Origin of the sequence: Shewanella sp. AC34-MNA-CIBAN-0136 (genome assembly GCF_040309945.1) — a bacterium.
GTDB lineage: Bacteria > Pseudomonadota > Gammaproteobacteria > Enterobacterales > Shewanellaceae > Shewanella.
Genome location: NZ_JBEOPJ010000016.1, coordinates 1 through 57,671, shown reverse-complemented (window position 1 = coordinate 57,671; position 57,671 = coordinate 1). Strand labels below are relative to the sequence as shown.

Here is a 57,671-nt window from a genome sequence, read left to right as displayed (position 1 = left end):
GAAAATGCACGAGGCAATAATGTTGTGGTGATTTCGTCTTTAATGGTGTCTTTTTCTTTTTTAGTGACTTTACGATTTTCTAACTCTTCAATCTCTGCCACTTTTTCATCTAAGGCTTCTTTGATGACTTGGCCTGGGAGAATTTTTTCTTCTTTCGTGACGCAAATTAGATAGCGATTTTCGGCACTATGGACTAATGCCTGGCCTTTTTTGCCTAGGGCATTAGAAAAACCAAACTTGCTTATGTCTTGGCTTGAACAAGGAGAGAAAGTGAAATCAGCTAAGGCATTTTCTAACGTTTCGGTATCTGTCGTAAAAGGTTTGTTGAAACGGTACAGGGTGAGATTTTTAAACCACATAGAAGGCTCTCATTAATTAACAGGAAAAATAAGTTACTGCAGTTTACGGGATAGATGCAAAGCGGTAAACCTACAAAAAAACACTAATAATACGACCGCTGTCGTCACTAGGGTTAGAATTCATCAAATTGTCACATTCCCCAAAACTTCCTTGAAACCACCGCTGTAGCTAGATCTACTGCGCAATAATCTGGTTCGGTATGGCAAATATTCATTTTTAATCAAGCATTGCAATATTTCTGAAACATTCGCAAGGCAAAATTCTGCTCGTTCCGATACCACTAACCCAGAATAACCATGACGAAATATGCGTCGAAAGGATGAAATGATGAATGTTTTTTGTAAAACTCTATTAGCCTCTGCAATGGCAGCCTCTTTAGTATCAAGTGCTTATGCGGCAGATCCTCTACAAGTTTATGGAAAATTAAATGTTACAGCACAGTCTAATGATGTTAATGATGAAACTGAAACAACTATTCAAAGTAATGCATCACGTTTTGGTGTAACCGGTGAGTTCGAGTTAAGCAAATCATTAGAAGCTTTCTACACCATCGAATACGAAGTTAATACCGGTGATGATGACAAAGAAAACTTTTTAGCTCGTAACCAATTTGTTGGTTTAAAAGGTAACTTTGGTGCCGTTTCTGTAGGTCGTAACGACACTATCCTTAAAGTATCTCAAGGTAAAGTTGACCAGTTTAACGATTTATCTGGTGACGTAAAAAATATGTTCAAAGGTGAAAATCGTATGGCGCAAACTGCGACATACTACACACCTATGTTTGGTGATTTTCAAGCGGGTGTAACGTATGTTGCATCTGGCGATTCAGACCAAGTTGTTGGTGACAATACAACTGGTGAAGATGGTGTGAGCATGGCTGTAATGTACGGTGATGCAGGTCTTAAAAGTACACCAATATATGCAGCGATTGCTTATGATTCAAAAGTAAAAGGTTATGACACTGCACGTGCAACGGTTCAAGGTAAAGTTGCTGGCTTAGTTATTGGTGGTATGTACCAGCAACAAGAAGCAATAGATAGCGGTGTAACAGATAACGGTTTCTTATTAAGTACAGCTTATGACATCAATGATGTGACACTAAAAGCTCAGTATGTCGACATGGAAAACAAAGGCGATTCATGGTCTGTAGGTGCTGACTACAAGCTAGGTAAACCAACTAAACTATTTGCTTTCTACACAGCCAACTCGTTTGATTCAAATGACCAAGATGATAGCTATGTTGGTATTGGTATCGAACATAAGTTCTAAACCAGTCATCATGTGATGGTTAAATCTTCAATCAATTAAAAAGGGCTTAGGCCCTTTTTTTGTTACATGGCATTAACAGCAATGAATTTTTTATGACAGAAAGGCGTATTTAATGCCAGAATCAGCTGTTAGATCATAAATCTGTAACAAAAGTGTCCAATAATAGTCTCGTGGCAAATTAACGTAGAAACCCAATATGACAGCTAGGATATTAATAGTAGAAGATGAATCAGCAATCCGTGAGATGCTGACATTTGTGATGGATCAACATGGTTTTACGACAGCTGCAGCTGAAGATTTTGATTCAGCAATTGAGTTGCTTAAAGAGCCATACCCTGACTTAATTTTATTGGATTGGATGTTCCCTGGTGGTAGTGGCATCCAATTAGCTAAACGGTTAAAGCAAGATGAATTTACGCGTCAGATCCCGATTATTATGCTGACAGCTCGTGGAGAAGAGGAAGATAAAGTCAAAGGCCTTGAAGTGGGCGCTGATGACTATATAACTAAACCTTTTTCACCTAAAGAGCTCGTCGCACGAATTAAAGCCGTTTTGCGCAGAAGCGCACCAACGCGCCTAGAAGAAACTATTGATGTGCAAGGATTACAACTCGACCCTGTGAGTCACAGAGTGACCGTTGGTGACGCCGTGCTCGATATGGGACCGACAGAGTTTCGCTTATTGCATTTCTTTATGACCCATCCTGAGCGAGTCTACAGTCGAGAGCAGTTACTCGATAACGTTTGGGGCACCAATGTGTATGTTGAAGATCGAACTGTCGATGTGCACATCAGACGTTTACGAAAAGCCGTAGAAGAGGGTGGACATGATAAATTGATCCAAACTGTTCGTGGTGCTGGTTATCGATTTTCAACCAGAATGTAATTCGTATTGGCGGCTCGAAAAGTTCTGCCATGCTAGGCAGAGCTTTTTAAAAACTGTTTTTTTCGCTGTCTAGCCATAATAGTCGATTTAGGCTATCTTGTGGTTCCTCGTTAGCCCTAATAATCAGTAACGGCACTGAATGTGTTGGCGGCGTTACTTTCGTATTTAGGTAGCCTATGTTTATCTCGTACTCTGGATATCGTTTATTTTTCCGGTTAGCTATATTGCTTGTTTTATTCATGCTTATCGGCGCTTTATTCAATCAAGTTGTTATCGTTATGCTATTAGGCTCGATTGCATTACTTGTGTGGCATTATCGTCAAATTACTCGTTTAAACTTCTGGTTATGGAAAGATAAAAAGCTTACGCCTCCACAAGGGCGGGGAAGTTGGGAGGGCGTGTTCAATGGAATATATCGCCTGCAGGGCAAGAATCGACGAAGAGTGGGTCAGTTAGCTACGTTGTTAGCCCGTTTTCGTCAAGGCGCTGAGGCCTTGCCTGATGCGGCTGTAGTGCTTGATGCCGAACATAATATTTTATGGTGTAACAAGCTCGCTCAGTTAATCTTAGGCTTTGTTTGGCCTCAGGATAATGGTCAGAGAATTGATAACCTTATTCGCCATCCTGATTTTTCGACTTATATAAAGAAAGCACAATACAAAGAACCATTAGAAATCCCTTCTCCCGTGTCCGATAAGCGTTTACTTGAAATTCGAGTAATGAGCTATGGTGATCGACAATTGCTGTTAATCGCTCGAGATGTCACCCGAATTCATCAGTTAGAGGGTATGCGCAAAGATTTTGTGGCAAACGTTTCCCATGAACTTAAGACCCCATTGACAGTATTACAGGGGTATTTAGAAATTATGCAAACCATGGAAGATGCAGACTCTCCTAATCACAAACCACTATCATTGATGCAGCAACAGACGACTCGGATGCAGTCGATGGTTGAACAGTTATTGGCACTGTCGCGCATTGAAGACGCGGTTGATATTGATTTATCGCAAACGGTCAATATGTCATTGATGATGGAAATTCTTAAAGAAGAAGCCAAAGCTCTTGCTGGCACCGACTATACATTAGTGTTTAATTGCGAACCCGGTTTGAATACCCATGGTAATGAATTGCAATTACGCAGTGCTTGTTCCAACTTGATTTCAAATGCAATACGTTACACCACTCCTGGTGGAACGATTTCGGTTAATTGGAAAAGTGTTGCAACCGGAGCGTTGTTTTCGGTGACCGATACTGGAGTGGGTATCGCTCCACAACATATTAACCGCTTAACTGAACGCTTTTATCGAGTAGATAATGCCCGTTCAAGTAAAACTGGCGGCAGTGGTTTGGGGCTAGCGATTGTAAAACATGCTTTAAACCATCATCACAGTGAGCTTAAGGTGATAAGTGAGTATGGCAAAGGCAGTATCTTCAGCTTTGTTATTCCAGCGCACTTGTTAGTTCGACAATAGCTAGCATCTAGATTTTCAATCCTTAAAAAACAGCATACGTGCTGTTTTTTTATTGCTGCTCCTCAGTTCAAATTGCTAATGATAATGAGCTAATCAGTTCAAAACCGCTGAGGAGCACTAATGTAATTAGTCTTAGAGAGATGGCGTTGAATCAATCGCTGGTATTGCATAAATTGCATCAATTAAACCGGTATGATGAATGTCATAATGTAGCGTTATTGCTATAATTTTAAGCCGTAATTATCTTGTTTGTAATGTGTTTAGTGGGTGTTTATCTATTGTACTAAATAATTTCTTATTACCTATATCCATTAAGTTGTTGATATTCATTGGCTTTGTTTTTGTTTTGTCAAATAAGACAGTTTTACTGCTGGTGTCACACAACTGTCATGTCAATGTCATAGACTTGTCATCAATGAGGTCGATACTGACTACGTTTTAAAAACTTAGTACGCTTAATTCTGGAGCATTAAAATGAAACTGAACAAACTTGTCGGCGCGATTACTCTTACAGCCGCTGGCGTATTCTCAGCAGCATCAATGGCTGCTATTGACCCTACTTTACCAATATACGAAAAAACAAGTGGTGTTTCTGGTAACTTGTCTTCTGTTGGTTCTGATACATTAGCAAATATGATGACGTTATGGGCTGAAGAGTTCAAACATATTTACCCTAACGTTAATATCCAAATTCAAGCGGCAGGTTCTTCTACTGCGCCACCAGCGTTAACTGAAGGAACTTCTCAGTTCGGCCCAATGAGCCGCAAGATGAAGCCTAATGAAGTTGAAGCGTTTGAAAAGCATTATGGCTACCAGCCAACGGCAGTTCGTGTTGCAATCGATGCGTTAGCTGTATTCGTACACAAAGATAACCCTATAACAGGCTTAAGCATTGAACAAATTGATGCGATTTTTTCTTCTACACATAAGTGTGGCGGTAAAGAAATTAACCGTTGGGGTGATGCCGGTTTAGATGGTAACTGGGCTGCAAAAGATGTTCAGCTTTACGGTCGTAACTCAGTGTCTGGTACATATGGTTACTTTAAAGAAAAAGCGTTATGTAAAGGCGATTTCCGTCCAAACGTAAATGAGCAACCAGGTTCTGCTTCAGTTGTTCAGTCTGTATCACAGTCATTGAATGCCATTGGTTATTCAGGTATTGGTTATAAAACTGCTGGTGTAAAAGCGGTCGCTATCTCTAAGAAGGGTGATAAGTTTATCGAAGCCACAGCTGCGAATGCTGCCGACGGTACTTACCCACTTTCACGTTACTTATATGTTTATGTGAACAAGCATCCTAACAAAGACCTAACGCCAATGGATCGTGAATTCTTACGCTTCGTATTGTCTAAGCAAGGTCAACAAATTGTTGAGAAAGATGGTTATGTTCCATTACCAACATCTGTAATTACTAAAGATTTAGAGAAAGTAGGTATCAAGCTTTAATTAGCGAACTTTCCGTAAACTTAAAAAGGCCTCTTTGAGGCCTTTTTTGTTTTTTTTCGTTGAAAAAAAGATAAAAAAAGCAACCTAACTAAGAGGTTGCTGCTATTGCTAAGGGCAATACTGTCGATAGATTGTTACTACTATCAAATAGGAGAATGATGATGAACAAAAAAACGCTACTAGCTGTTAATAAAGTAATGCAAATTCGGTTCATATATTCAGACTAGTCATTTTTCAGTTAGTTCCCTTGAATGCAAAAAAGTACTTATTTTTATTTAAAATAAATTTGAGTAGAAAATCCAGATATCAATGTAGCGGTAGACATTAAATGTGAAGGTATTGATCGATAGTCTCCATTAAGTTCAAAGCAGCATAAAACGAAAGTTGGAAGTGCAGAGCTAACTTTGCTGCTTAATAAATCTATATGCCTTGAATTAACAAGCGTTGTTACTCTGAGTGACTCGGTATTAATGCGGCTTTTTACAGCATATTTTTGGTGATGCTAATGCTATTATCTTTGCTAGATTTCATGTTTTATTGCCTTTGTAAGGATATTTTGTGACTGCAAAATGGAACGAACAACACGATTACCATTCAAGTGCCAATACTGATGCTTTATGCGTGCATCATCTTGAACTTAATATTGTGGTTAATTTTGACTTGCAGCAACTCAATGGCGTTGCCCGGTTGCAGTTTACCCGAAAAATGGCTGCACTTTCATTAGTGCTAGATTGCCGAGACTTGATCATAGAAGGTATCACCGACAGCGACGCTAATGTGTTGTCATATTATGTGAGTGATGTGAATGCCATATTGGGTCAAAAGCTGGTTATTGATGTGGGTGAACGATTAACTGAGGTGGTCATCCATTATCGTACATCAACAACTGCCCAGGGGCTTCAATGGCTTACTCCGGAACAAACCTTAGGCAAACAATTGCCTTACCTGTTCAGCCAATCGCAACCCATTAATGCTCGTAGCTGGATACCTTTACAAGATACCCCAAAAGCACGCATAACTTTTAATGCGACAGTTACCGCTCCGCAAGGTTTACGCGTGGTAATGAGTGCTGAAAATAACCCTGAATTGCCAGATAATGGTGTGTTTACCTTTTGCATGAGCAAACCCATTCCAACACATTTATTAGCCATTGCTGTTGGAGAGTTAAGCTTTCAAGCCACTGGACCTCGAAGTGGTATTTATACTGAACCCGGTATGCTTGCTGCTGCAGTTAAAGAATTTGAAAATACTGAATCAATGATCTTAATGGCAGAGTCCATACTCGGGCCTTATGCTTGGGGGCGTTATGACATGATTGTTTTGCCACCGAGTTTCCCTTTTGGTGGTATGGAAAATCCTATGCTGGCATTTATGACTCCCACGCTAATTGCTGGGGATAAAAGTCTTGTGTCCACGGTTGCTCATGAATTAGCCCATTCATGGACAGGTAATTTAGTCAGCAATGCGACTTGGCGAGATTTATGGCTTAACGAAGGATTTACCACTTACTTTACCAATCGTATTGTTGAAGCTATTTATGGTAAAGAGCAGGCAGAACTCGAATGGGTTATCGAGTACGGACGTTTGCAAGAGGAAATGGAATCGACTCCCTTAGTCAACCAAACTCTACCCGCCAATGTCCAAGACCAAGATCCTAATCTGGCATTTAATCGGTTTACCTACGATAAAGCATCGATGTTTGTTCATGAACTTGAAAGCCGATTAGGCCGGCCTGCATTCGATAGCTTTCTATCCCAGTATGTTGAGCATTTTTCGTTTCGCGCGATTACTACCGAAACATTCATTGATTATGTAAAACAGACATTGCTGGTGGAACATCACGATAAATTAACCCTGCCAGAACTCAATGAGTGGGTATACGGGCAAGGATTACCAATATGGTTTAAAGGCCCTACATCAAGCAGCTTGGATAAAGTTGACTTGGCTGTGGAAGCTATTGTCAAAGGCGCTTCAGCAAGTGAGTTGTTGGTGAGTGAGTGGCGAGTTCATCACTGGCAGTATTTTCTGACTCAATTACCGTTAATGGTAAGCCAAGCCACGTTATTAGATTTAGATGATACTTTTACATTAACAAACAGTCCCAATGCCGAAATAGCGTGTGATTGGTATCGCGTTGCCATCCGTAATCACTATGATCCTGTATTACCAGCATTAAGTGATTATTTATGCCGCATCGGCAGAGGTAAATTTGTTAGACCTTTGTTTGTTGAATTACAAATTGCTGGTTATCAACAAGAATTAGCTGAAATCTATAAAAAAGCTCGTGCTGGTTATCATCCTTCATTGCAAATTCAGTTAGATAATTTACTCAATTTTTAACAAGAAAATGTTATGACCTTTTACATCAAAAAAAGACAAAAAAAATGGCAGCCATATTGGCTGCCAAAATAACTCTTTCCGGGTTGTCATTAACGGTGCGCTAGCGTGTTAAAACTTCCCAATGGGGATGATGATGAACATTAAAACGGTGTAGCAGTAACTCAATCTTAACTGAAGTTTGAGGTAAGTAGGATAAATCACTAAGCAGTGTCATCAATTAACTCCGGGGGAGAAGGCTAACTCATCATACTGCACTTACTTCAAACTACATTTTAATCATTACATACTTGTTCGTACTATAAATAAGACCGGGTCATATCAGGAAAGTTCACAAAGAAAATGAAATTTTTTAATTTATTTTTGTGAAAGTCACTTTTTTGAACCCTTTGGTCGATATTTTTGGGAAAAGGATACGTTTTTTTAATTAAAAATAGCGTTAGAGTTAACCTGAATTCGATAATATAGATTATTAAGCTATCGTAATTAGGCACTTAAGTTTTTTTATTCTGAGGTGAACTCAAGTAAGTAATGGGTTACGCATATGACTGTGGCAAATATCGATGGTGAGGCATTTGGGTTTTATTTATGTAAAGCACAAAATGAACCTAAAAAAAGGGCAACCAATTTGGTTGCCTAAGTCGTTCTTTGTGGGGGGCGATTAACGGTGCGCTAGCGTGTTAATACTCCCCAAATAGGGATGATGATGAACAATAAACATTAAACGGTGTAGCAGTAACTCAATCTTAACTGAAGTTTGAGGTAAGCAGGATAAATCACTAAGCAGTGTCATCAATTAACTCCGGGGGAGAAGGCTAACTCATCATACTGCACTTACTTCAAACTACATTTTAATCATTACATATTTGTTCGTACAATAAATAAGACCGGGTGATATCAGGAAAGTTCACAAAGAAAATGAATTTTTTTAATTTATTTTGTGAGAGTAATTTTTTTTGATCTATATGGTCGATTTTCCCTGGAAAAGGTTTCGTTTTTTTAATTAAAAATAGCATTAGAGTTAACCTAAACTTGATTTTTTGTTTTTATAAATGCTTTTTAATCAGTTGTTTATTCTGATTCCGAGGTAAATTCAGGTAAGTGATGGGTTACGCATATGACCGTGGCAAATATCGATGGTGAGGCTTTTGGGTTTTATTTATGTGTAGCACAAAATGAACCTAAAAAAAGGGCAACCAATTTGGTTGCCTAAGTCGTTCTTTGTGGGTCGTGATTAACGGTGCGCTAGCGTGTTAATACTCCCCAAATAGGGATGATGATGAACAATAAACATTAAAACGGTGTAGCAGTAACTCAATCCTAACTGAAGCTTAAGGTAAGTAGGATAAATCACTAAGCAGTGTCATCAATTAACTCCGGGAGAGGAGGTTAACTCATTATGCTGCACTTACTTCAAACTACATTTTCTTCGTACAATAAATAAGACCAAGCGTAATTAGGAAAGTTCACAATAAAAATAATTTTTTTACATTTATTTTGTGAGAGCAAGGTTTTTTGTTTTCTTAGCTGGTTTTTCGAAGGATTTATTAGGTTTTTAAGAGCTAAAAATGGCATTTAAATGAACCGAAACTCGATATTATAGTTTATCAAAGTCTTTATAATTAAGTGCTTATTTATCACTATGCTAGTTATACCAATCCTATTAAATATGTGATCTTTCAGCGGGAGTTCAAAGTGCTGTAGGCAAGGCAGATGATTGAAGCGAATAGTGATTCTATTTTGAAAACATCTAACGAAGCATAAAGTACTTTGAAACCCGCCAGAAAGGAGTCTCTCAGGTATTCCACTTCTGTGTTGCATCGATTTAAAAGGGAACAGCCATTTCTACATCAATGCGCCTTGAATTAAAAAACCTGAGAGACTCTGAACTGATCAGATATTTAATGAGATTGGTATTATAGCTCTGAGGTGTACTCAAGTAAGCTATCGGTTCTGTATATGGTCGCGGTAAATATCGATGATGATGCTATTTTTGGTTTTATTTGTGTAAAACACAAAATGAACCTAAAAAAAGGGCAACCAATTTGGTTGCCTAAGTCGTTCTTTGTGGGTCGTGATTAACAGTGCGCTAGCGTGTTAATACTCCCCAAATAGGGATGATGATGAACATAAAACTGTCGCGACAAGCAAATACAAAAGTCAGTAATCAAACCTTTGGATACACACTAAAACGTTGGAGGAAGACGCTTAGCGAGTACATGTTCTTACTTGTTACATATAGTCTGACTAGTGCTCTTTAGAATAGTTCATTAAATAATGAAAAAATTTAAAAATAGATAATCAGTGGGTTTTACTCATCATTGGTAGTTGCACGTGGTTCTATGTAAATGACGTTTATCGTGGCATAACATCTGCTGTCTCGAGAGCCTAAAAACGGGTTTTACAAAATTATTTTCAAGCTCCCAGACCAGGTTACCCAATATCGAAATCGACTTAGCGAAACTCATTAGCTTAATTACTGTGAGTTAAACGACATCACCTATTTAGGTGTAGTGATAAACATGCGCAGTGCTAGTTAGCCCCCATCTCTTAATAATAGCTGGGATAAATCGATGAGAATGGTTTTATTTCATGTTGGTAATATCAAACTTGGCTAATATTGCTTTGCCTATTTATGCTACTTGCCTATTTACGATAATAGGGCGCATTGACACATTGCTGTGTGTTGAGAGCAAGCCAATGCGGTGAAGTTAGCTGGTTATGATCTTATGTTGATGAGCTTCCCTATATAGAAAACACATCACTAGGGTAGACCTAAGCTAGACCATGCAACGCATTCTAGTTGCGTTGTACAATCAACAGACATAAAAAAAGGCAATCAAATGACTGCCTATCGATCGACTTAGCGATCAAGGGGACCGCGCTAGAAGTCCCAGGGAGATGATGAACAAAAGTGAATATCACTGTTACTAAGTTGGAGTGCCTAATGGTTTAAAAGTTCAATATAAATGAATTCTTTTATCAAAATAGTGAGATTAATTTTATACTGATTATTTTTCAGTGGCTTAAGAGTTTACTTTTTCTAACGGTTTTCCATTGTTTGAGTACTTCTATTCGAAAATATCGTTAAATGAAAATGTGGCAGACTTTAGATGTTCACTTACCAGGAACTGACTAAGCCGTGAGCAAAAGCAGGGTGATTATCATGACATCAATCACCCAAAGCCATTCTCATTGATTATCAGCCTTCGATTACACGATAGAGGCTATGGCTATCTAAGCAGTTTTTCAATGACAGCGTTAAGGTCTTCTGGTTTTGTTGTTGGTGCATATCGTTCAATCACGTTTCCTTGTTTATCGACTAAAAACTTAGTGAAGTTCCATTTTATTGACTCACTACCTAAAAGGCCTTTGGCAGACTTTTTAAGATGTTGATATAACGGATGGCTGTTACTGCCATTGACTTCAATTTTACTGAATAATGGGAATGTCACGCCAAAGTTTAGTTCGCAAAATTGGCTGATCTCATCTTCATTGCCTTGTTCTTGCTTGCCGAATTGATTGCAAGGAAAGCCTAAAATAACTAAACCGCGATCTTTATACTGTTGATATAGTGCTTCAAGTGCTTTGTATTGTGGGGTGAAGCCACATTTACTTGCTGTATTAACAATAAGCAAAACGTGATCTTTAAAATTCTCCATAACAACATCATTGCCTTGAATGTCTTTTACGGAAATAGGGTAAATAGCTGCGGTCATGTGATGCTCCTTTATATGAAAGATAAACTATAATGTGAAAATGCTTAGCTGGCAATTAAGTTGTTGGCAACTTAATATATCTGTTTGCTTATCAATACCAATTTCAATATAGTTGCGCATATTTTACTATCAAGAATTAAGGGCGGGCTGATGAGTGAATTAAAGAACGAACTTAGTTCTGAAGATGAAATCGACACCAGTTCACAACCACAGGCTGATGTCAGTCAAGTGGTTCATTTGTTAACTGAAGCAGAAGGCGATGAACAGGCCGAAATGTTCAGTGAAATCTTGACTGAAGCAGAACCAGGCACAATTGCTTTATTATTAGAATCGTTACCACTTGATGAACGTTATGAACGTTGGCAGCAAGTCGATGTTGAAGAGCGTGTAGACGTTCTAAACTTAATGCGCGCCGATCCTCGTTTAGGCATTGTTAAGAAAATTCCAGATGAGGAACTAGACTTACTCTTTTCTCAATTAAGTCCTGAAGACCTTATTGAATGGAGTGATTCATTACCTGACAACATTACCGATCGTGCATTAGCACAGATGGGTGAACGTCAACGTAAGCACTTCGAACTGTATGATCAATATTCTGAAAATGAAATCGGTCGTTATGCTGATCACCAGATGTTGGCATTAAGTCTTACCTCTACCGTCGCGCAAGGACAACGCTTTTTTCGCCGAATTGACTTAGATTGTAATGACCATCTATTTTTAGTAGATAAAAACGATAAATATTTAGGTACAGTGCGTCGTTATGACGTTTTCAGAACTGCGGATCTTGATACTCAATTGCAGGCGTTAAAATGGGATGACAGCCGAGTTATCTCTGCGGATTCATCTTTAATCGAAGCAGCCGAAGCCATTGAGCATAGTCGCGAACTTGAATTACCGGTTGTCGATGAAGATGGTATATTAATTGGGCGAATGACACTGCGAACTGCTACAGCATTAGTGCGTGAACATTACGAAGCACAATTAATGGCAACTGCTGGTATGGATGAACACGACGATTTATTCGCCCCGATAGTGGTGGGTGCAAAGCGTCGTGCCGTGTGGCTAGGGATAAACTTACTCACGGCATTTTTAGCATCTGCTACTATTGGATTATTCGAAAATGTATTGTCGCAAGTGGTCGCGTTAGCGGTATTGATGCCAATTGTGGCTTCAATGGGTGGCATTGCAGGTAGCCAGTCGTTAACGTTAATGATCCGCGGTATGGCAATGGGTCAGATTTCTGCTGGTAACGTGATGTCGTTGATGAAAAACGAACTCGGTATCGGTGCGCTAAATGGCATGCTGTGGTCGATTGTCATCGGTATTATTGCCGGATGGTGGTTTAACGATACGATAATGGGCGTCGTTATTGCCTGTGCTATTTTAGTTAATATGGCTGTTGCTGCGATTGCTGGTGTGATGGTGCCGATGATTTTACAGCGCTTTAATCAAGACGCTGCTTTATCTGGTTCAGTTATTCTGACCACAGTGACTGACGTTGTAGGCTTTTTTACTTTTTTGGGGTTAGCCACCATATTTTATCTGTAAAAGGTCAATTTCAGAGACATCGAAATACACTGATTCAATATTGCCAACGCTTTACTTAAATGGTCTTGAGTTTCTCAAGGCCATTTTTTTCAACAAAAAAGCAAGTTGCAGGCAACTTGCTTTTTAAACTTGATGAGAAAATTCTGTTAAATTATTTCCACTTAGCAGGCGCGAACTCCATTTCTGCATTATCGTCAAAGTAACGGCGCTTAGTATCTCGGCGACGCTGTTTTACTTTTTTCGATTTTGGTTTTCCCTTGATGTTATCGCCCCATGGCGCATCATCTTCATCAAATTCAAATGAGTGTGACATTTTCAACATTCCAGATAACTGTACCTCTGTTGGTACAGCCTCTTTTTACCTAAAGTTAATGACAAGCTAAAGCGAAATATTTCATCCTTGATGGTAAAAATTATTGCACGTAAAAATGACACTGATATGACAATTCATTTTTTACTTTAAATAATTAAACTTTACTAAGCACCAATTCATTAAGGCATTGAGCTAATTGTTGTTGCCAAGGTTTGGGCATGGAGATTGAGTGCGATAAGCGGGTGTCTAACACACTGAAAGTGGGCCTATTAACGATAGATGTATATTGTTCTGATGTTATAGGCTGCAAATAAATTGATTGAGGTAATAAGCCTAACGCTATTCCTTGTGTTTTGATCTCTTGAGCAAACTCATACCAAGTACACTTACCTGCATTACTCCAATGGTAAATAGCTGACCATTGTTTTTGTGAACACAGTTTCCACAGAAAAGTGCAAAGTCGTCAACGGCAGTCTAATGAGCAATGAATATCTATTTAATTGTGCTCCGAAGAGTTATTAAAAAGCTTTCAGTACTTTGATTATAAGAGTCATACTTCATTGTTAGTTTATTCTGATTTGCTGACCTAGTCCTTCGATTTTATCGACTCTATATCGCTCTGCGTCTGGGCCTGTAATTCGCCTAAATTTTACATCTAACAAATATAAGTGATCGGAATAGACTTGATAAATATGTCCACGATCTAAAATGATAATGTTACCACTTTTATCCCACTTAAATGTTCCGCTGCCACGATAAGGATTGGGATCAGTGCCTAGACGAATAGTGTGGATGGTATATTGGTTCGGTTGGATTAGTTCAAGAGTGGTATCCATTCCATCGCAACTCGGGCATGGGAATACACCATGATACACACCTTGCCATTGCAAAGTGTTTTGACTACTTGAAGTTGTATCTATAGTCGAGGTGTCTTGCTGGCCGCAGCCGACGATTGTTAATATAATCACTAACCATAAATTTTTCATCTAAAATCCTTTTAGATACAAAATTGTTACGAATGTGACGCTCGGCAGTTCTGGTTTTATGTGTCTCAAGTGAATGATCAACAATTTAAAATAATATTCACTTTTATAAACGTGACTATGTAAAACATGTCTATTTGACTCAAGCTAAACCAGTATGACGAGGATGACTTTAATATAGATAACCAAAGCGCACTCGCGCTTTTATCATCAATTAATCCCGATGTTAATTCTTGATGTTAATTCTTAATGTTAATATATAGGTATATCATAGATTTTGAGTATTAACGGTTAAACTTTAGTCTGTATATCGAAAAATTGTTTTATTTCATCAATTCTATCCATTGCATCTTGATAACCTAAATCAATCAAAGTGGTGGTATAGCTTTTTTCGAATAATAAATACGACACAATACTCGAGTCAGACTGTCTGTTAATACCAAATAATTTCAATAAAGTTCTGATTGCAAAAGGCATATCATCATAGAACCGTTCTGCAATTCGGCTTAAATCTTGACTAGGTTTTATCACTAAAGTATCAATATGACGCAAGTTCAAGGTTTCACGGTCTTGTGGGGATATCATTGATAAGGTGCTGTTGACCCGTTGCAGACGCTCTAAGTCGCTGTTCAATGTGTCCGAGAAAATGGTATCTAATAAATGTCCGGCGATTGTTGCTGTTTTAGGGTGATATTCAAACTCGATGGGAAAGTGTTTGTGTGGACTGTCTAAATTAATCACAAATATTTTACTAGCACCTAGGTGGATAGGGCTTGATAGTGGCGATAATTGATGGACGGACCCATCACCATAATAGGCTTGATTAAGTTTAATTGATGGGAATACCATTGGAATTGCTGAGCTTGCAAGTAAGTGCTCAGTATTTAATAAACTGCGAATACCAACTCGTCTAGCACGTTGCCAATCATCAATGTGTTCGTTACCTTGATAGAAAGTATATGAACGTGAATTGTTGTAGCATGATGAGTCGATGCTGATAGCTTTGAGTGCATCATTACCAATATTACGATCAATTCTTTTAAAATCGATAAGGTTATTCAGCAACTCTCGTAATGGTTGATTATCCAGTAGGCTGCCAGCATCAGTATTGACTTTGTCATCTTGTAGACCTTTAATTGCCATTCGTCCCAAATGTCTCAACACTTGAGGGATCGAAGTGCGATAGACTTTATGGGTTTCAAAATGACGCCACACCCAGTCCAGTTTTTTTATGGCCAAATGGAAACAAGATGCGTGGGTCGCTATCGATATTGCATTAATAGCACCTGCAGATGTACCACAAATAATATCAAATGGAACATTATGGTTGCGTGGGTAAAACTGCACTAACGCTTTTAATACGCCAATTTGATAAGCCGCCCTGGCTCCACCACCTCCAAGTACTAATGCTGTTGATACTGGCAATATCGGTCCTTTAATCGGTTAAGTTTGTTTGATTCTAGTATGAATTCTTTTTGTGTTCTACACCAGTTACCAATAAGTCGACTATGCTATTTATTGTCTATCCTTTATCTTCACTATATCTATTATCGAGGTTAATACTTTGAGATGAAAAGTTGAACATGATTACGAGCACTCATTTGCAACACCATATCGAGATTGATAATAAGATCTAAAGTAAACTTTTACTCGTATGGTTATTTAGTCTTCATGATAAAACTAATGTAAATAGTTCATCATAGATTGTTGATGTTGATTTTGTTAACGAATACTCAATTGATTATACCAATTTAAGGATGGCATGTGGCTCTGTTTAAGACAACATCAGAAGTATCGGTTGATAACGATGCAGCACATAAAGCAAAGCAACTTTCTCCCTGGAAAATTGCCATCATTGATGATGAACCAGGCATACATGATGTGACTAAATTTGCATTAAGTCATTTTGAGTTGGAAGGTAGGAAACTCGCTTTTTATTCAAGTTTTAGCGCTGAAGATGGATTCATTTTACTACGCGATGAGCCTGATATCGCGCTCGCATTTATCGATGTTGTGATGGAAAACGATCACGCGGGGCTGGATTTAGTTGAACGTATTCGAGGTGAGTTAAATAATCACAGTACAAGGATTATTCTTCGCACTGGTCAGCCGGGCAGCGCTCCTGAGGAAAGGGTGATCAGAGAGTTTGATATTAATGACTACAAAGCAAAAACAGAATTAACCGCTACCAAACTTAAATCGTGTGTTTATGCTTCCTTGCGCTCGTATCGAGATATTAAAACAATTGAACTAAGTCAACGTGGGATGGAGAAAGTCATCCAAGCTTCTTCTTCAGTGCTACTAAGCAATACACTGCATAATTTTGGCAGTGCTGTTCTTGAACAAACATTGCAATTACTTAATTTGAATAGCTCAGCGCTTTATTTAACCAGTTTTCGTGAAGATCTCTACCAAGATACTCATATGAACCTATTAGCCGCGACTGGGGATATGGTGAGTTACCGTGAAATAGAAAATGTCGAATCACTACCGGGTGAAGTGAAAGAGTATATTATTGAAGCCATTAGTATAGAGAAGTCGATAGTTCACGATAATATTTATGTAGGCTTTTATAAGTTTGGCCACGATGTTACCAGTATTTTATACCTCCAACACGACACCGCATTAACGCCTTTGCAGGTCAGGATCCTTGAATTATTTGCTGCCAATGTTAGTTTGACCTTTGAAAACCTTTCAAGCAAAGAAAATGTCCAACAAACGCAACGTGAACTGATCCTAATTATTGGTGATGCGATTGAACAGCGCAGTAAAGAAACCGGTGCTCATGTTAGGCGTGTGGCAGTGATGAGTGAAATGCTGGCTAACCATATTGGTATGAGCGATGATTTTGTTGAAACCATGCGCTATGCAGCCCCTTTACATGATGTGGGTAAAATTGGTATCCCTGAAAGTATTTTACATAAACCCGGTAAGTTGACCGATAGTGAGTGGGAAATCATGAAAACCCATGCAGAAAAGGGCTACACCTTACTTGCGGCATCAAATCGTATCATAGCCAAAATGGGCGCTCGTATTGCCTATACACATCATGAACGATGGGACGGTAATGGTTATCCTCGTGGGTTAGTTGCTGATGCAATACCGATTGAAGGTCGCATTATGGCTATCGTGGATGTAATTGATGCACTGTTGTCAAAACGCAGTTATAAAGACGCCTGGTCCGCTGAAAAAGTAAGAGATTATTTAATTGAGCAGTCAGGTAAGCAATTTGATCCTTTGATGTGTGATGCCAGTTTAACCTTGCTTGATAAGTTTGTAGAGATCCAGCAACAAATGCCAGATGAACCTGCGCAAAGCACACATTAAGTTATCTATTATGAATCAGAATTTAGATCAAGTATTACTGGCTGTCAGCCGGTCTGAATTAATTGATACTGGAAACTTAGATTCGGCTTCAAAATTGATTGTCGATTCAGTGTGTCGCGGACTCGATATCGACAGGGCAGGTATATGGTTGTTAACAGAAGATAATCAATCAATCGGTTGTTTTTTATTAGTTGATAATCAAACTAAACAAAATAATATCACGCTAACTCGCTTAGCGTTTCCGGGGTATTTTCGCGCTCTCGATACAGAAAGAACGATTGCTGCCAGTGATGCTATGACAGATCCAGCAACCTGTGAATTTAAAGAGATTTATTTACGTCCCAATGCAATCACAGCCATGTTAGACAGCCCAATAAGGCATGCTGGTAAAATGATCGGCATTATCTGTTGTGAGCATAAGGGAGGCGTTCGGCATTGGAGCCGTGATGAGCAATCATTTGTGAGCTCTTTGGCTGATTTGTATGGTAGAGCTGTTAACGCTAAAAAGGTCAAGGCTTACCAAAATGAACTTGAATTGAATAATTTAGCCTTAGAAGCAGAAGTTGAAAAGCGAACCGCAGAGTTAAAAAATGCGATTAATAATCTACAAGTAACGCAAACCAGTTTAATAGAGAGCGAAAAGCTTGCCGCCTTAGGTAATCTTGTTGCTGGTGTTGCACATGAAGTTAATACTCCATTAGGTATTTCAGTGACATCAACAAGCCACTGCATCGATGAGTTAACTAAACTCAAAACTTTGTTCGCTGCGGGTGAATTAGAACAACAAGACTTTGAAGAGTTTATCCATACACTTACTGACGGATTACATTTAATTGAACGCAATTTATCGCGTGCCGCTGAGTTAGTTCATAACTTTAAACGCACCGCCGCTGACCAGCTTATTCTAGAAAAAGAGCTGGTTAATTTAACTGAATATTTGGAACAAATATCTTCCCCTCTTAGGCCATTAACCCGTAAGCAAGGTATCGAACTTGATATTCAATTAGAACCCGACTTGGTTGTTGAATCTTATCCTGGTGCTATTGCACAAATCTTTACTAATCTGGTGTCCAATTGCTTTCGGCATGCATTTCCTGCCGATTATGTAGGACAAAAGCGAATTATATTAGGCGCTAATTATTGTGGTGATGAAATAAAGATGTTTTACAAAGATAATGGCAAAGGTTTGAGCCCTGAAGTAAAGCGGAGAATATTTGAACCTTTTTTTACTACCGCACGCAATATTGGTGGCACAGGGTTAGGCATGTCTATTGTGTATAATCTAGTGACGCAAAAATTAGGCGGTAGGCTTGAGATTATTTCAGAGTTGAATCAAGGCCTTGAAATCGATATTTATATCAAAAATATTACATAAAAGTGTTTTGCAGCGATAAAAAAACGCACCCCTAAAGTGCGTTTTTAACAGGTTATATTGTTAATAACTAGCCTTTAGCTGCATTTGTTAAAAACGCCACAATCTCATCGAATGGAATATCTTGTTTCTCACCCGTACGACGGTTTTTATATTCAAATACACCCGCATCAATATTGCGATCGCCAATCACCACAACATGCGGTAAGCCAATGAGTTCCATGTCGGCAAACATAACCCCAGGACGCTCTTTACGATCATCCATCAATACTTCAACACCAGCATCAGCCAGGTCTTGGTAAAGTTTTTCGGCAATGTCAGCTACACGATGTGACTTATGCATATTCATTGGCAAAATGCCTACAGTAAACGGTGCAATCGCTTCAGGCCAGGTAATGCCACGGTCATCGTTGTTTTGCTCAATAGCAGCAGCCACAATACGACTCACACCTACGCCGTAACAACCCATCAATAACACTTGGGCTTTACCGTTTTCGTCTAACACGGTGGCATTCATTGATTTAGAATAACTTGTTCCCAACTGGAAGATATGGCCGACTTCAATACCACGAGCCATGGCATACGTACCTAAGCCATCAGGCGTTGGTTCACCTTCGACCACATTACGGATATCCGCAGCAGTCGCTAGAGGCAAATCGCGCTCCCAGTTAATACCAAAATAATGCTTAGCTTCAGTGTTGGCACCCGCGGCAAAATCGCTCATCACAGTCACACTATGATCAACAATAATTGGCATCGTTAAGCCAACAGGTCCTATAGAACCAGGACCTGCACCCACTGCTGCACGAATTTCTGCTTCTGAAGCAAATTCAAATGGAGATGCGACTAATTCAAGTTTGTCGGCTTTAATTTCGTTAAGTTCGTGATCGCCACGGATAACTAAGGCAACTAATGGCGCTTCGTCAGTAGCACCTTTTACGATTAAGGTTTTAACCGTTTTAGTGATGACTAAACCAAATTGCTCAACTAACTCAGCAATCGTTTTGGCGTTAGGCGTATCCACTATCGTCATTGCTTCAGTCGGCGTGGCAAGAGTGTCGGTTGGCATTGGTGATTCGGCTTTTTCAATGTTAGCGGCATAATCGCTACCCGTTGAATAAGCGATTAAGTCTTCACCACTGTTAGCCAGTACATGGAATTCATGCGACATGCTACCACCGATAGAACCAGTATCAGCCAGTACAGGACGGAATGATAATCCCATACGAGTCAGAATATTGCTGTATGCGGTATGCATAGCGTGGTAAGTGTTATCCATGGTTTCTTGATCTAAATGGAAAGAATAGGCATCTTTCATCAAGAATTCACGCGCGCGCATCACACCAAAGCGGGGACGAACTTCATCACGGAACTTAGTTTGTACTTGGTAAAGTGTTAACGGCAGTTGCTTGTAAGAACTTAATTCTTTACGGACTAAATCGGTGATCACTTCTTCATGGGTTGGCCCCAATACGAAGTCACGATTATTACGGTCTTGGAAACGTAATAATTCAGGACCAAACTTGTCCCAACGGCCCGTTTCAACCCATAAATCAGCAGGCTGAACTAACGGCATTAATATTTCGATAGCGCCTGTTTTATTCATTTCTTCACGAACAATGGCTTCAACTTTACGTAAAACACGTAAACCTGATGGAAGCCAAGTGTAGAGACCTGAAGCATTACGACGGATCATACCGGCACGTAACATTAACTGATGACTAATCACCTCTGCATTAGCAGGGGTTTCTTTTTGTGTTGAAAGCAGGTACTTGCTAACTCGCATTCCCAATGTCCAAAATAGTTGCTATGAATTAGCATCATTTTAGCACCTGCAACAATGATGTCACCTGCTAATTCGACTCAAAAGTAGCCTTTGTTATACTTTAACCGCAAGTGACCGTAATTAAACTTCACATCGGGATAATAAATGCATATTAAATAGCTTTCTATCCCTCTATCCAGTGTTGTATTGACTTGTTATAAGAACACAATAGTCGCGTCAATGTGCTTAGATAGCAACAACAATGGCAAGTTTGATATCGATGAGTTGCCACTAATTTGTCTTTATTGAATAACCCTATCTATTCAACGTATCTGAGGTTATTTATCGCGTCGGTCGCCAATAACTCGGGCAGGATTTCCAGCAACAATGGCAAAATCGGGTACATCTTTTGTAACAATGCAGCCCATGCCAATCACCGCACAATCCCCAATGGTGACACCGTCAACAATGCCTGCCTGAGCGCCAATCCATACATCTTGGCCTATCACTACACCTTTTGATGTCGCGGGTTGTTTATAAATGGGTGCGCTGGGTGACATACCATGGTTAAAAGCATAAATCGTGACGTTGTTAGCAATACGTGTTTGGCTGCCAATTTTGATACCGTTACGGCCCCCATCTAAGCTGCAGCCATGGTTAATGGCCACTTCATTGCCTAGGGTAATTGGGCCATGCATAAACACATCAGCGGCAATCATACATTGATCGCCAATGATAATGTCCCTACCAGGTTCGGCAAAAAGCTGAGCTTGTGGGGCAATAAAACACTGTTCACCTATATGAATGGTTTCAAGCTGACATAGCCGTTGTTGAATGTCATCTTGCCAAGGTTTTGCCCATGTTAAATGTTTTGGTTTAAGTGAAAAATACAGCCATGGCATCCATGATAAGCGTTTTTTATGTTGAGCTTGGTAATCTATGTCTGCCATTGATTTAATCCTTCAGCAGTTCAACTTTTGTCGGTTTGAGTTCTAACACTTCAATACCTTGAGCTGTGATATGCCAAAAGATATCTAAGTCGTATAAAGCCACTTGATAAAGTTTGGGATCATTTTTGGCTTTTTTGTATGCAGGACGAGGATCTTGTGACAATACCCCTTCAATAAGCGCGGCTAAATCTTGGTACTGCTCTTGTTGGCTGTAGTGATCTATTTGCTCTGTCGCTAACGATGTATAAGTCAGTGGGATGAGGATTGGGGCTTCTTGGGCTATGCCGCCTTTGGCGTCTAAAATAGCATCAGAAAAAGGAATATAAGGTTTAATATCGACAATTGGCGTGCCGTCTAATAAATCCATTCCAGATATTACTAAGCACACTTTTCCTTTACGTTGGATAACTCCATGGAGTTTTACCACTGATTGGCCAATACCATTTGGACGAAATGTGGAGCGTGTAGCAAAAACGCCCAGTTTTTCATTGCCGCCTAAACGAGGAGGGCGAACGGTGGTTTTCCAACCTTGAGCCAGATTTTCATGGAAACAGAATAATAACCATAAGTGTGAATATTGCTCTATTCCTCTTACTGCATCAATATGATTAAACGCGGGTTCAAACTCTATATAACCTACCGCATTGACTAAACCTGGCTGACGAGGAATACCAAACTTTTGTTTGTAAGGTGTTCTGCATATTGCAACAGCATTTAATTGGCTGCTAAACGGAACGCTAGATTTATGATTCATTAGATCTGTTTGACTGTGTCGATCGTTGCTTTGTGTCATGCGATACCTGAATTAAGCAAACAAAGGGAGTTATAAATCAAATATAAAAAATGTTGATGAGTGTTATATGAGCACTCATCATTTATGGGCAGCCAATATAATATATTGAGTTGTTATTTTTCTGTAGGAGTTTTAATGGCTTGACCGACACAAAGTGCACGGCTAAAACAACTATTGTCTGCTTCAGTAATCATAAAACAGCTTTTAACTACAAAACCATTTGCGCCCATATCTGCAGCAGATCTTCTGGCATTGCTTCGTGCTACGGCCATTTGCGGTGGTGCATCTTGTTTGCTTTCTTGGCAGGCTTCGCCTTCCACTAAACCTAAAGTTTCAAATGTTCCTTTAGGTTGATCGTTTCCTTCATATAACTGTACATCACCGACTTTAAAATAATCATTGATCGCTTTACTGTCTAAATTACTTTTGAACGTATAATCACTCGCACAAGCGCTCAATAATAGTGCTATACCTGAGGCAATAAATGCATATTTAAGAGGAAAAGTCATAGCCGTAGCCTTCTATTAATGGGGAATGGATCAATGACGGTTAGTTTACCTTTTCTCATGGCGATGATAAAGCGCTCAAATGCTATAAAAAAAAGAGCTTACCGAAGTAAGCTCTTTTTTATTTTAAATGCTAACCGTGTGGTTAACCCTTAATCAGAATAATTATTCCATACCAGGAATTAAGAATTCGCTCATATTTTTGCCGCTATCAACTTGTTGTTTGAATACGGTAGGCATACGACCTTGGCCAGTCCATTGAATTAATTCACCATCAACAGTGATTTGATATTTTGGTGGGCGCGGTGCACGTTTAGGTTTAGCTGTTTTAACAGAAGAGGTCACATCACCTAAATCTTCAATTGATAAACCACTGTTTTCAATTTGAGCAAGAATTTCAGCAATACGAGCGTTACGCTCTGCATTAGCTTCAAGTTCTAATTTTTCTTCTTCTTGACGTTCGGTAATGATTTTTTCTAATTTGGCCGCTGTTTCACGTAAATCATCAAGAGACAATTCTTTTACTGCAGCTTTAAAACGACGGCCGTGGGTTAATATGTCTAAAAAGTCACTCATGTTGTATAGTTTCCTAATGATTTATTTATAAAATAAAAGTTATAAGAGATAAAAAGTATCAACGTTCCGTGTAAGTTTCAGTACTTCATATTGTTTATTTGGGTCGTTATTATTAATATAAGTCAGATTAATTCTCTGATTATTACTAATACAGCTTAATCAATACTGAATATAGCTGTAATAATAGAAACTATTTGGCATTGAATCAAATAAAATCATCTAATTATGCAATTAATTTTAATTAAGCATTCCCATTAAGTAATTAATGATCCACTACTTGTTTAGTTTGATTGCCACCACAATAACAAAAAATATGTAAACAGTCGTTTGACTTTGATTGACGTTAACGTTAACAGGACGTAAAGTTAACCCATCTTGCATTGGCGAACGCCAGTGTGTTGTCCATATACATTGAAGGTGTAGGAAGGAAAACCTATGAAAGTATTGGTGCCTGTTAAACGCGTAGTTGATGCCAATGTGAAAGTCAGGGTAAAAGCTGATAACACAAATGTTGATACGACCAACCTTAAAATGGCGTTAAACCCATTTTGCGAAATAGCGGTAGAAGAAGCTGTTCGCCTCAAAGAAGCTGGCATTGCCACTGAAGTTGTAGTGGTAAGTGTTGGCCCTAAAGCGGTGCAAGAACAATTAAGAACCGCAATGGCACTGGGTGCCGACCGAGCGATTCATATTGAGACCGATGAAGAGTTAGTGCCTCTTTCGATTGCTAAGCTGTTAAAGGCAGTGCAAGAAAAAGAGCAAGCACAACTCGTTATTTTTGGTAAGCAGTCAATTGACGGCGACAATAACCAAACGGGTCAAATGCTCGCAGCATTAACTGATATGCCACAAGCGACATTTGCATCAGAAGTCAAAATTGATGGTGACATGATTACGGTCACTCGTGAAATCGATGGCGGACTACAAACGCTGAAAATGCCTTTGCCTGCGATTGTGACGGTAGACTTACGTTTGAACGAACCTCGTTATGCTTCATTACCTAATATTATGAAAGCTAAACGCAAACCATTAGAGATTATGGCTGTGGCTGATCTTGGTGTGAGCTTAAGAGCACATCAAACAGTACTTAGCGTCACACCTCCTGTTGAGCGTAAAGCGGGCATCATGGTGTCTTCTGTTGAAGAGTTAGTTGATAAGTTAAAAAATGAAGCGAAGGTGATCTAATATGACCATTTTAGTATTAGCAGAACACGATAATGTCAGCCTGAAAACTGACACGGCGAAAGTAGTTAGCGCTGCAGCAGCCATTGGTGGTGATATTCATGTACTGGTTGCTGGTGCTGATTGTTCTGCCGCGGTAAGTGCAGCACAAAGTTTAGCGGGCGTGAGTAAAGTGTTAGTGGCTGATGCTGCTCAATATGGTGCTCAACTAGCTGAAAATGTATCAAAATTGGTTGTTGATATTGCCGGAGACTATGAACATATTCTGGCTGCAGCAACCAGTATAGGCAAAGATACATTGCCTCGCGTAGCAGCATTATTAGACGTTGCCCAGATTTCTGAAGTGATTGAAGTTGTAAGCAGTGACACTTTTGTACGCCCTATTTATGCGGGTAATGCGCTTGCAACAGTGCAAAGCTTAGATGCTAAGAAAGTCATGACTGTGCGCTCAAGTGCGTTTGATGTTGTAGCATCAACAGGCAGTGCTGAAGTCATCAACTTAAGCCAAGCAATTGATTCAAAAACTGAGTTTGTTTCTCAGTCACTCACTGAATCAGCCCGTCCTGAACTCGGTAATGCTGGCATTATTGTGTCTGGCGGCCGTGGTATGGGCAGCGGTGAAAACTTTGCCATTTTAGAACAACTAGCCGATAAGTTAGGCGCAGCAGTAGGTGCATCACGTGCAGCTGTAGACGCGGGCTTTGTACCTAACGACTTGCAAGTTGGCCAAACGGGTAAGATTGTCGCCCCTAACTTGTACATTGCAGTGGGTATTTCTGGCGCGATTCAACATCTTGCTGGCATGAAAGACTCAAAAGTAATTGTGGCCATTAACAAAGACCCTGAAGCCCCTATTTTTCAAGTGGCGGATTATGGTTTGGTTGCCGACTTATTTGAAGCGGTACCGGCATTGAACAACCTCGTTTAATCAGATGTTAAGTCGCTAAACGGAGGCGTTGATTAAGCTCGTGTTGTTCAGCCGACTTTGACGCGCTATTAAACGTTCTGTTGTACGATTAAAAGGTTTCTACTCATAAGGTAGAAACCTTTTTTATTGGGCTACTCTTGGATTTCTCTTGGATTTAGTACTGGTTTAGGTGTTGATTTTTAAAAATTCAGTTCAAATATCCAGGGTTTGATGCGGTTGCTGTTTTTGTGCCCATTACACTAGTGTGCATTTGATTTAAAAACGTTAAACTAATGCTATGCAATTGTGGTTTAAATTGATGTTGTTGTTATTTGTCGTGCTGTTTAGTGCTTTTTACTGGCGCAGAATATGTAATTTATGATTGTATGTTCGCGTTGTGTGTAATGAGCTTTAACTACAAACAACAAAAGTAGAGGTGCGTTGCATAAAAGTCATGTTGAATTGGGTGATGCCAATAATTCGACATAAAAGGGTGCAATGCCGAAATAAATGGGGTTATCAGCCGCATTTGTTGGGGCAGTTCTCGAAAGGGACTGCACTGTCATAGTGTTTTTATCGACTTGATAAAAAGAATGATATTCATATTAAATGGATATTACTGTGGAGTGCTACTAGTTAAGTTAACGCATACACTTCCTGTGTATGTTTAGCCTTATTTCTAGTTTTTCTCCATTCGTATCCAACGAAGAAATAATTAAATTATGATAATAAGTTATGCCGATTCGGCACTTTCTGTTTTGCCACCACTTGTGGCTATTACTCTGGCTATTTTAACTCGTAAAGTATTGCTATCTTTAGGGGTTGGCATTGTTTTCGGCGCCTTATTACTAACCGATTTCTCATTGGTTGGCAGTGGCGAATATATTTTAAATACAGCCAGCCAGTTAGTTTGGAAAGACGCCGGACTGAACAGTTGGAATGTGTACATTTTAGGCTTTTTGATTGTGCTGGGTATGATCACTGCATTGATCACTGTCAGTGGTTCTGCTCGTGCTTTTGCTGATTGGGCTAAATTGCGTATTCGCAATAAACGTGATGCCAAGTTAATGACCATGTTTTTAGGCTGCGTAGTGTTTATTGATGATTACTTTAATAGTTTAGTCGTCGGCTCGATTTCACGTCCAATCACAGATCGCTACCATATTTCGCGTGCAAAATTAGCTTATATTCTTGATTCCACCGCTGCGCCGGTGTGTGTTATTTCTCCCGTATCTAGCTGGGGTGCATATATTATCGCCTTAATTGGCGGTATTTTAACGGCTCATGGATTTACAGATTCTGGTCATTTGAGCGTCTTTATTCAAATGATCCCAATGAACTTTTATGCCATTTTTTCGTTATTATTATTACTGTGTGTTGCAACGTTTAGCTTAGATGTTGGCCCAATGCGCCAGCATGAATTAAACGCACTGCGGGGTAACTTGTTTGATGAGTCAAAAGGCCAACCCCCTGGCGCTGTTACAGATTTACCTGAAGCCGATACCGGTAAAGTGATGGGCTTATTTTTACCTATCGCGGTATTGGTGTTTGCGACAGTGTATTTTATGGTGTCAAGTGGCGCCGATGTGTTAGCAGCAAAAGACTTACCGTTTAATGTACTCGGGGCATTTGAGAATACCGATGTTAGCTCGTCACTATTTTTTGGCTCTGTAATTGGTCTTATTGCAACACTCATTCTAGCGATTCAGCAAAAAGTTGATTTGTCTATGTTACTCAAAGGGATGTCGGTTGGTGCGCGCTCTATGTTGCCAGCCATTTACATATTACTTTTTGCATGGACAATTTCGAGTGTGATTGGACAGCTTGAAACCGGTAAGTACATGGCAAGTTTAGCCACTGACAATATTCCGTTTGCGATGTTACCTGCAGTGTTATTCCTATTAGCGGGTATTACCGCATTTGCGACAGGAACAAGTTGGGGCACGTTTGGGATTATGTTGCCTATTGCAGCAGATATGGCTATGGGAAGTGATAGCACGATGATGTTGCCAATGTTGGCCGCAGTATTGTCTGGTGCGGTATTTGGCGATCATTGTTCGCCCATTTCTGACACCACTATATTGTCGTCAACCGGTGCCAGTTGTCATCATATTGATCACGTGGTTACTCAACTGCCGTATGCCTTAATTGCCGCTTTCATCAGTTTAGTCGGTTACACCGTATTAGGTTTTACTGGCTCATTAATCGCAGGGTTAGTTTGCTGTAGCGTGTTGTTTGTCATCAGCATTGTGATATTACACTTTTGGGCTAAGAAGTAATTTCTTGAACTAAGCCCTACTGTATGTAGGTAAATGTCCAATTTAAGCTGTAATAAAAATGCCGTATTCGTTATGAATACGGCATTTTTATTTGTTATTACGATGTTGGAAAAGGTAATATGAACGACATTCACTAGCTAAACATTAGGACGCTTCATTTTGGCGCAACTGTACTTTTATTATTCGGCGATGAATGCCGGTAAATCAACATCATTACTGCAGTCTTCTTATAATTATCGTGAGCGCGGTATGCACACTTTAGTGATGACGGCATCGATAGACAATCGTTATGGTGTCGGCAAAGTGTCATCACGTATCGGCATCGAAACCGAAGCGCAGGTGTTCGGTAGCACTGATAATTTAATTGAGTTAATTTCGACGTCGAATGATGAGCAAAAAATTCATTGCGTATTGATTGATGAAAGTCAGTTTTTAAGTAAAGAACAAGTTAGACAGATTACTCATGTTGTTGATAATCTTGATATTCCAGTATTGTGCTATGGTCTTCGCAATGATTTTCAAGGCGAACTATTTCCAGGCAGCCAATATTTATTAGCCTGGGCTGACAAGTTGGTTGAGCTTAAAACGATTTGTCATTGTGGCCGTAAAGCTAACATGGTCGTGCGTCTTGATCATGACGGTAAACCGATGCGTGAAGGCGAGCAGGTTGCCATTGGCGGTAATGAAAGTTACGAGTCGGTTTGTCGAAAGCATTTTCGTGAGTTTTTGTGGGATTAAGTCAAACCCAACTTAACTGAATAAAAAAGCCGTTTCAAGTTAATTGATGCGGCTTTTTTGTGTGTCACTATTTATTAAAAATCGGCTTCTGCGAAATCGACAATATCTGCACTACTCGATTCAATTTGTTTGCGTAAGCTGCGGGTTTGGCTGCCCCAATAGCTCATAAAGAATTGTGCGGTTTTAAGTTTAGCTTGGTAAAAGCCCGTCTCTTCAGTACCCGCTTCTAATGCGGCTAATGACGTTGCAGCAACGCGAGTCCACATCCATGCTAGAGCGGTAATTCCAAACAACTGCATATAGGCCATTGACGCTGCACCAATAAGATCAGGATTCTTACTGGCTGACTGCACAATAAAACCGGTGGCTTTTTCAAGATCGCCAGCGGCATCCATTAAGCCTGCAAGATAAGGTTTCATTGCGTCATTAGCCGCGTTTTGCTGAATTAATTCCTTCACCATACCTGACCACAAAGTTAATGCTGCACCTTTGTCGGCAAGTAATTTACGGCCGACTAAATCGAGTGCTTGTACCCCATTTGTGCCTTCGTAAATCATTGCAATACGGATATCACGCACAAACTGCTCCATACCCCATTCGTTAATATAACCATGGCCGCCATAGACTTGCTGGGCATCGACACAAGCTTTAAAGCCTTGGTCGGTGACAAAGCCTTTAACAATCGGTGTAAATAACGCAGCAAGTGCATTAGCTTGTTTGGCTTTTTCTGGATCGGTATGACGTTCTACTTGGTCAAGCCACAGTGCTTGTTGACCCATTAGCGCACGTGTACCTTCGTTGAACGACTTTTGTGATAACAACATACGACGCACGTCGCCATGGACTAATAATGAGTCTGCAGCTTGCTCTGGCTGCTTAACACCACTTAATGCACGGCCTTGAATACGCTCTTTGGCATAAACGAGAGCATTTTGATAAGCAATATCTGATACGCCTAAACCTTGAATACCGACACCTAAACGTGCTTGGTTCATCATGGTAAACATGGCTTTTAGACCTTGATGTGCTGCACCAACAAGCTCACCTATTGCGCCGTCAAAATGCATCACACATGTTGAGTTACCATGAATGCCCATTTTATGCTCAAGACCTGTTGCGCTAAGCTTGTTAGCTTCGCCTAAGCTACCATCGGCATTCACTAAAAACTTAGGTACAGCAAATAATGAAATACCTTTAACACCGTCCGGTGCATCTGGTAAACGCGCTAATACTAAATGAATGATGTTGTCGGCTAAGTCGTGATCGCCCGAAGAAATGAAAATTTTCTCACCGCTAATAGCAAACAGTTCATCACCAGCAGGAACCGCTTTAGTGCGCAGTAAGGCTAAATCTGTACCCGCATGAGACTCTGTTAAGTTCATGGTGCCGGTCCATTCACCACTGACCAGTTTGGCTAAATATTTTTGCTTTAGCGCATCGCTGCCGTGAACGTGAATCGCTGAATAAGCGCCATGGGTTAAGCCTGGATACATGGCAAACGCCATATTAGTGGCTGTTTTCATTTCGGTTGCAAATGTACCGATAACTTCGGGTAAACCTTGGCCACCAAATTCAGGATCGCAAGTTAATGTTGCCCAACCATCTTCTACGTATTGTTTATAAGCTTGCTTGAACCCTGTAGGGGTAATGACCTTACCATCAACCAGTTTACAACCTTCTAAGTCTCCACTGGCATTGAGTGGCAACATGATGTCAGTGCTGAAATCGGCAACACCTTGTAAAATCGCATCAGTTAGCTCAGCATCTAACTCATCAAAACCACGTAAATCAGTTTGTTGATAGACATTAAGCAGTTCAGATAGAATGAATTGATAATCGCGAAGAGGAGCTTGGTAAATTGGCATAAGATCATTCCTTGGTTATGTTGTATTTTAGTTGGGTCTCGGCAACAAAATGTAGTTAGTTACTGGTCCAATCAGATAGTTGGTTTATCTAACCATACCCAATTTCGAGTAAAAACTCAGTATTATTTTTACGTAAACGTAAACTTAATTTTATACGTTTAATGTACCGATTTATTTACTCTGAAATATGCGTATTGTTAGCCTCTTTATTAATACCGTAATCACCTATAGAAAGTTCAGTACTGATGAACCATTTTTTTTGCTCTGCAAACGAATACAGAATCGTTTTTGTCCGGTCTATGAGTTATCTCTCAAAATTATCTATCAAAAGAATACGCCATCAAAAAGGGGCTAGTGATGAAATTAGTTTGGTTTGGAATAAGTATATTGGCATTGTTCTTTTTGTCTTTCATGCCGTTACACATAGCTGATGCGGCGTCGAAGATGGAAGAATCCGTTGCTCCTAACTTTGAGTTAACTCATGCTGATGGTCAGCCATTTAATCTACATGACTACGCGGGAAAACCAGTCATTTTGCATTTTTGGGCTACATGGTGTCCATATTGTAAAAAACTTCAACCCGGCTTAGAAAAGCTGCGACTTAAATATCAACATACAGACTTACAAATGATTGGTATTAGTTTTAAAGAAGATGTCGGCGCAACTCCCGGACAAAGCTTGCTAGATCGAGGTGTAAAGATGAAAACGTTGGTTTTAGGGGATGAGGTTGCTAAGTTGTATGGCGTAAGAGGCACACCGACAACAGTATTTATTGACCGCACTGGTCATATTGCGTGGGTGACAAATACATCTAATCCTGACGATCCTAATTTAGAGAAAGCGCTGCAGTTTTTAGTAGACTGATCATTATGTTACTCAGTACTGATATTTCAGTCGAAATGACTTAAGCGGTTAATGCTGCTTACTTAACGTATATTTCAAAATAAGCGGCCCTATTAGGGTCGTTAGGGCGATAATCATAACTAATATTGCAAACTCTTTAGCTGGTATCACCCCAAGTTGACGGCCCATTTCCGCGAAAACTAGCCCAACCTCTCCACGAGGTACCATAGCGGCACCAATGATACATTTTTCTTGCCAGTTCTGACCTGCTATTAAACCTGCCACGAACTTACTTAATACAGCAATAAACGCTAACCATCCTAGAATGACTAAACCTGTAAAACTTGAATCTAACTGGCTGAGATCGAGGCTAACTCCGACATAAACAAAAAATATCGGGCTGAATATTTGCACCAGCGGGCGAGAGGACAGTTCTAGTTTATAAGTGTAAGGAAAGGGATTTTTCAAAAATTTATTTAATGGCGAAGTAAACTGCCGCGATATACCCATGCCAACTGCAAACCCACCTAATATTGCTGGTGTGCCAAACCAGTGTGCCAGCCATGCAAACATGCTAATCAGTGACATTACCACAAACACTTCATAACCCGGGATATTCGTTTTGGGACGTAACCAGCGGGTAAAATAAATGATAGCTCTAACAAGTGGGGGGCTGAAAACGATAAAACTGGTTATCGTGATAAACAACATCAGTGTTGAGCTTAATGCCAATTCACCTGAGGAAGCAAAATGAAACAACAAACTAAGCAGTATCACTCCGACAATATCATCAATTACCGCGGCTCCAAGAATAATATGTCCAGCTGAACTTTGGGTCTGTTTGTATAGTGTTAACACGCGCATTGATATACCAATGCTGGTGGCGGTGAGGGCACAACCAAAAAATAAGGCTGTAAAAGGTGCTAGGGACAACCAATAAAGACTGGCAAGTCCTGTTGTTAATATGGGTAAAGCAATCCCTAATAATGCGACCCGAACGGCTTGACCTCCTGCATTGACGAGCCGTTTTATTGAGGTTTCGCACCCAATATCAAAAAGTAATAGGATAACCCCAAGTTCTGCGATAATAGCTAATGTGCTATTAGGTTCTACCCAATTGAGAATAGATGGCCCCAGTAATATCCCTGCAATAACTTCACCCACCACGCTTGGACACCCAAGTTGGTCGCTCAGTTCACCGAGTATTCTACCTACCACTAGAATAAAGAATAATGACATTACAAAACTATCTATTGTCATTTTGTCTGCCTTAGTTTGCGCTATATCCCTTGATTCAATTTGATCTCAGAAAGTTGATTACGATCAACTTTCTGATTAATTATTAAACACAAACGTACTCTATTGACTAAACTAATGATAGCTAATAAGACATGGTTTACTGTGTTTTAGCGGAAAAATATTTAGTTGGAACTTTCAATTATTTACTATTTGAGCTAGGCGAGTTGGTTATTTGGACGACTGTTTTTAACGGTGACATTTACCTATAAAGCTCAGCTGATGGGATTTTTAGTTCAAGCCACCAGCAATGAAGATTGTTATATAGCACAACTAATCAGGACATCACTATTTCAGTAGCTGTACATCAAAAATTGGCAGACTTAAGGAGAAGGAAATGGATAAGGTGTTTATTATCGCGCAAATGGAACAAGCACATACCGATGCGATAGCGAGCGGTTTGCTGTTAGCTAAGCAATTGAACAAAAATGCGGAAGTTTTTGCTTATTCTTATGCTTATTTTAGTGGTCCTGAAAGTTATAACCCTCGTTTAGTCAGCGTTGCTCAAAAGCAGTTAATGGATCAACGAGAAGCTGAATTAAAGCAGCATCTCGTGGATCTTAAAGGTGAAGATATTCCGGTACACATGGTGTGGAGCAAATATTTATTTGAACATGCCTGTCATCATTCTATTCGTCATGGATTTGACCTTATGGTGAAGGCTGTACATCATGCAGACCATTATTTATCCACTGACTGGCAGTTGATACGCCATACTCGGATCCCGTTATTATTATTAACCAGTAATCCACTCACTAAAGGCAACGCAACGTTGATGGCTGTCGATCTTGCTACTCATGATCCTATTAAGCAACAGCTCAATAGCGTTGTAGTGGCATATGGTAAGCAACTTGCAGAAGCTACAGGGACCAAATTACATTTAGCGTTTGTGCTTAGGGTACCCAAAATATTACGAGATATGGATTTGATTGATACCCATGCTCTTGTTAAAAAGGCATATAAAGATCATCAAAAACAGATTGCTCAATTTAATATGGATCCCGAATGTATCCACATTATTGCTGGTGAGCCTGAGCTGTGCTTGTTTGAGCTAGCCTGCAGATTGAAGAGTGAATATTTTGTGATTGGTGCTCGGCAACGAGAAGGATTATTAGGACGGATTATAGGTAATACTGCTGAGTTAGTTTTAGAGCGGATGCGCAGTAACGTATTGATTATTCCAGCAGATGATCAATTGCTTGCGCCTTTAACCTGGTAGTTTTTCTGCAAATTAACGGTCACATCAACGAACCGTTAGGTATTTTTAGTTAGTTGTCATTTTAAAAAATACAAAAAGCCCGCATTACTGAGTATATCCAGAGTGGCGGGCTTTGTTATATTAACCATTTAAGATTAATTAAAAAGTCATTTCTGGCACATGGTCTGGTACCACTAACTTACCAGCTGTTTTTGTGACGATTTCTTCAACAGACACGCCAGGGGCTCGTTCAAGTAAATGGAATGCGCCATCTTTAATTTCCATAAAGGCCAAATCTGTCATTACACGTTTAATGCAACCATAGCCCGTTAATGGCAGTTCGCATTTTGACAATAACTTTGAATTGCCGTATTTGTCTGCATGCATCATGGTGACAATAATGTTGTCAGCACCAGCGACTAAATCCATTGCGCCGCCCATGCCTTTAATCAGCTTGCCTGGGATCATCCATGAGGCGATAGAGCCGTTAACATCAACTTCGAAGGCGCCTAATACGGTTAGGTCTACGTGGCCGCCACGTATCATTGCAAAGCTCTCTGCCGATGAAAAGAATGACGCCCCAGCAACTGCGGTAACTGTTTGTTTGCCGGCGTTGATGAGATCGGCGTCTATGGTTTCTTCGGTTGGAAACTCGCCCATGCCGAGTAGACCGTTTTCAGATTGCAGCATCACTTGCATGCCTTGTGGAATATAGTTAGCCACAAGAGTAGGGATACCAATACCTAAATTAACGTAAAAACCGTCTTGTAATTCTTTTGCTACGCGCTGGGCGAGTTGTTCTCTGGTCAGTGCCATGGTGTTGTCTCCCTTATTTCGCAGCTTTGACGGTACGTTGTTCGATACGTTTCTCAAAGCTGGCTTTGATAACGCGATCAACATAAATACCTGGTGTATGGATGTGGTCTGGATCTAACTCACCCGGTTCAACAATTTCTTCAGCCTCAACCACGGTAATTTTACCTGCGGTGGCCATCATTGGATTGAAGTTAGCGGCGGTTTTTCGAAATACCAAATTACCCATGGTGTCGGCTTTCCATGCACGAACTAAGGCAAAGTCTGCCGTCAATGATTCTTCTAATACGTAGTGACGACCTTTAATTTCACGGGTTTCTTTACCGTCAGCAATCGGCGTGCCGTAACCTGTTGCGGTGAAAAATGCCGGAATACCCGCACCACCAGCACGAATTTTTTCAGCCAATGTGCCTTGTGGCGTGAGTATTACATTAAGCTCACCAGACAACATTTGTTGTTCAAAGGTGGCATTTTCGCCAACATAAGAGGCTATCATGGTTGAAATTTGATGTTGTTTAAGTAATAAACCTAAACCAAAATCATCAACACCAGCGTTGTTTGAAATAGCGGTTAAGCCTTTCACACCCAATTTAACCATGTGGTTAATTAAGCCTTCAGGAATACCACACAAACCAAACCCGCCGACCATAATGGTCATGTCGTCACTCAGTCCTGCTAGTGCTTCTTCATAGCTGTGGACGACTTTATTGAATCCTGCCATCTTGTTGTCCTTATCGTTATATTGATATCAACGGTTAGCGGTATGCTACGTTAACCATTTTTAGTATATGTGATTATGTTCTGATTGCATTTGCCACTTTAGACCCATTGGTTCGGCCTAATGCGCGACTTATGTTGTCGCCAGCAAATGCAAGCTTAGCTAAGTCAATGCCGGTATCTATTCCCATGCCATGGAGCATGTAGACCAGATCTTCAGTGGCGAGATTGCCCGAAGCGCCTTTCGCATATGGGCAACCACCAAGACCGGCGACTGATGCATCAAACACGCTGACACCAGTGTCGAGACAGGCCAGAATATTGGCTAATGCTTGACCGTATGTGTCATGAAAATGCAAGGCTAACTTATCAACCGGAACCACTTTGGCGACAGCTTCAACCATTTGCCGCGCTTTATTGGGAGTGCCAACACCGATGGTGTCGCCTAATGAGATTTCGTAACAACCCATTTTATAAAGGATCTCAGATACTCTCGCGACTTCTCTCACATCAATGTCGCCCTCGTACGGACAACCGAGCACACAAGACACGTACCCGCGCACTGGGATATTGTGTTTTTTGGCGGCTTCCATCAACGGAATAAAGCGCTCGATTGACTCATCAATAGAGCAATTAATGTTTTTTTGACTAAAACTTTCTGATGCTGCGCCAAAAATAGCCACTTCATCAGCGCCAGCCGCTAACGCTAGTTCAAAGCCTTTTAGGTTAGGGGTTAATGCACTGTAAACAACACCAGCTTGTCGTTTGAGTTGCTGCAATACGGCATCAGAATCGGCCATTTGTGGCACCCACTTAGGTGACACAAAGCTGCCTGCTTCAATGCGCTTAACACCTGCATCGGCAAGTTGTTCGATTAACGTGAGTTTGTCTGCAGTGGTCACCGGCACTTCGTTTTGTAACCCGTCACGAGCGCCGACTTCAAAAATGCTCACTTTAGTCGGTAACATTTACGCTTCCTCGATGTTAGCTTCAGAGGCTAATGGTTCAACGTTTAATAGTTGTGCACCGTCACTGACAAGCTCACCGCTTTGGAAATAAAACTCACTCACCACGCCATCAAACGGCGCTTCGATGGTGTATTCCATTTTCATGGCTTCCATCACTAATAAGCCTTGGCCCGCTTTGACTTGTTCGCCCACTTCCACTAAATGAGTCACAACAGTGCCATTCATTGGTGCTTTAAGCTTATCAGCATGGTTAATCACTTCTTCAATCACTTGAGCCAATATGGCTTTAAAGTGATAACTGCCAGATGGTAAAAATAGCGTAAAGTCATCGCCTTGATGGCTAACAGGGATTTTGCTCTTATGGCCATTAATCTCAGCTAAAAGTAAATCGGCTTTAAGTTCACCCGCTAACGTCAACATTTGGTCATGTAAACACAATTGATATTGTTCGCCAACGGCAGTCAGTAGCAAGTCATGCTGTTGTACTTCGGCGGATGCGTCAGTTAATAACGACACACGATGCACACTTGAACTGTTGAGTCTAAAGCCGCTCACGAGGCCCCAAGGTGAATATGGGTCGGCGCTGTTTATGGCCAGCGCTTTTGCTGCTTGTTTACGTGACAGTACTTGAAAAAGTCCTGCTAGTGCTAACGCAGTATCTGCTTCAATAGCAGCGTCACCAATTAAGGTGTCGCCATAACGCTCAATAAAGTCAGTACAGAAGTCTGCCGCAGCAAAAGCTGGGTGTTCAGCAATGTTGGCTAAAAACTCGATGTTATGTTTAAGGCCACTGATTTGGTATGACTCAAGTGCGTGTACTAAACGTTGTAGTGCGCGAGGGCGTGACTCGTCCCATACAATCAGCTTGGCGATCATCGGGTCATAAAAGTTACTGATGACATCGTTTTCACGAATACCTGAATCGATACGCACGTGACGATTTTGTTCTGGTTCACGTAAAAAATTGAGCTTACCGCTGGCAGGTAAAAATTCGTTTTGCGGATCTTCAGCGTAAATTCGCACTTCAAATGAATGACCATGAATACGCACTTCATCTTGGCGTAGCGGTAATTCACCACCACTAGCGACAACTAGCTGCCATTTTACTAAGTCCTGGCCTGTGACCATTTCGGTAACCGGATGCTCTACTTGCAAACGGGTGTTCATTTCCATGAAGTAGAAGCTATTATCGGTATCGAGTAAAAACTCAACGGTACCCGCGCCAACATAATCAATGGCTTTGGCGGCTGCAACGGCGGCGTTCCCCATTTGAGCTCGTAGTTCGTCTGACAAACCGGGTGCTGGCGCTTCTTCAACCACTTTTTGATGGCGACGTTGAATAGAGCAGTCACGATCCGATAAATAAATCGCATTGCCATGAGTGTCGGCAAATACTTGTACTTCAACATGACGTGGTTGACGTAAGTAGCGTTCCATTAACAATTTGTCATTGCCAAACGACGAGCTGGCTTCACGGCGTGCTGATTTAACCGCTTCAAGGATTTCGCCATCGTTTTCTACGATACGCATCCCTTTACCGCCACCACCATAGGCCGCTTTAATCAGTAACGGGAAGCCGACAGCTTTGGCCTGGGCAATTAATGTGGCATCAGTTTGATCGTCGCCGTGATAACCCGGCACTAATGGCACATTGGCTTTTGACATGATTTCTTTAGCGGCACTTTTACTGCCCATCGAATCGATAGCATCACTGCCAGGGCCAATAAAGGCGATACCATTTTGCTCACATTTACGAGCAAACTCGGCATTTTCTGATAAAAAACCATAACCAGGGTGAATGGCTTCCGCGCCCGATTTTTTAGCTATCTCGATAATTAAATCAGCTTTTAAATATGAGTCCGCTGGGGCGCTGCCACCTAGATAAAACGATTCATCTGCCATGGCTACATGGCGGGCATCTTTGTCGGCATCGGAATAAAGGGCAATGGTGCGAACACCCATGGTTTGAGCCGTTTTAATAATACGGCAAGCAATTTCACCACGGTTAGCAATCAGTAATTTGGTAAACATTATTGGGCTCCTTGTGGATCAGATTTAGCGGTTTGCCAAGTAGGCGTACGTTTTTCAAAGAAGGCATTAAGGCCTTCTTGGCCTTCATCTGATACACGAATACGAGCAATTTGCTCGCTGGTAAAATTGAGCGTAGCGTCGTCAATCACGCCGTTTTCTAAATGCGACACGAGATTTTTGGCCCATGCCATGCCTTGAGGGCTGTTGGCATTAAATGCGGCGATAAAGGGGGCTGCAGCAGCATCTAAGTCGTCGTTAATTTCGTGAATAACTTGATGAGTTAAGGCTACGTCAGCACTAAAGCGTTCAGCGGTCAGCATAAAGCGACGCGATTGACGATTCCCCATAGCACGAACCACATACGGGCTTATCACAGCAGGGATAAGCCCCAGCTTGACTTCGCTTAAGCAAAAGCTTGAACGGGTGTTGGCAATGGCAATATCGCAACAACAAATTAGTCCTAAAGCGCCACCAAAGGCCGCGCCTTGTACTAAGGCAATAGTGGGTTTTGGAAACTTGTCTAACACGTGCATCAGCTTGGCAAGCTCATGGGCATCCGTCAGGTTTTGTTCAAAGTCCATTTTTGCTTGTTTGCGCATCCAATTGAGGTCGGCGCCAGCACTAAAATTTTTGCCATTAGCACGTAATATCAACATATTGCATTGACTGTCTTTGGCAAAGTGTTCGATAGCCTGGATCATCTCGCTGATCATCACTTCATCAAAGGCATTATGCACTTCAACTCGGTTTAAAATCAGCTCTGCCACCCCTTGTTCTAGACGGCATTCAATGAACTTATATTGGTTTGATAACATTATTTTTTACTCCTTATTTAGCTGAATTAACCGAATGAATTACATGCGGAACACCCCAAAGCGGGTGTCTTCAATAGGAGCATTTAATGCTGCCGATAAGGCTAAGCCGACCACGTCACGCGTTTGTGCCGGATCAATAATGCCATCATCCCAAAGTCGGGCACTGGCATGATACGGATGACCTTCTTTTTCGTATTGCTCAACAATGGGTTTACGGAATGCTTGCTCATCTTCTGCAGACCATTCAACGCCTTTGCGGGCTAAACCATCGCGGCGCACTGTGGCTAATACGCCAGCAGCTTGTTCTCCGCCCATGACCGAAATACGGGCGTTAGGCCACATCCACATCATGGTCGGTTCGAATGCGCGGCCACACATGCCGTAGTTACCTGCGCCATAACTGCCACCGATAATCACGGTAAACTTAGGCACGTTGGCGCAAGAAACCGCGGTCACCATTTTGGCGCCATGTTTTGCAATGCCTTCGTGTTCGTACTTTTTACCCACCATAAAGCCGGTAATGTTTTGCAGGAATAACAGTGGGATTTTGCGTTGGCAACATAGCTCAATGAAGTGAGCGCCTTTTTGCGCCGACTCAGAAAACAAAATGCCGTTATTGGCCACAATACCAACTGGGTAACCGTGAATACGGGCAAAACCACACACTAGGGTTGCCCCGTAGTTAGCTTTAAATTCGTCAAAGTCAGAGTCATCAACCACTCGGGCAATGACTTCTTTTACATCAAACGGCTTTTTTAGATCGGTACCGACAATGCCGTACAATTCATGGATATCGAACTTAGGTGGTTTGACTGGACTTAATAAGCTTTTGATTTCTTTTTGATGATTAAGACGCAGTACTGCACGTCGAGCAAGCTCAAGCGCGTGGTCGTCATTTTGCGCTAAATGATCGGCAACCCCCGATATTTTAGTGTGAACTTCTGCACCGCCAAGTTCTTCTGCACTGACTTCTTCACCGGTAGCCGCTTTCACTAATGGAGGCCCGGCTAAAAAGATGGTGCCTTGATCTTTAACAATAATAGACTCATCGGCCATTGCAGGAACATAAGCACCGCCTGCGGTACACAAGCCCATGACGACAGCAATTTGCGGAATACCTTTGGCTGACATTTGTGCTTGGTTATAAAAAATTCTGCCGAAATGATCGCGATCTGGAAATACTTCATCTTGGCGAGGTAAATTCGCGCCACCAGAATCGACTAAGTAGATGCACGGTAAGTGACAACGGCTGGCGATGTCTTGCGCGCGTAAATGCTTTTTAACGGTAATCGGGTAGTAAGTGCCGCCTTTGACCGTAGCATCGTTGGCGATAATCATGCACTCAATACCACTGACACGACCGATACCAGCAATAACGCCTGCCGCTGGGACTTCTTCGTCATAGACTTCGTAAGCGGCAAATTGCGATATTTCTAAGAAAGGTGAACCTGGATCGAGCAGCTTTTCAACGCGCTGGCGCGGCAATAACTTACCACGAGATAAATGGCGTTCTAAGGCAACAGGGCCGCCGCCTTGTTCGATTTTTTTTAGTTTTTGTTGAAGATCATCGACCAATAACGCCATGCTGTCTGACTTGGCTTTAAATTCGTCACTGCGAGGATTGATACGGCTGCTCAGTTGCGTCATTTCTATATCCTTAATGAAGCAAAAAATAAGGGGGGGCTTGATTAAGGCGACATAGCACGCTTGATATGTCGCCTTCGTACTGCAAAAACTGGTTATTTTGACTCGTTAAACAATTCGCGACCAATTAACATGCGGCGAATTTCAGAGGTGCCTGCACCAATTTCGTAAAGCTTAGCATCACGTAATAAACGACCTGTTGCGTACTCGTTGACATAGCCATTGCCGCCCAGTAATTGAATGGCATCTAAGGCCATTTTAGTGGCAAGCTCAGCGCTGTATAAAATCGCACCAGCGGCGTCTTTACGTGTGGTTTCACCGCGGTCACATGATTTAGCCACACTGTAAACATAAGCGCGTGCAGCATTCATACCCGTGTACATATCGGCTAACTTGCCTTGCACTAGTTGGAATTGACCAATTGACTTACCAAACTGTTCGCGTTCATGAATGTATGGCACCACTATGTCCATACAAGCAGACATAATGCCTAATGGGCCACCAGACAACACTACACGTTCATAATCAAGGCCACTCATTAACACTTTTACGCCATTATTGAGGCCGCCTAAGATGTTCTCTTCTGGTACTTCACAGTCTTCAAATACAAGTTCACAGGTGTTTGAACCGCGCATACCTAGCTTGTCTAATTTTTGTGCTTGAGTAAAACCTTTAGACCCACGTTCAACGATAAACGCAGTAATGCCATGTGCACCTTTTTCTAAGTCAGTCTTGGCGTAAATAACATAGGTGTGGGCATCAGGACCGTTGGTGATCCACATTTTGTTGCCGTTAAGGATGTAGCGGTCACCTTCTTTGCGAGCATTCAGTTTCATTGAAACCACATCTGATCCCGCATTAGGTTCGCTCATCGCAAGTGCACCAATGTGCTCACCACTGACTAGCTTAGGTAAATATTTTGCTTTTTGAGCGTCATTACCATTACGGTTAATTTGGTTTACACATAAGTTTGAGTGAGCGCCATAACTTAACCCTATAGAGGCTGATGCGCGGGAGATTTCTTCCATTGCGACAACGTGCGCAAGGTAGCCCATGTTGGCTCCACCATATTGTTCATCAACAGTGACACCTAATAAACCCATATCGCCAAGTACTGGCCATAATTGATTAGGGAACTCATTGTCGATATCGACTTGGGCGGCCATAGGCGCAATTTCGTTGGCCGCAAAACCGCGAACAGCGTCGCGTAACATGTCAACATCTTCACCTAAACCAAAGTTTAAGCTGGTATATAAATCGCTCATTTGCATATGTCCTGTTGAATTTTATTGTCGTCTGGTAAACATTTTTTGCCAACGCTTTTATGTGCGTTTTTGGCAGTAGGAAAAATGTTGTTGGCCTTATTGAGTCAGCCATTTTTTTATTGAGTTTTATTTGGCTTTTTTAGCCGAGTTGTCGGCAAGCGCCGCTTTGCATTGTTGTTCGGCTGAATTGAGTTCCATTAACACTACTTTAATGTCGTCCATTTGCTGCTGTAGAGCTGATTTTTTTTCATTGACCAAATCCAGCATGGTATTGAGCTGTGTTGAGCTACTTTTATCAGCATCGTAAAGCTCAAATAGTCGACGAGTTTCAGCTAACGAAAAACCAAGACGTTTGCCGCGTAAAATAAGTTTTAAACGCACTCGGTCTTTCAGGCTATAAATTCGGGTTTGCCCGCGACGCTTAGGTTTAATCAAGCCTTGGTCTTCGTAAAAACGAATACTGCGGGTGGTGATATCAAATTCTTTTGATAAGTCACTGATTGAATATGTTGATTGAGGAATGTGGGTTGTGCTCATCATGTCACCAAAAGTGTTTCTTTTGATGCAAGATATATGAAGTTTACGTAAAGGTAAAGTTTGCTAGATGGTTTTCAGTTTAATGCGTGTTAATTTTGCTTGCCACTCAAACACTAATTATACATTAACATATTGTTATTTAGTGTATTTTATTACTGATAGTATTTGACCAGCACAAGTTAAACACTCGATTGAAACTTAAGGTTTTTTTGTTGGTTTTAGTGGTTGTTATCCCTTTGTCTAATAGGGGTATTTAATGAATTCTGCTCATAATCACTGTAATACAAGTTGATTAACGGAGAACAATATGGCTGATGTAGGACTATCAATGCACGCACAATCGATAGCCGATCCCGAAGTGTTTTGGCAGCAAGCCGCTGAAGCCATTAGCTGGGATCTTGCGCCCCAAACGGTACTTGATGATAGCAATAAGCCTTTTTACCGTTGGTTTGCTGATGGCAAGATGAATACTTGTTTTAATGCCGTAGACCGTCACGTATTAGCAGGAAGAGGTGAACAAACAGCGATTCATTACATTAGCCCTGTGACGCACAACGAATACTCAATTAGTTATCAATCTGTGTTGGCTCAGGTAAAACGCTTGGCTGGATTGATGGTGTCACTTGGTGTTGAAAAAGGCGACCGAGTGGTTATTTACATGCCAATGGTGCCAGAAACAGCTTATGCCATGCTGGCATGTGCACGGATTGGTGCGATTCATTCTGTGGTGTTTGGTGGTTTTGCTGCCAATGAGCTTTCTACGCGGATTAATGATGCGAAACCTAAGTTAATTCTGTCTGCTTCATGCGGCATTGAACCTTCTGGTGTCGTACCGTACAAACCTTTACTCGATGACGCATTATCTCAAGCGCAACATCAAGTCGAACATTGCATAATTTTGAATCGAACTGAATTCCAAGCGCAATTACAGTCGCCAAGAGATCTTGATTGGTACAGTGCGCTGGTGGATGCGCCTGATGCTGATTGCGTGTCTTTGGATGCCACAGATCCTTTATATGTTTTATATACCTCAGGTACCACAGGGCAACCTAAAGGTGTCGTACGCGACAATGGCGGCCATGCAGTCGCATTAGCGTGGTCGATGAAACACATTTATGACATTGGTGTGGGCGATGTTTTTTGGGCAGCATCAGATGTTGGCTGGGTAGTAGGGCATTCATATATTGTTTATGGGCCATTGCTGGTGGGTGCGACGACCATAATGTACGAAGGTAAACCTATTGGTACCCCTGATGCGGGTGCATTTTGGCGAATTATCGAACAAAAAAATGTTCGTAGCTTTTTCACTGCACCAACTGCAATTCGTGCTATTAAACGTGAAGACCCAGAAGGCGAGTTCATTAAACAATTTGATTTAACTTGTCTTAAACAGATGTATTTAGCGGGGGAGCGTTGCGATCCTGACACCTTAAACTGGAGTCAGCAGCAGTTAGGTAAACCAGTGATTGATCATTGGTGGCAAACTGAAACTGGTTGGCCTGTCGCGGCAAACTTGATGGGCACCGATCCGATAGAGATTAAAGCCGGATCGCCTGCGCGTGCAGTACCAGGATATCAAGTAGAAATTCTTGATGCGATGGGGCAACAAGTGGCTCCTAATGAAAGTGGTAATGTGGTGATAAAGCAACCTTTACCACCAGGCACATTAACGACTTTGTGGCAAAATGATAAACGCTATATCGACAGTTACTTGTCTATGTATCCTGGTTATTACTTAACTGGAGATGCAGGTTATGTCGATGAAGATGGTTATTTATACATTATGAGCCGAATTGACGACATCATAAATGTTGCCGGACACCGTTTATCTACGGGTCGATTTGAAGAAGTTTTATGTCAGCATGAAGCGGTGGCCGAGGCTGCGGTAATTGGTGTGCAAGATAAACTAAAAGGCCAGGTGCCTCTTGGATTAGTAGTGCTTAAAAATGGCGTTACCTTATCAGATGAAGCTCTTTATAAAGAGTTACTTGCACTGGTACGTCATGAAATTGGCCCAGTGGCTTCATTTAGGCTAGTAAGTGCTGTGCAAAAGTTGCCTAAAACCCGCTCTGGAAAAATATTACGAGCCACAATGCGTAAAATTGCAGACAATCAAGAGTACACCATGCCAGCAACGATTGAAGACCCACAAACCTTAGATATTGTCCGGAATGCGTTGACTAAAATGGGTTATGCTAATGCACTAACTACTGAGATAACATGATGTTACTCTTCAATATTTAGCCATGTCAAATGATAAGGTGATTTTAAATCGAAACCATAAAAAACCAGTGTTTTTATGGTTTTTTCTATTGTGACACGATGTTATCTCCTAATAAACAGATTGGGCATACATTGTAAAAAACAGCGTTTCCGCGTTTTGTTACTGGTAATTTAGTTACAAGAATCGCTATAATTGCCACCCAAATGGATTCGCACTACGCGATTAATCTCTGTGACCTGTGGAAACATACACTATGAATAACCACACCCAACAATCTCACGTCGGCGTTATCGGCCTTGGTGTTATGGGCAAGAACCTCGCATTAAACATTGCTGACAACGGCTACCATGTTGCAGTTTTCGATTTAGATACTCCAAAAGTCAACGCTGCTGTGGCTCAAGAAGAAAGTGAGCGTAAAGCGGGTACGGCACCGCGCATGCAGTCATGTAATAATCTTACAGAAATGCTGGCTAAATTAGTTGAGCCTCGAGTTATTGTATTATCTGTGCCTGCTGGTGCGCCTGTTGACGGTGTATGTAAATCGTTAATTGAAGCTGGTATTGAAGCCAACGATATCGTTATTGATACGGGTAACAGCCTTTGGACCGACACGGTAGAACGCGAAGCACGTTATAAAGATCAGTTTGTTTTCTTTAGCTCTGCAGTGTCTGGTGGTGAAGTCGGTGCCCGTTTTGGTCCATCTCTCATGCCCAGTGGCGATGAAAAAGCATGGCGTTATGTTGAACCAATTTGGAAAGCTATTGCTGCTAAAGTGGATTCAGCAACGGGTTTACCGATAGAGCGTTTTGAGCCAGGCAATCCGGTAACCGAAGGTGAGCCGTGTACGACTTATATTGGTCCTGCTGGTTCTGGTCATTACGTTAAAATGGTTCATAACGGCATTGAATATGCTGATATGCAACTTATTTGCGAAGCGTATCAATTGCTCAGTGACGGCTTAGGCATGTCTGCCCATGACATTGGTGACGTGTTCAATGGTTGGAATAAAGGTATTCTTAACAGTTACCTTATGGGGATTAGTGCTGAAGTCTTACAACAAGACGATCCATTAACCGGTAAGCCATTAGTTGAAATGATTTTAGATAAAGCAGGCCAAAAAGGCACTGGTTTATGGACTGCAGTGAGCAGCTTGCAAATTGGTTGCCCTGCGCCAACGATTGCTGAAGCCGTTTATGCACGCGCTGTGAGCACTCAGAAAAACTTGCGTATGCAGTTAAGCTCGAAGTTAGCAGGACCTGCACCAGTCAGTTTTAGTGATGCTGAAAAAGTGGCATTTATTGCTAATCTTGAAGATGCATTATACTGCGCTAAAGTGTGCTGTTATGCGCAAGGTTTTCAGTTAATGGCGATGAATGCTAAAGAGCAGAATTGGTCTTTAGATTTTGCTGAAATTGCTAAAATTTGGCGAGCGGGTTGTATTATCCGTGCTACGTTCCTACAGTCAATTACTAAGGCTTATCAAGAAGATGCAAACCTTACGAACTTATTAATGGCTGACACTTTTAGTCAAACATTATCGCAAAAACACCTTAACTGGCGTAAAACGGTCGCAGCTTCTGTTATGCAGGGCATTCCTGCTCCATGTATTAGTTCGGCTATTGCCTATTATGACAGCTACCGCTGTGAGACATTACCCGCTAACTTGTTACAAGGTCAGCGCGACTTTTTCGGTTCACATACTTTTGAACGCACCGATAAACCCGCTGGTGAGAAATACCACTTAGACTGGAGTGCGAAGCAGCGTACGTTAGCTAAGGTGTAATTAGTCTTACATTATAAAAAGGCGCTTCATTGTAAAATGAAGCGCCTTTTTATTTAGCTAAGGAAAATGGTTAGGTTAGCGAAAAGTACAATCCAATGCTAAATAAGACGCTAAAAATCATCGTCAATTTAGCTGTTTGCCCAAGGATAGGATTTAATGCTTCACCAGTATTATTATGAAATTCGCGACTCAGGTTACGTGCGATTACTAATGATACACCTGCTAATAATACGGGTAACCCATCGAGCGACCCGAGCAAGAATCCCGCGATAATGATACCAAATGGTAAGTAGACAAAACTTTGATATAGCACTTTTGCTTGTGCTTCACCAATTCTTACCGCAAGAGTATTTTTACCTGCTTTTGTGTCGGTAGAGATATCTCTAGTGTTATTGACCAGCATAATGGCAGCATTAAAAAAACCAATAGCACAGCCAAGTAACCATGCTGTCATGGTGGTGGTGCCTGCTTGTAAATAGTAACTGCCAACAACGGCCACTAAGCCGAAAAATACAAATGCAGCAATTTCGCCTAATCCATGTGATGCCAGTGGGTAGGGACCTCCGCTATAACATAACGCGCCTAATATCGAGGCTGTTGCAAGAATGGCTATTGGCCAGCCACCGTGAACGATTAGCAATGAACCTACTAATAATGATATGACTAGGCAACCAATCATGGCATTTCGTACAGATGACGGAGCAAGAATACCGCTTTGAGTGACTCTTATTGGACCGATCCGCTCTTCGGTGTCGATACCATTCTTAAAGTCAAAGTAGTCATTAGCGAGATTAACTGAAATTTGCAATAATACTGCACATAGCATTGAGGTAAAGGCGATGAGTAAGCTAAATTGTTCGAGCCCAATCGCTAGCATATTTCCGATTAATAATGGACCGATAGCCGCCGGTAACGTGCGAGGACGGATAGCCATAAACCATGATTGCATTGAGCTAGGTTGCATAATATTGTGAGGCGCACTGTTGATTAGTCATATCTAATAGCATACCAAATATTCAATTAGGCTGCAGATATGAATATTTGCGTTGCATCACTATTTCGTGATTTGTCACTAGATGACTTAAATTCAACAATTACCATAGAATAAGCTAGAAAACATCAGCTTAACTAAGGTAACCTTAACGTTAATCCAAGTTGTAGAGAAGGTGTTATGAGTCAGGTATTAAACGATTTATTGTCATTGTTGTCACTTGAGAAAATTGAGTTAGGTCTGTTTCGCGGCCAGAGTCAAGATTTAGGCTTCGGACACGTGTTTGGTGGCCAGGTGATGGGACAAGCGTTAAGTGCTGCAAAACAAACGGTTAGTGAAGACCGCCATGTACATTCTTTACATTCATACTTTCTACGTGCGGGTGATGAAAAATTACCGATTATTTACGATGTTGAAAATATGCGCGATGGAGGAAGTTTTAGTGCGCGTAGAGTAAAAGCGATTCAGAAAGGTCGACCTATTTTTTATATGACCTGTTCGTTCCAAACGGTTGAAGAAGGCTTTAATCATCAAGATGTCATGCCCGATGTGCCAGGACCTGAAGGTTTATTGAATCAGCAAGAACTTGCAGTGACTATGCGTGATAAAGTACCAGCGAAAATGCTCGAAAAATTTATGGCAGACTCTCCGATTGAAATGCGTTTAGTTAACCCGGTTCATCCTATCGCCCCTAACACAACAGAGGCAAAAGGGTATGTATGGCTACGTGCCAATGGGCAAGTACCATCGGATCATAGTATTCAAGAGTATTTACTCGCTTACGCATCGGATTTTAATTTTTTAGCCACAGCAACTCAGCCCCATGGTGTGTCTTTTTTAACTCCAGGTATGCGCATGGCCACTATTGATCATGCCATGTGGTTTCATCGCCCATTTAATATGGGAGAATGGCTCTTGTACTGTATTGATAGTCCCAATGCAGGCGGTGGACGTGGATTTGTGAAAGGGCAGTTTTTTGATCAGCAAGGACGTCTTGTGGCTTCTGCCACACAGGAAGGTTTAATCAGAATGACCAAGTAGGACGCTAACATGTTAATAATTAAGAAAGGGATACAATTCGCGGTTGTCACTTTGATTGCCATAATACTCAACGGTTGTGTGACGATTGAGCCTGAAAAGCCAGTCATTGTAAATGGCTATGCAGGTTATGCAGAGAAAATTGCCTTGCCACAAGGGTGTAAAATTAACATTGCATTAATTGATTTTAATACTCCGGGTGCGATTATCTCTCAAAAAAACTTTGATATAGCCAGAGCACCCGTTCCATTTAAATTCACCTTACCTGCTGAGTTAGTCAAAAGCGGTGTTGATTACGGTGTTGTGGCAATGATCACTTATCAAGGTAATGCTATTTTTCAAACGTATGATAAGTTCCGTGTGATCAGTAACGGTCAATTTACCACTCAAGTGTTAATGAAACGCGTTAAATAGCCACTTCGTAATCTAGTTCACAAACTCTTATGCCCGTCATTGATCTATTTATTTGGCGGGTAATAATCTGTTTCTACCCTAATGTGCTGTTTAGGTTGTTTATGACAGAGTTATCTCAGACTTATCGCTCGCATGCGCAAACTCGTTTAATTTGGGCTTTGTGCATAGCTTCTATGGTGATTTACATTAATTTGTACACAGTACAAGGCATGCTGCCGTCTATTGCGGAACATTTTGATGTGTCTGGCGCACAAGCTACTTTGGTGTTATCTGTTACCAGTTTCACCTTAGCTTTTTCATTGCTTTTTTATGCAGTTTTATCTGACAGGATAGGACGGTTGGCTCCTATTGTGGTGAGTTTATGGCTGCTCGCAGGGTCGAATATTTTATTAGTGTTTGCCCAAACATTCGATGACTTATTATGGGTGCGCTTACTGCAGGGCATTTTGTTGGCCGCTGTGCCCGCGATTTCGATGGCCTATTTTAAAGAACAATTAGCTCCCTCTTTTATGCTCAAAGCTGCTGCCGTATACATTATGGCCAACAGTATGGGCGGTATCGCAGGACGAATTTTTGGCGGATTAATGGCACAAAATTTATCATGGCAGTCGTCAATGGGGTTGGTGTTTTTGGTCACGTTAATGGGGGTGGCATTGGTAACGTATTTATTGCCGCGTAAAGAAATTAAATCCCCAGTGGTTAAGCAAAAAGTCTCTTTGCGACATAAGGTAAAGCAAGATATAGATGGCTTTATGTTCCATTTGTCTGACTCGCAGATGCGCCTCGCTTATGCCATTGGTGGCTTAGCATTTATGATGATGGTCAATCAGTTTAGCTTTATTCAATTGCATATTATGGCTGAACCATATGGTTTGAGTCGCTTTAATGCGACCTTGATTTTTCTCTGTTATTCAAGTGGCACATTTGCTTCTTATTTGTCGGCAAAATGGATTATGCGCTATGGCTCGATGCCATTATTTAGAGTGGCTTTATGCTTAATGGTCGCTGGCACGTTGTTGACTTTGGTGGATACATTGACTGCCATTGTGGTGGGTTTTCTGATCAGTGCTTGCGGATTTTTCTTAACTCACAGCTGTTGTAATTCGTTTGTTGCTATCCGTGCCACCAGTCATCGCGCTAAGGCAACGTCGCTGTATTTATGTTGCTATTATCTTGGCGCATCCCTAGGCGGACCTTATTTAATGATGTTTTGGCACGAAGCTGAATGGAATGGAGTGGTTGCGGGGTCTATGAGCCTTTTGGCGCTGCTTTTAGTGGCGGTCTGGCGTTTAGGGATACATCAACAACAGGTTATTGATGTATCCGTACCCGATTAACTCTCGATAAATTGTTTACGGTCTAGTTCAAACTTACGCATTTTGTCGTACAAGGTTTTACGGGGTAATTCGAGTTGTTCCATGGTTAATTTGATGCTGCCTTTGTTGTGGCTTAATGCTTCTTCAATTAACATTCTCTCAAAGAACTCCACTCTTTGCTGAAGCGACATGCTGGTGTGCATAGTGGTGTGGTTATCTAAATTACCAGCAAAAGCGGCTTCTGCACCAAGTAACACATAACGTTCTGCTAAATTACGTAACTCGCGTACATTACCAGGCCAGTCGTGAGAGGTTAGCACCATCGTTTGCTGGGGATTTAATGCTATGAGTGCTTTATGGTAACGAGCCGAAGCAATTCTGGCAAAATGTAAAAACAGCAATGGAATGTCTTCTCGGCGATCTCGTAGTGGAGGAATGACAATGGTCACTAGGTTAAGACGATACAATAAATCTTGTCTGAATTTCCCTTCTTCGCACAGTTGCTGCAAGTTTAATTTTGTTGCCGCAATAACCCTGATGTCCAAATTAATCGGCGTATTTGATCCTAATCGTTCGACTTTACGATCTTCCAATACACGCAATAATTTAACCTGTAAGGCCATAGGAGTGCTTTCTATTTCATCTAGAAGTAGCGTGCCACCATTAGCATATTCAAACTTACCGATGCGGCGTTTGTCTATGCCAGTGAAAGCGCCAGATTCTGCACCAAAGAGTTCACTTTCAATGAGATTTTCAGGGATTGCACCACAATTAATGGCGACAAAATTAGCTTTGTTACGATAACTATGGTCATGCAGATATCGGGCGACAAGCTCTTTACCTGCACCGGTTTCACCTTCAATCATGATATCTGCAGGTGTGTCGAGCACTTGGTCAATAAGATGGCGCATTTTCATCACACCAGGACTACTGCCTAAAATACGTGGACCAGGTGCTATATGCGATTCAAGTTCGCGTTTAAGTTTACGGTTTTCTAGTGTTAGCGCACGCTTATCTAACGCGCGTTTAGTCACATCGAGTATATGTTCGTTGTTAAATGGTTTTTCGATAAAGTCGTAAGCACCTTTCTTGAGTGCGTCTACCGCCATAGCAATGTCACCAAAACCCGTTAATAGTACTACAGGTAAGTCACTGTCTTGTTGTTTCAGTTGTTGCAATAAACTCAAACCATCGAGTTGCGGCATATTAACATCAGAAATTACTATGCCAGGCCAGTTAGCGGTAATATGGCTGGAGATAGCTTGCGGATTCGTAATCGCCAACGCGTTGATATTCTCTAGTTTAAATAACTGCTGTAACACGATACCGATATGAGGTTCATCATCAACAATAATAACTTGATAATTATTGATGTCTTGAATTTGAGTCACGTTTACACTTCCTCACGTAAATAAAGTGGCAAAATAATATGGAAAATAGCCCCACCGTGTATGGCATTCTCGACAGTAATAGAACCTTGCATAGATTCGATAATTCGCTGCGAGATGGACAATCCTAAGCCTAGTCCTTGGCGCTCACTGGTGGTGTAGTAAGGTTCAAAAATTTTATTCATTTGGCTTTCTCTCACGCCTGGGCCACTGTCTTGAATGCTTATATTGACCTTGCTGTCGCAATAGACTTCGATTTGTAATTGTCGCTCTGTAGATTGCTGCATTGCGACGATAGCATTACTAATAAGGTTAACCAGTACTTGTTGTAATCTGACGCTGTCGCCCCATATTTGGCATTTGCCCGTTAATAATTTTAGCGACAATTTAACACCTTGTTTGTCCATTTCAGGTTGAACAATGGTAAGTGCTTGCTCAATTGATTGATTAATTTCGGTGGCGTTGTCTTTTCCCTGAGATTTCCGTGTAAAGCTTTTAAACTGACCAATAATATCTGCAAGCCTATCGGTTAGCTCTATCATGATTTTGATATTGCTGCTGGCATCTTCAATCATATTACGGCCAATGAATGTTTGAGTGTTTTGTGCGTAACTGCGCAGTGCTGCCAACGGTTGATTGAGCTCGTGGTTAATGCTGGCTGACAGGCTACCTATGACCGTAAGCTTTGCCGCTTGGATTAGTTCGTCTTGAGTGTCTTTTAATTGGGTGTTGGCTTGTTCAAGATCCAATGTACGCTCTTTTACTCGTTGTTCGAGTAGATTTTGAGCTTGGTGCATTCTGCGTAAATTTTTACGGCGCTCAATGCTATAAAGTATAAAAAGTGTTAATAATAAATAGAGTGTGGCCGCCAATAGCATTATTGGCGGTAACGATTCATATAAGGGCTTCATTGGAGTAAGAATATGAACGTTCCAATTAGCATTGGGCATCAATTGGTGACGTTCAAGGTATTTTGCGTGGCCTTCAGCTGATGATATTTTATATACCTGTTTAGTATCGGAATTGCCGAGCATAAAAAGAGGGCTTACACTAAGCTCACCAATGGGCCGGTTGGCATAGCGTTTTGATGAATTTAGAGCAAAACGTTTAGCCTGTGTCAGTGGTGTTAATGAATTAAATCGCCAACTATTAATGCTTGAAAGAAACACTATATTGTCTGGATCGCTGATCATAAACTCATATTGGCTTGCGATGGCAATACCACTACTTTGTTGTTCAATCAAACTTATATCAACTTTTACAACCACTACACCCAATACCACGCCTCTATGATATACCGGATTAGCAAAGTAGAATCCGCGCTTATTTGATGAGGTACCAACTGCATAATATCGTCCAGACTTCCCTGATATCGCATCGATAAAGTAAGGCCTAAATGAATAATCATGATTAATAAAAGAGTTTGGTACATCCCAATTACTGGCGGCAATAGCCACGCCAAGCGCATCGGTGAGGTAAATGTCTGACGACTCAGTGACTTGCTTTAATTCAGATAAATAAGCGTTGAGCTTTTCGATTGTTTGAGGATTGCGTTGATCAAGTAACCCTTGTTCTAAGATGGGGTTTTGTGCAAGTACTGCAGGAATATTTTCGTAGTGTGAAAGGGCGTTATCAATAAAAATTACCAGTTCATTAATTTGCTTTTCAGATTGCTCAGCAATGGACGTTGTGCCTTGTTCAAGTAAATACCAATATGTAACTCTAAGGGTCAGTAATAACCCGATAATGAGCATCATGCTCATTACAACATTTCGTTTTTTGGTAGTCGAGAATGAAAGCATGCATATTCCCAATCGATAATGATTATGATGATTATTGAGCATAAGTAAAAAAACGAGCCTTAATAAATTAAGGCTCGTCTATAATACGCGAATTATCAAGTTAATAGCCGTTTAATTTGTCTATGTATTCGGGTAAAAATAGAGAAATTTGTGGAATATAGGTAATCAACATCAAGAAACCGAGTAACAATACTAACCAAGGAAGGCACGATTGAATTACCCACCCCATACTTTTTCCTGTTATCCCTGCGGTGACAAACAGATTGAGCCCTACAGGCGGTGTGAGCATGCCTATCTCCATATTGACCACCATAATGATGCCTAAGTGAATAGGATCGATACCTAACTGGGTTGCGATAGGGAATAAGATTGGCGCCATAATCAACAGAATAGCTGAAGGCTCCATAAAGTTACCCGCAGCTAATAACAGTAAGTTGACGATAATCAAAAAGCCCCATGCGGGTAATCCAAATCCGACAATCGTTTCGGCGATAATGTGCGGAATACGTTCGGTGGTTAATACATGGGCAAACAGCATGGCATTAGCAATAATGAACAGCAGCATAATACTGACTTTAGCGCCATCACGTACTACATGACGGATTTCTTTGTCGGTAGGTGTTTTAATAACGGCAAGTAACATGTGCCCTATGTTACGTAATGAGGCTCCCACTAAAGACTCTTGTTTATTTCGCCAAGCGACATTTTTAAGAGGGCCAATATCACGATAACCAAATACAGCAATAAAGTAAGCATATACACAAGCTACTGCCGCAGCTTCAGTTGGGCTTGCTACACCACCGTAAATAGAACCTAGCACAATCAGAATGAGTGCTAAACCACCCATCGCTTTAGCACTTGATATCGCTAATGCTTTAACGCCAGGAAAAGGACGTGAAGGCAGCTTTTTAATCCGAGCAACGATATAGATGGCCAGCATTAAAATACAACCCATCATTAAGCCTGGTATTAAACCGGCCATAAACATTCTAGCGGCAGACACTTCTGTCGCGGCTGCATAAACCAGCATTACAATCGATGGTGGAATTAAAATGCCTAATGTACCTGACGTAGTGATAACGCCTGCTGCAAATTTTTCTGGATAACCCGCACGCACCATACCAACAATCACAATAGAGCCAATAGCCGCTACAGTAGCTGGTGATGAACCCGATACCGCTGCAAATAGCATACAAGCCATCACTGATGCCATAGCAAGACCACCGCGGATATGACCTACGCTGTCCATCGCAAAGTCAATAATACGTCTTGCTACGCCACCAGTAGACAAAAATGCCGATGATAGAATAAAGAATGGGATTGCCAATAAAGTGTAGTGTTCTGAAGTCGACTCATACAGTTTTAAAACAATCGAAGCGAGCGAATCATTTGAAAATAACAAAATAGTCAGCATGCTTGAAAAGCCTAAAGCGATAGCAATAGGCATACCAATCATCATGCAAATAAACAAAGCAATAAATAGTGTTGCTATAGTCATTATTTCGCGTCCTTATCATTTTGTTGTTGTTCTGATGATGTGGATAGCGCAGCTTCATCGATTAAATGCATGCTGTCTTTTGCTTCATCGGCCAGTTGGAAACCAACAGCTTTATTGCGCAAAATAGCGATAAACAATTCAATAAAACGCCAAGTGAGCATTGAAAACCCGATAATTAAAATGCTTTGAGATAACCAAATAGGAACTGCACCGTCTTCTACGTCGATGCGTAATGTTTCCCAGGCAAAATCTGGATCTAATTGATGAATAAACCATGCAGGAAAGTCGATATCTTCCATTGGAATACCAATTTGGTACATTTGGCTAAGATAGTCCCAAGCACCTTTTAAAAACATGCCACAGTAAATAATGCAACACAGGCACGCAAAGATAGCGACTGCTTTCTGTGGCTTACCAGATAGCTTAGATACAAAGGCATCGACACCAATATGTGCTCCTACTTTAACGCCATAAGACATACCAAATAATACAAACCAACCACAAAGAGTAAGGGTCAGTTCTTGGATCCATAAAAAACCGGTGTTAAAAAAGAAACGAGCAATAACTTCGCCAAAAACTAGCAACGTCATTAATGTAATTAATAAATTAAGGAACCCTTCTTCAAAATAACCAAATAGTCTTGAAATCACGGTCATACTCCTTGAATAAAAAAAGGTGGTACTGATGCAAGAATGCGTTCAGTACCACGTCAAGTACGGAGACTATTTAGTATTTGCAGCTTGAGCGGCATCAATCATGTCTTTACCAATTTGATCTTCAAACTTAGCCCAAACTGGTTTCATAGCGTTAACCCATTGCTGGCGTGCAGCAGGCGCTAACGTGACTAATTCAGAGCGCTTAGAATCAATAATGGCTTGTCTATCTTGATTATCTTTTTCAGCCGCAATTTTGTTACCAAGTGCGATAGCTTCGTCTAGTGATGACTTAAAAATAGCTCGTTTATCGGCGGGTAGACCTTTCCAGAAGGTATTTGAGGTCACTACCATGTAATCTAAAACGCCATGATTACTTTCTGTTATGTGACTTTGTACTTCATAGAATTTCATTGAGTAGGTATTTGACCAAGTGTTTTCTTGACCATCAATGGCGCGTGTTTGTAGCAGAGTAAACACTTCTGAAAATGGCTTTTTAACAGGAATCGCGCCAACTGCATCAAATTGAGCTGCAATCACATCAGATGCCATAATACGGAACTTTTTGCCGTTAGCATCTTTTGGTAATGCCAATGGATCGTTCGCTGAGAATTGCTTCATGCCGTTGTGAAGATAACCTAGACCAACAAGGCCTTTACGGTTCATTGCGTTTAATAATTTTTGGCCTGAATCTGATTGCTGAAAACGATCAACTGCTGCCATATCTTCAAATAAGAAAGGTAAATCGAAAATCTGTAGTTTTTTGGTAAAACGCTCAAACTTAGATAATGACGGTGCTACAAATTGCACATCGTTTAGGAGTAGTGCTGCTAGCTCGTTGTTATCCCCAAATAACTGTGAGTTAGGAAATACGTTAACAACGTATTCACCAGGTAAACGCTGCTCTATTAATTCTTTAAACTTAAGTGCCATTTGTCCTTTTGGTGTGTTTTCTGCAACAACATGCGAAAATTTAATTTCTACAGGTTCAGCAAAGACATTAAAACTCGCTGCCAGAATAGTAGCAATTGTTGCTAGTTTAGCAATTGATTTGAGTGGGCGTGTAAAGGTACTGGTGGATTTTTTCATAATAATTAACTTCCTTTTTTTAGTGTTATATTTTCCTCAAGGTGGTGACTTGTCCCAGAACAAGTACGCCATAAACGCTTTATGAGGATAGATCAAACATAGCAAGCATTAGGCCAGAATGTTAATTATTTGTAACTCAATGAAATATATTAACTTTAATTTAATAAGGAAACCGGAGAGCGATTTTATGTGTGGATTGTCACACAGTAGAAAAGGGGTAATGGGTGGAATGTCGCACATTGTCATTGATCGTGATGTGAAGAGAGTATTTATGACTAGCAGAGTAATAATAGTTTACATGGACTTAATTAAAACAAGAAAGAAATAAAAATTAGACATAAAAAAACCACCTTTCGGTGGTTAATTTGTGAATGCAATATATGCATTAAATACCAAATAATTGGTGGAGCTACACGGGATCGAACCGTGGACCTCTTCACTGCCAGCGAAGCGCTCTCCCAGCTGAGCTATAGCCCCAAATTCTAGCTGACTAAAACTAAAATTTTAAAAATATGGTATCCCATAGGGGATTCGAACCCCTGTTACCGCCGTGAAAGGGCGGTGTCCTAGGCCTCTAGACGAATGGGACACATTTGATACGTTATACTCTGCATCGAGTGAATACTCATTGGTGTCTGTAGGCTAAACACCAATGCTATATAGATAATCAAAGAACTCTTTCGAATCATGTTCAACCATCTTAAATATGGTATCCCATAGGGGATTCGAACCCCTGTTACCGCCGTGAAAGGGCG

General features: G+C 41.0%; 46 protein-coding genes, 2 tRNA genes and 1 riboswitch (1 of these 49 running past the window's edge). Of the genes, 19 read left to right on the top strand and 29 right to left on the bottom strand.

Going from position 1 to position 57,671, the window contains the following annotated elements:
* A protein-coding gene (rdgC, locus tag AAEY94_RS15625) for a recombination-associated protein RdgC (protein WP_101086499.1) crosses the window boundary here: on the bottom strand, nucleotides 1–359 show its 5' end (the start). 553 nt of this gene lie to the left of the window's left edge; 359 of the gene's 912 nt are visible here — the first part of the coding sequence; the start codon lies at nucleotides 357–359; its stop codon lies beyond the left edge, outside the window.
* Nucleotides 360–684: 325 nt separating this feature from the next.
* On the opposite strand from rdgC, the gene AAEY94_RS15620 reads away from it, so the two are divergent.
* The 5 genes from AAEY94_RS15620 to AAEY94_RS15600 all read left to right on the top strand — a co-directional run bounded on the left by AAEY94_RS15620 (nucleotide 685) and on the right by AAEY94_RS15600 (nucleotide 7,773).
* Complete coding sequence (locus AAEY94_RS15620) at nucleotides 685–1,629, top strand: porin (protein ID WP_101086500.1); 945 nt, start codon at nucleotides 685–687, stop codon at nucleotides 1,627–1,629.
* Between the two features lie 196 nt (nucleotides 1,630–1,825).
* On the top strand, nucleotides 1,826–2,515 hold the full coding sequence (gene phoB / locus AAEY94_RS15615) for a phosphate regulon transcriptional regulator PhoB (protein ID WP_011638217.1): 690 nt from the start codon (nucleotides 1,826–1,828) through the stop codon (nucleotides 2,513–2,515).
* 176 nt (nucleotides 2,516–2,691) lie between these two features.
* On the top strand, nucleotides 2,692–3,987 hold the full coding sequence (gene phoR, locus AAEY94_RS15610; RefSeq protein WP_162023578.1) for a phosphate regulon sensor histidine kinase PhoR: 1,296 nt from the start codon (nucleotides 2,692–2,694) through the stop codon (nucleotides 3,985–3,987).
* 474 nt (nucleotides 3,988–4,461) lie between these two features.
* Nucleotides 4,462–5,433 carry a PstS family phosphate ABC transporter substrate-binding protein gene (locus AAEY94_RS15605; protein ID WP_101086502.1) on the top strand — a complete coding sequence of 324 codons (972 nt, stop codon included), beginning with the start codon at nucleotides 4,462–4,464 and terminating at the stop codon, nucleotides 5,431–5,433.
* Nucleotides 5,434–5,991: 558 nt separating this feature from the next.
* Nucleotides 5,992–7,773, top strand: coding sequence for a M1 family metallopeptidase (locus tag AAEY94_RS15600; RefSeq protein ID WP_350979203.1), 1,782 nt, complete (start codon nucleotides 5,992–5,994; stop codon nucleotides 7,771–7,773).
* 3,230 nt (nucleotides 7,774–11,003) lie between these two features.
* Here the strand turns inward: AAEY94_RS15600 and AAEY94_RS15595 are convergent.
* Nucleotides 11,004–11,489, bottom strand: a complete 486-nt coding sequence (locus AAEY94_RS15595) for a glutathione peroxidase (protein WP_182744738.1) — start codon at nucleotides 11,487–11,489, stop codon at nucleotides 11,004–11,006.
* 150 nt (nucleotides 11,490–11,639) lie between these two features.
* Between AAEY94_RS15595 and AAEY94_RS15590 the strand changes: the two genes are divergently transcribed.
* On the top strand, nucleotides 11,640–13,037 hold the full coding sequence (locus tag AAEY94_RS15590) for a magnesium transporter (protein ID WP_350979202.1): 1,398 nt from the start codon (nucleotides 11,640–11,642) through the stop codon (nucleotides 13,035–13,037).
* A gap of 151 nt (nucleotides 13,038–13,188) precedes the next feature.
* Here the strand turns inward: AAEY94_RS15590 and AAEY94_RS15585 are convergent, their stop codons facing one another.
* From AAEY94_RS15585 to AAEY94_RS15570, 4 genes are all read right to left on the bottom strand, one after another.
* Nucleotides 13,189–13,350, bottom strand: a complete 162-nt coding sequence (locus AAEY94_RS15585) for a hypothetical protein (protein ID WP_041413129.1) — start codon at nucleotides 13,348–13,350, stop codon at nucleotides 13,189–13,191.
* 154 nt (nucleotides 13,351–13,504) lie between these two features.
* Entirely contained in the window at nucleotides 13,505–13,789 is a 285-nt protein-coding gene (locus AAEY94_RS15580) for a sugar nucleotide-binding protein (protein WP_350979230.1), read from the bottom strand.
* 124 nt (nucleotides 13,790–13,913) lie between these two features.
* Nucleotides 13,914–14,336: a copper resistance protein NlpE gene (locus AAEY94_RS15575; protein WP_335692444.1), complete on the bottom strand. Its 423-nt coding sequence runs from the start codon at nucleotides 14,334–14,336 to the stop codon at nucleotides 13,914–13,916.
* Between the two features lie 288 nt (nucleotides 14,337–14,624).
* Nucleotides 14,625–15,758 carry a patatin-like phospholipase family protein gene (locus AAEY94_RS15570; protein ID WP_101086528.1) on the bottom strand — a complete coding sequence of 378 codons (1,134 nt, stop codon included), beginning with the start codon at nucleotides 15,756–15,758 and terminating at the stop codon, nucleotides 14,625–14,627.
* Nucleotides 15,759–16,097: 339 nt separating this feature from the next.
* Between AAEY94_RS15570 and AAEY94_RS15565 the strand changes: the two genes are divergently transcribed.
* Nucleotides 16,098–17,660: a DUF3369 domain-containing protein gene (locus tag AAEY94_RS15565; protein WP_350979201.1), complete on the top strand. Its 1,563-nt coding sequence runs from the start codon at nucleotides 16,098–16,100 to the stop codon at nucleotides 17,658–17,660.
* Nucleotides 17,661–17,670: 10 nt separating this feature from the next.
* The gene (locus AAEY94_RS15560) at nucleotides 17,671–19,035 is read left to right on the top strand and encodes a sensor histidine kinase (protein WP_350979200.1); all 1,365 of its coding nucleotides are present in this window, start codon (nucleotides 17,671–17,673) and stop codon (nucleotides 19,033–19,035) included.
* Between the two features lie 67 nt (nucleotides 19,036–19,102).
* Here AAEY94_RS15560 and AAEY94_RS15555 read toward each other — a convergent pair whose 3' ends face one another.
* The 5 genes from AAEY94_RS15555 to AAEY94_RS15535 all read right to left on the bottom strand — a co-directional run bounded on the left by AAEY94_RS15555 (nucleotide 19,103) and on the right by AAEY94_RS15535 (nucleotide 23,622).
* Nucleotides 19,103–20,818: a proline--tRNA ligase gene (locus tag AAEY94_RS15555; protein ID WP_350979199.1), complete on the bottom strand. Its 1,716-nt coding sequence runs from the start codon at nucleotides 20,816–20,818 to the stop codon at nucleotides 19,103–19,105.
* A gap of 317 nt (nucleotides 20,819–21,135) precedes the next feature.
* Nucleotides 21,136–21,747: an acyltransferase gene (locus tag AAEY94_RS15550; protein ID WP_350979198.1), complete on the bottom strand. Its 612-nt coding sequence runs from the start codon at nucleotides 21,745–21,747 to the stop codon at nucleotides 21,136–21,138.
* A 4-nt stretch (nucleotides 21,748–21,751) separates the two neighbouring features.
* A complete protein-coding gene (tsaA, locus tag AAEY94_RS15545; RefSeq protein WP_101087197.1) occupies nucleotides 21,752–22,501 on the bottom strand; it encodes a tRNA (N6-threonylcarbamoyladenosine(37)-N6)-methyltransferase TrmO in 750 nt (249 codons plus the stop codon).
* Between the two features lie 152 nt (nucleotides 22,502–22,653).
* Nucleotides 22,654–23,049: an Rcs stress response system protein RcsF gene (gene rcsF, locus AAEY94_RS15540; protein ID WP_101086533.1), complete on the bottom strand. Its 396-nt coding sequence runs from the start codon at nucleotides 23,047–23,049 to the stop codon at nucleotides 22,654–22,656.
* Nucleotides 23,050–23,211: 162 nt separating this feature from the next.
* The gene (locus AAEY94_RS15535; protein WP_101086534.1) at nucleotides 23,212–23,622 is read right to left on the bottom strand and encodes an H-NS histone family protein; all 411 of its coding nucleotides are present in this window, start codon (nucleotides 23,620–23,622) and stop codon (nucleotides 23,212–23,214) included.
* Nucleotides 23,623–24,057: 435 nt separating this feature from the next.
* Here AAEY94_RS15535 and AAEY94_RS15530 point away from each other — a divergent pair, with 435 nt between their 5' ends.
* From AAEY94_RS15530 to AAEY94_RS15515, 4 genes are all read left to right on the top strand, one after another.
* A complete protein-coding gene (locus AAEY94_RS15530) occupies nucleotides 24,058–24,807 on the top strand; it encodes an electron transfer flavoprotein subunit beta/FixA family protein (protein ID WP_059744357.1) in 750 nt (249 codons plus the stop codon).
* 1 nt (nucleotide 24,808) lies between these two features.
* On the top strand, nucleotides 24,809–25,732 hold the full coding sequence (locus AAEY94_RS15525; RefSeq protein ID WP_162023568.1) for an electron transfer flavoprotein subunit alpha/FixB family protein: 924 nt from the start codon (nucleotides 24,809–24,811) through the stop codon (nucleotides 25,730–25,732).
* A gap of 402 nt (nucleotides 25,733–26,134) precedes the next feature.
* Nucleotides 26,135–26,351: riboswitch (Lysine riboswitch) on the top strand.
* A gap of 79 nt (nucleotides 26,352–26,430) precedes the next feature.
* Nucleotides 26,431–27,990: a Na+/H+ antiporter NhaC family protein gene (locus tag AAEY94_RS15520; RefSeq protein WP_350979229.1), complete on the top strand. Its 1,560-nt coding sequence runs from the start codon at nucleotides 26,431–26,433 to the stop codon at nucleotides 27,988–27,990.
* Between the two features lie 159 nt (nucleotides 27,991–28,149).
* Entirely contained in the window at nucleotides 28,150–28,728 is a 579-nt protein-coding gene (locus AAEY94_RS15515; protein ID WP_101086537.1) for a thymidine kinase, read from the top strand.
* Nucleotides 28,729–28,802: 74 nt separating this feature from the next.
* Here the strand turns inward: AAEY94_RS15515 and AAEY94_RS15510 are convergent, their stop codons facing one another.
* Nucleotides 28,803–30,593, bottom strand: a complete 1,791-nt coding sequence (locus AAEY94_RS15510) for an acyl-CoA dehydrogenase C-terminal domain-containing protein (RefSeq protein ID WP_162023567.1) — start codon at nucleotides 30,591–30,593, stop codon at nucleotides 28,803–28,805.
* 357 nt (nucleotides 30,594–30,950) lie between these two features.
* Here AAEY94_RS15510 and AAEY94_RS15505 point away from each other — a divergent pair, with 357 nt between their 5' ends.
* Complete coding sequence (locus tag AAEY94_RS15505; protein ID WP_242445126.1) at nucleotides 30,951–31,457, top strand: TlpA family protein disulfide reductase; 507 nt, start codon at nucleotides 30,951–30,953, stop codon at nucleotides 31,455–31,457.
* Nucleotides 31,458–31,505: 48 nt separating this feature from the next.
* On the opposite strand, the gene AAEY94_RS15500 is transcribed toward AAEY94_RS15505, so the two are convergent.
* Nucleotides 31,506–32,696 (bottom strand): cation:proton antiporter, encoded by a 1,191-nt coding sequence (locus tag AAEY94_RS15500; RefSeq protein WP_101086539.1) that lies wholly within the window; start codon nucleotides 32,694–32,696, stop codon nucleotides 31,506–31,508.
* Nucleotides 32,697–33,069: 373 nt separating this feature from the next.
* On the opposite strand from AAEY94_RS15500, the gene AAEY94_RS15495 reads away from it, so the two are divergent.
* Nucleotides 33,070–33,951, top strand: coding sequence for a universal stress protein (locus AAEY94_RS15495; protein WP_101086540.1), 882 nt, complete (start codon nucleotides 33,070–33,072; stop codon nucleotides 33,949–33,951).
* Nucleotides 33,952–34,089: 138 nt separating this feature from the next.
* On the opposite strand, the gene AAEY94_RS15490 is transcribed toward AAEY94_RS15495, so the two are convergent.
* From AAEY94_RS15490 to AAEY94_RS15455, 8 genes are all read right to left on the bottom strand, one after another.
* Entirely contained in the window at nucleotides 34,090–34,746 is a 657-nt protein-coding gene (locus AAEY94_RS15490; RefSeq protein ID WP_182744745.1) for a 3-oxoacid CoA-transferase subunit B, read from the bottom strand.
* A gap of 13 nt (nucleotides 34,747–34,759) precedes the next feature.
* A complete protein-coding gene (locus AAEY94_RS15485) occupies nucleotides 34,760–35,464 on the bottom strand; it encodes a CoA transferase subunit A (protein WP_182744746.1) in 705 nt (234 codons plus the stop codon).
* Between the two features lie 73 nt (nucleotides 35,465–35,537).
* Nucleotides 35,538–36,428 carry a hydroxymethylglutaryl-CoA lyase gene (locus AAEY94_RS15480; protein WP_350979197.1) on the bottom strand — a complete coding sequence of 297 codons (891 nt, stop codon included), beginning with the start codon at nucleotides 36,426–36,428 and terminating at the stop codon, nucleotides 35,538–35,540.
* Complete coding sequence (locus tag AAEY94_RS15475) at nucleotides 36,429–38,459, bottom strand: acetyl/propionyl/methylcrotonyl-CoA carboxylase subunit alpha (protein ID WP_350979196.1); 2,031 nt, start codon at nucleotides 38,457–38,459, stop codon at nucleotides 36,429–36,431.
* Nucleotides 38,459–39,274: an enoyl-CoA hydratase-related protein gene (locus tag AAEY94_RS15470; RefSeq protein WP_350979195.1), complete on the bottom strand. Its 816-nt coding sequence runs from the start codon at nucleotides 39,272–39,274 to the stop codon at nucleotides 38,459–38,461. Before AAEY94_RS15470 ends, AAEY94_RS15475 begins: the two co-directional genes overlap by 1 nt.
* A gap of 39 nt (nucleotides 39,275–39,313) precedes the next feature.
* The gene (locus AAEY94_RS15465; RefSeq protein ID WP_350979194.1) at nucleotides 39,314–40,921 is read right to left on the bottom strand and encodes a carboxyl transferase domain-containing protein; all 1,608 of its coding nucleotides are present in this window, start codon (nucleotides 40,919–40,921) and stop codon (nucleotides 39,314–39,316) included.
* A gap of 92 nt (nucleotides 40,922–41,013) precedes the next feature.
* Nucleotides 41,014–42,183 (bottom strand): isovaleryl-CoA dehydrogenase, encoded by a 1,170-nt coding sequence (locus AAEY94_RS15460; protein WP_350979193.1) that lies wholly within the window; start codon nucleotides 42,181–42,183, stop codon nucleotides 41,014–41,016.
* Between the two features lie 126 nt (nucleotides 42,184–42,309).
* Entirely contained in the window at nucleotides 42,310–42,720 is a 411-nt protein-coding gene (locus tag AAEY94_RS15455; RefSeq protein WP_101086547.1) for a MerR family transcriptional regulator, read from the bottom strand.
* Between the two features lie 307 nt (nucleotides 42,721–43,027).
* On the opposite strand from AAEY94_RS15455, the gene AAEY94_RS15450 reads away from it, so the two are divergent.
* Both AAEY94_RS15450 and gnd read left to right on the top strand, forming a co-directional pair.
* A complete protein-coding gene (locus tag AAEY94_RS15450; RefSeq protein ID WP_350979192.1) occupies nucleotides 43,028–44,944 on the top strand; it encodes a propionyl-CoA synthetase in 1,917 nt (638 codons plus the stop codon).
* A gap of 253 nt (nucleotides 44,945–45,197) precedes the next feature.
* Nucleotides 45,198–46,727, top strand: a complete 1,530-nt coding sequence (gnd, locus tag AAEY94_RS15445; RefSeq protein ID WP_162023560.1) for an NADP-dependent phosphogluconate dehydrogenase — start codon at nucleotides 45,198–45,200, stop codon at nucleotides 46,725–46,727.
* 70 nt (nucleotides 46,728–46,797) lie between these two features.
* Here gnd and AAEY94_RS15440 read toward each other — a convergent pair whose 3' ends face one another.
* Nucleotides 46,798–47,691: a 1,4-dihydroxy-2-naphthoate polyprenyltransferase gene (locus AAEY94_RS15440; protein WP_101086550.1), complete on the bottom strand. Its 894-nt coding sequence runs from the start codon at nucleotides 47,689–47,691 to the stop codon at nucleotides 46,798–46,800.
* A 207-nt stretch (nucleotides 47,692–47,898) separates the two neighbouring features.
* Here AAEY94_RS15440 and tesB point away from each other — a divergent pair, with 207 nt between their 5' ends.
* From tesB to AAEY94_RS15425, 3 genes are all read left to right on the top strand, one after another.
* Complete coding sequence (gene tesB, locus AAEY94_RS15435) at nucleotides 47,899–48,759, top strand: acyl-CoA thioesterase II (protein WP_011638171.1); 861 nt, start codon at nucleotides 47,899–47,901, stop codon at nucleotides 48,757–48,759.
* A gap of 9 nt (nucleotides 48,760–48,768) precedes the next feature.
* Nucleotides 48,769–49,170, top strand: coding sequence for a YbaY family lipoprotein (locus AAEY94_RS15430; protein ID WP_101086551.1), 402 nt, complete (start codon nucleotides 48,769–48,771; stop codon nucleotides 49,168–49,170).
* Between the two features lie 101 nt (nucleotides 49,171–49,271).
* Nucleotides 49,272–50,507: an MFS transporter gene (locus AAEY94_RS15425; protein WP_350979191.1), complete on the top strand. Its 1,236-nt coding sequence runs from the start codon at nucleotides 49,272–49,274 to the stop codon at nucleotides 50,505–50,507.
* Here the strand turns inward: AAEY94_RS15425 and AAEY94_RS15420 are convergent.
* The 7 genes from AAEY94_RS15420 to AAEY94_RS15390 all read right to left on the bottom strand — a co-directional run bounded on the left by AAEY94_RS15420 (nucleotide 50,504) and on the right by AAEY94_RS15390 (nucleotide 57,505).
* Nucleotides 50,504–51,877 carry a sigma-54-dependent transcriptional regulator gene (locus AAEY94_RS15420; RefSeq protein WP_101086553.1) on the bottom strand — a complete coding sequence of 458 codons (1,374 nt, stop codon included), beginning with the start codon at nucleotides 51,875–51,877 and terminating at the stop codon, nucleotides 50,504–50,506. The two genes, AAEY94_RS15425 and AAEY94_RS15420, sit on opposite strands and share 4 nt — an antisense overlap.
* 2 nt (nucleotides 51,878–51,879) lie before the next feature.
* Nucleotides 51,880–53,676: a sensor histidine kinase gene (locus AAEY94_RS15415; RefSeq protein ID WP_350979190.1), complete on the bottom strand. Its 1,797-nt coding sequence runs from the start codon at nucleotides 53,674–53,676 to the stop codon at nucleotides 51,880–51,882.
* A gap of 100 nt (nucleotides 53,677–53,776) precedes the next feature.
* Nucleotides 53,777–55,174, bottom strand: a complete 1,398-nt coding sequence (locus tag AAEY94_RS15410; RefSeq protein WP_101086555.1) for a TRAP transporter large permease — start codon at nucleotides 55,172–55,174, stop codon at nucleotides 53,777–53,779.
* Complete coding sequence (locus AAEY94_RS15405; protein ID WP_350979189.1) at nucleotides 55,174–55,830, bottom strand: TRAP transporter small permease; 657 nt, start codon at nucleotides 55,828–55,830, stop codon at nucleotides 55,174–55,176. The genes AAEY94_RS15410 and AAEY94_RS15405 overlap by 1 nt, the downstream gene beginning before the upstream one ends.
* A 66-nt stretch (nucleotides 55,831–55,896) precedes the next feature.
* Entirely contained in the window at nucleotides 55,897–56,916 is a 1,020-nt protein-coding gene (locus tag AAEY94_RS15400; RefSeq protein WP_182744755.1) for a TRAP transporter substrate-binding protein, read from the bottom strand.
* Nucleotides 56,917–57,317: 401 nt separating this feature from the next.
* Nucleotides 57,318–57,393: transfer RNA gene (locus tag AAEY94_RS15395), tRNA-Ala, on the bottom strand.
* A 36-nt stretch (nucleotides 57,394–57,429) separates the two neighbouring features.
* Nucleotides 57,430–57,505, bottom strand: a tRNA-Glu gene (locus AAEY94_RS15390).
* Nucleotides 57,506–57,671 lie beyond the last annotated feature (166 nt).

Coding starts and splice junctions, on each gene's coding strand:
- AAEY94_RS15465 (WP_350979194.1), bottom strand. CDS start 40,921: ATGACGCAACTGAGCAGCCGTATCAATCCTCGCAGTGACGAATTTAAA.
- AAEY94_RS15460 (WP_350979193.1), bottom strand. CDS start 42,183: ATGAGCGATTTATATACCAGCTTAAACTTTGGTTTAGGTGAAGATGTT.
- AAEY94_RS15575 (WP_335692444.1), bottom strand. CDS start 14,336: ATGAAAAATTTATGGTTAGTGATTATATTAACAATCGTCGGCTGCGGC.
- AAEY94_RS15450 (WP_350979192.1), top strand. CDS start 43,028: ATGGCTGATGTAGGACTATCAATGCACGCACAATCGATAGCCGATCCC.
- AAEY94_RS15405 (WP_350979189.1), bottom strand. CDS start 55,830: ATGACCGTGATTTCAAGACTATTTGGTTATTTTGAAGAAGGGTTCCTT.
- AAEY94_RS15485 (WP_182744746.1), bottom strand. CDS start 35,464: ATGGCAGGATTCAATAAAGTCGTCCACAGCTATGAAGAAGCACTAGCA.
- AAEY94_RS15480 (WP_350979197.1), bottom strand. CDS start 36,428: ATGTTACCGACTAAAGTGAGCATTTTTGAAGTCGGCGCTCGTGACGGG.
- phoR (WP_162023578.1), top strand. CDS start 2,692: ATGTTTATCTCGTACTCTGGATATCGTTTATTTTTCCGGTTAGCTATA.
- gnd (WP_162023560.1), top strand. CDS start 45,198: ATGAATAACCACACCCAACAATCTCACGTCGGCGTTATCGGCCTTGGT.
- AAEY94_RS15500 (WP_101086539.1), bottom strand. CDS start 32,696: ATGACAATAGATAGTTTTGTAATGTCATTATTCTTTATTCTAGTGGTA.
- AAEY94_RS15555 (WP_350979199.1), bottom strand. CDS start 20,818: ATGCGAGTTAGCAAGTACCTGCTTTCAACACAAAAAGAAACCCCTGCT.
- AAEY94_RS15560 (WP_350979200.1), top strand. CDS start 17,671: ATGAATCAGAATTTAGATCAAGTATTACTGGCTGTCAGCCGGTCTGAA.
- AAEY94_RS15490 (WP_182744745.1), bottom strand. CDS start 34,746: ATGGCACTGACCAGAGAACAACTCGCCCAGCGCGTAGCAAAAGAATTA.
- AAEY94_RS15400 (WP_182744755.1), bottom strand. CDS start 56,916: ATGAAAAAATCCACCAGTACCTTTACACGCCCACTCAAATCAATTGCT.
- AAEY94_RS15505 (WP_242445126.1), top strand. CDS start 30,951: ATGAAATTAGTTTGGTTTGGAATAAGTATATTGGCATTGTTCTTTTTG.
- AAEY94_RS15455 (WP_101086547.1), bottom strand. CDS start 42,720: ATGAGCACAACCCACATTCCTCAATCAACATATTCAATCAGTGACTTA.
- AAEY94_RS15425 (WP_350979191.1), top strand. CDS start 49,272: ATGACAGAGTTATCTCAGACTTATCGCTCGCATGCGCAAACTCGTTTA.
- AAEY94_RS15620 (WP_101086500.1), top strand. CDS start 685: ATGATGAATGTTTTTTGTAAAACTCTATTAGCCTCTGCAATGGCAGCC.
- AAEY94_RS15585 (WP_041413129.1), bottom strand. CDS start 13,350: ATGTCACACTCATTTGAATTTGATGAAGATGATGCGCCATGGGGCGAT.
- AAEY94_RS15415 (WP_350979190.1), bottom strand. CDS start 53,676: ATGCTTTCATTCTCGACTACCAAAAAACGAAATGTTGTAATGAGCATG.
- AAEY94_RS15470 (WP_350979195.1), bottom strand. CDS start 39,274: ATGTTATCAAACCAATATAAGTTCATTGAATGCCGTCTAGAACAAGGG.
- AAEY94_RS15535 (WP_101086534.1), bottom strand. CDS start 23,622: ATGAGTGACTTTTTAGACATATTAACCCACGGCCGTCGTTTTAAAGCT.
- AAEY94_RS15530 (WP_059744357.1), top strand. CDS start 24,058: ATGAAAGTATTGGTGCCTGTTAAACGCGTAGTTGATGCCAATGTGAAA.
- AAEY94_RS15440 (WP_101086550.1), bottom strand. CDS start 47,691: ATGCAACCTAGCTCAATGCAATCATGGTTTATGGCTATCCGTCCTCGC.
- AAEY94_RS15475 (WP_350979196.1), bottom strand. CDS start 38,459: ATGTTTACCAAATTACTGATTGCTAACCGTGGTGAAATTGCTTGCCGT.
- AAEY94_RS15495 (WP_101086540.1), top strand. CDS start 33,070: ATGGATAAGGTGTTTATTATCGCGCAAATGGAACAAGCACATACCGAT.
- AAEY94_RS15595 (WP_182744738.1), bottom strand. CDS start 11,489: ATGACCGCAGCTATTTACCCTATTTCCGTAAAAGACATTCAAGGCAAT.
- tsaA (WP_101087197.1), bottom strand. CDS start 22,501: ATGAATCATAAATCTAGCGTTCCGTTTAGCAGCCAATTAAATGCTGTT.
- tesB (WP_011638171.1), top strand. CDS start 47,899: ATGAGTCAGGTATTAAACGATTTATTGTCATTGTTGTCACTTGAGAAA.
- rcsF (WP_101086533.1), bottom strand. CDS start 23,049: ATGACTTTTCCTCTTAAATATGCATTTATTGCCTCAGGTATAGCACTA.
- AAEY94_RS15550 (WP_350979198.1), bottom strand. CDS start 21,747: ATGGCAGACATAGATTACCAAGCTCAACATAAAAAACGCTTATCATGG.
- AAEY94_RS15525 (WP_162023568.1), top strand. CDS start 24,809: ATGACCATTTTAGTATTAGCAGAACACGATAATGTCAGCCTGAAAACT.
- AAEY94_RS15605 (WP_101086502.1), top strand. CDS start 4,462: ATGAAACTGAACAAACTTGTCGGCGCGATTACTCTTACAGCCGCTGGC.
- phoB (WP_011638217.1), top strand. CDS start 1,826: ATGACAGCTAGGATATTAATAGTAGAAGATGAATCAGCAATCCGTGAG.
- AAEY94_RS15590 (WP_350979202.1), top strand. CDS start 11,640: ATGAGTGAATTAAAGAACGAACTTAGTTCTGAAGATGAAATCGACACC.
- AAEY94_RS15430 (WP_101086551.1), top strand. CDS start 48,769: ATGTTAATAATTAAGAAAGGGATACAATTCGCGGTTGTCACTTTGATT.
- AAEY94_RS15410 (WP_101086555.1), bottom strand. CDS start 55,174: ATGACTATAGCAACACTATTTATTGCTTTGTTTATTTGCATGATGATT.
- AAEY94_RS15510 (WP_162023567.1), bottom strand. CDS start 30,593: ATGCCAATTTACCAAGCTCCTCTTCGCGATTATCAATTCATTCTATCT.